This is a genomic window from Tychonema sp. LEGE 07196, from assembly GCF_963890365.1.
Lineage (GTDB): Bacteria > Cyanobacteriota > Cyanobacteriia > Cyanobacteriales > Microcoleaceae > Microcoleus.
In genome coordinates, this window is record NZ_CAWPRX010000176.1 from 1 (window position 1) to 56447 (window position 56447).

General features: G+C 46.2%; 49 protein-coding genes, 2 tRNA genes and 2 pseudogenes. 25 read left to right on the plus strand and 28 right to left on the minus strand.

From position 1 onward, the window contains the following. Positions 1-574 (plus strand): annotated as a pseudogene (locus tag AACV78_RS20725) (IS4 family transposase); the annotation flags it as partial. Positions 575-608: 34 nt separating this feature from the next. Here the strand turns inward: AACV78_RS20725 and AACV78_RS20730 are convergent. The 9 genes from AACV78_RS20730 to AACV78_RS20770 all read right to left on the minus strand — a co-directional run bounded on the left by AACV78_RS20730 (position 609) and on the right by AACV78_RS20770 (position 6272). Continuing rightward, positions 609-890 (minus strand): YiaA/YiaB family inner membrane protein, encoded by a 282-nt coding sequence (locus AACV78_RS20730; protein ID WP_194013011.1) that lies wholly within the window; start codon positions 888-890, stop codon positions 609-611. Between the two features lie 221 nt (positions 891-1111). Further along, positions 1112-1534, minus strand: coding sequence for a PIN-like domain-containing protein (locus AACV78_RS20735; RefSeq protein ID WP_194013012.1), 423 nt, complete (start codon positions 1532-1534; stop codon positions 1112-1114). Then, positions 1531-2253 carry a DUF433 domain-containing protein gene (locus tag AACV78_RS20740; RefSeq protein ID WP_194013013.1) on the minus strand — a complete coding sequence of 241 codons (723 nt, stop codon included), beginning with the start codon at positions 2251-2253 and terminating at the stop codon, positions 1531-1533. Before AACV78_RS20740 ends, AACV78_RS20735 begins: the two co-directional genes overlap by 4 nt. 145 nt (positions 2254-2398) lie before the next feature. Next, entirely contained in the window at positions 2399-3478 is a 1080-nt protein-coding gene (locus AACV78_RS20745) for a coiled-coil domain-containing protein (RefSeq protein ID WP_194013014.1), read from the minus strand. A gap of 71 nt (positions 3479-3549) precedes the next feature. Further along, the gene (locus AACV78_RS20750) at positions 3550-4527 is read right to left on the minus strand and encodes a coiled-coil domain-containing protein (protein WP_194013015.1); all 978 of its coding nucleotides are present in this window, start codon (positions 4525-4527) and stop codon (positions 3550-3552) included. A gap of 57 nt (positions 4528-4584) precedes the next feature. Then, entirely contained in the window at positions 4585-4953 is a 369-nt protein-coding gene (locus AACV78_RS20755) for a hypothetical protein (RefSeq protein ID WP_194013016.1), read from the minus strand. A gap of 61 nt (positions 4954-5014) precedes the next feature. Continuing rightward, positions 5015-5719 carry a hypothetical protein gene (locus AACV78_RS20760; RefSeq protein ID WP_194013017.1) on the minus strand — a complete coding sequence of 235 codons (705 nt, stop codon included), beginning with the start codon at positions 5717-5719 and terminating at the stop codon, positions 5015-5017. Between the two features lie 119 nt (positions 5720-5838). Then, entirely contained in the window at positions 5839-6105 is a 267-nt protein-coding gene (locus tag AACV78_RS20765; RefSeq protein WP_194009431.1) for a hypothetical protein, read from the minus strand. Positions 6106-6143: 38 nt separating this feature from the next. Beyond that, entirely contained in the window at positions 6144-6272 is a 129-nt protein-coding gene (locus tag AACV78_RS20770) for a hypothetical protein (RefSeq protein ID WP_255512937.1), read from the minus strand. 86 nt (positions 6273-6358) lie between these two features. On the opposite strand from AACV78_RS20770, the gene AACV78_RS20775 reads away from it, so the two are divergent. From AACV78_RS20775 to AACV78_RS20795, 5 genes are all read left to right on the plus strand, one after another. Then, positions 6359-6682 carry a helix-turn-helix domain-containing protein gene (locus AACV78_RS20775; protein ID WP_006634885.1) on the plus strand — a complete coding sequence of 108 codons (324 nt, stop codon included), beginning with the start codon at positions 6359-6361 and terminating at the stop codon, positions 6680-6682. A 15-nt stretch (positions 6683-6697) separates the two neighbouring features. Then, a complete protein-coding gene (locus AACV78_RS20780; RefSeq protein WP_194009432.1) occupies positions 6698-7387 on the plus strand; it encodes a M78 family metallopeptidase domain-containing protein in 690 nt (229 codons plus the stop codon). Between the two features lie 86 nt (positions 7388-7473). Next, on the plus strand, positions 7474-8316 hold the full coding sequence (locus AACV78_RS20785; protein ID WP_194009433.1) for an ATP-grasp domain-containing protein: 843 nt from the start codon (positions 7474-7476) through the stop codon (positions 8314-8316). A gap of 62 nt (positions 8317-8378) precedes the next feature. Next, positions 8379-8597 carry a hypothetical protein gene (locus tag AACV78_RS20790; RefSeq protein ID WP_194009434.1) on the plus strand — a complete coding sequence of 73 codons (219 nt, stop codon included), beginning with the start codon at positions 8379-8381 and terminating at the stop codon, positions 8595-8597. A gap of 116 nt (positions 8598-8713) precedes the next feature. Then, the gene (locus AACV78_RS20795) at positions 8714-8953 is read left to right on the plus strand and encodes a hypothetical protein (RefSeq protein ID WP_228042364.1); all 240 of its coding nucleotides are present in this window, start codon (positions 8714-8716) and stop codon (positions 8951-8953) included. Positions 8954-9225: 272 nt separating this feature from the next. On the opposite strand, the gene argS is transcribed toward AACV78_RS20795, so the two are convergent. After that, the gene (gene argS / locus AACV78_RS20800) at positions 9226-10983 is read right to left on the minus strand and encodes an arginine--tRNA ligase (RefSeq protein ID WP_194009435.1); all 1758 of its coding nucleotides are present in this window, start codon (positions 10981-10983) and stop codon (positions 9226-9228) included. Between the two features lie 293 nt (positions 10984-11276). On the opposite strand from argS, the gene AACV78_RS20805 reads away from it, so the two are divergent. The 3 genes from AACV78_RS20805 to AACV78_RS20815 all read left to right on the plus strand — a co-directional run bounded on the left by AACV78_RS20805 (position 11277) and on the right by AACV78_RS20815 (position 17792). Next, positions 11277-11672, plus strand: coding sequence for a hypothetical protein (locus AACV78_RS20805; RefSeq protein ID WP_194009436.1), 396 nt, complete (start codon positions 11277-11279; stop codon positions 11670-11672). A gap of 624 nt (positions 11673-12296) precedes the next feature. After that, a complete protein-coding gene (locus AACV78_RS20810) occupies positions 12297-13688 on the plus strand; it encodes a malic enzyme-like NAD(P)-binding protein (RefSeq protein WP_194009437.1) in 1392 nt (463 codons plus the stop codon). Positions 13689-13952: 264 nt separating this feature from the next. Further along, a complete protein-coding gene (locus AACV78_RS20815; protein ID WP_194009438.1) occupies positions 13953-17792 on the plus strand; it encodes a PAS domain S-box protein in 3840 nt (1279 codons plus the stop codon). 218 nt (positions 17793-18010) lie between these two features. On the opposite strand, the gene AACV78_RS20820 is transcribed toward AACV78_RS20815, so the two are convergent. From AACV78_RS20820 to AACV78_RS20830, 3 genes and pseudogenes are all read right to left on the minus strand, one after another. Then, positions 18011-18493 (minus strand): GNAT family N-acetyltransferase, encoded by a 483-nt coding sequence (locus AACV78_RS20820; RefSeq protein WP_194009439.1) that lies wholly within the window; start codon positions 18491-18493, stop codon positions 18011-18013. 91 nt (positions 18494-18584) lie between these two features. Next, positions 18585-19182: pseudogene (locus AACV78_RS20825) on the minus strand (tRNA-(ms[2]io[6]A)-hydroxylase). A 206-nt stretch (positions 19183-19388) separates the two neighbouring features. Beyond that, entirely contained in the window at positions 19389-21578 is a 2190-nt protein-coding gene (locus AACV78_RS20830; RefSeq protein WP_194009440.1) for an O-linked N-acetylglucosamine transferase, SPINDLY family protein, read from the minus strand. A gap of 99 nt (positions 21579-21677) precedes the next feature. Here AACV78_RS20830 and AACV78_RS20835 point away from each other — a divergent pair, with 99 nt between their 5' ends. The 3 genes from AACV78_RS20835 to AACV78_RS20845 all read left to right on the plus strand — a co-directional run bounded on the left by AACV78_RS20835 (position 21678) and on the right by AACV78_RS20845 (position 25668). Then, on the plus strand, positions 21678-22340 hold the full coding sequence (locus tag AACV78_RS20835; protein ID WP_194009441.1) for a glycoside hydrolase family 108 protein: 663 nt from the start codon (positions 21678-21680) through the stop codon (positions 22338-22340). A 419-nt stretch (positions 22341-22759) separates the two neighbouring features. After that, on the plus strand, positions 22760-23893 hold the full coding sequence (locus AACV78_RS20840; protein ID WP_194009442.1) for a serine/threonine-protein kinase: 1134 nt from the start codon (positions 22760-22762) through the stop codon (positions 23891-23893). A 503-nt stretch (positions 23894-24396) separates the two neighbouring features. After that, positions 24397-25668: an FAD-dependent hydroxylase gene (locus AACV78_RS20845; RefSeq protein WP_194009443.1), complete on the plus strand. Its 1272-nt coding sequence runs from the start codon at positions 24397-24399 to the stop codon at positions 25666-25668. Positions 25669-25846: 178 nt separating this feature from the next. Here the strand turns inward: AACV78_RS20845 and AACV78_RS20850 are convergent, their stop codons facing one another. The 4 genes from AACV78_RS20850 to AACV78_RS20865 all read right to left on the minus strand — a co-directional run bounded on the left by AACV78_RS20850 (position 25847) and on the right by AACV78_RS20865 (position 31180). After that, positions 25847-27016: a hypothetical protein gene (locus AACV78_RS20850; RefSeq protein WP_194009444.1), complete on the minus strand. Its 1170-nt coding sequence runs from the start codon at positions 27014-27016 to the stop codon at positions 25847-25849. Next, a complete protein-coding gene (locus tag AACV78_RS20855) occupies positions 27006-30515 on the minus strand; it encodes a sacsin N-terminal ATP-binding-like domain-containing protein (RefSeq protein ID WP_194009445.1) in 3510 nt (1169 codons plus the stop codon). The genes AACV78_RS20850 and AACV78_RS20855 overlap by 11 nt, the downstream gene beginning before the upstream one ends. Positions 30516-30592: 77 nt before the next feature. Further along, entirely contained in the window at positions 30593-30802 is a 210-nt protein-coding gene (locus AACV78_RS20860; RefSeq protein ID WP_194009446.1) for a helix-turn-helix domain-containing protein, read from the minus strand. A 294-nt stretch (positions 30803-31096) separates the two neighbouring features. Next, positions 31097-31180 (minus strand) — tRNA-Leu (locus AACV78_RS20865). Between the two features lie 228 nt (positions 31181-31408). Here AACV78_RS20865 and accC point away from each other — a divergent pair. Further along, positions 31409-32764 carry an acetyl-CoA carboxylase biotin carboxylase subunit gene (gene accC, locus AACV78_RS20870; protein WP_194009447.1) on the plus strand — a complete coding sequence of 452 codons (1356 nt, stop codon included), beginning with the start codon at positions 31409-31411 and terminating at the stop codon, positions 32762-32764. 376 nt (positions 32765-33140) lie between these two features. On the opposite strand, the gene AACV78_RS20875 is transcribed toward accC, so the two are convergent. After that, positions 33141-33425, minus strand: coding sequence for a YggT family protein (locus tag AACV78_RS20875; protein WP_190736140.1), 285 nt, complete (start codon positions 33423-33425; stop codon positions 33141-33143). Between the two features lie 297 nt (positions 33426-33722). On the opposite strand from AACV78_RS20875, the gene psbX reads away from it, so the two are divergent. Both psbX and AACV78_RS20885 read left to right on the plus strand, forming a co-directional pair. Further along, positions 33723-33842, plus strand: coding sequence for a photosystem II reaction center X protein (psbX, locus tag AACV78_RS20880; RefSeq protein WP_194009448.1), 120 nt, complete (start codon positions 33723-33725; stop codon positions 33840-33842). A 285-nt stretch (positions 33843-34127) separates the two neighbouring features. After that, positions 34128-34943, plus strand: a complete 816-nt coding sequence (locus tag AACV78_RS20885; protein WP_194009449.1) for a Ycf66 family protein — start codon at positions 34128-34130, stop codon at positions 34941-34943. Positions 34944-35157: 214 nt separating this feature from the next. Here the strand turns inward: AACV78_RS20885 and AACV78_RS20890 are convergent, their stop codons facing one another. After that, on the minus strand, positions 35158-35352 hold the full coding sequence (locus AACV78_RS20890; RefSeq protein WP_194009450.1) for a hypothetical protein: 195 nt from the start codon (positions 35350-35352) through the stop codon (positions 35158-35160). A 337-nt stretch (positions 35353-35689) separates the two neighbouring features. Between AACV78_RS20890 and AACV78_RS20895 the strand changes: the two genes are divergently transcribed. The 3 genes from AACV78_RS20895 (at position 35690) to AACV78_RS20905 (ending at position 38692) form a co-directional block, all read left to right on the plus strand. Beyond that, positions 35690-36823 carry a 2OG-Fe(II) oxygenase gene (locus AACV78_RS20895; protein WP_194009451.1) on the plus strand — a complete coding sequence of 378 codons (1134 nt, stop codon included), beginning with the start codon at positions 35690-35692 and terminating at the stop codon, positions 36821-36823. A gap of 196 nt (positions 36824-37019) precedes the next feature. Next, positions 37020-38471 (plus strand): trypsin-like peptidase domain-containing protein, encoded by a 1452-nt coding sequence (locus AACV78_RS20900; RefSeq protein WP_194009452.1) that lies wholly within the window; start codon positions 37020-37022, stop codon positions 38469-38471. Next, a complete protein-coding gene (locus tag AACV78_RS20905) occupies positions 38468-38692 on the plus strand; it encodes a hypothetical protein (protein ID WP_194009453.1) in 225 nt (74 codons plus the stop codon). Before AACV78_RS20900 ends, AACV78_RS20905 begins: the two co-directional genes overlap by 4 nt. Positions 38693-38713: 21 nt before the next feature. Here the strand turns inward: AACV78_RS20905 and AACV78_RS20910 are convergent, their stop codons facing one another. Beyond that, complete coding sequence (locus AACV78_RS20910) at positions 38714-38872, minus strand: hypothetical protein (protein ID WP_194009454.1); 159 nt, start codon at positions 38870-38872, stop codon at positions 38714-38716. Here AACV78_RS20910 and AACV78_RS20915 point away from each other — a divergent pair. Next, positions 38871-39473 carry a PPC domain-containing protein gene (locus AACV78_RS20915; RefSeq protein WP_194009455.1) on the plus strand — a complete coding sequence of 201 codons (603 nt, stop codon included), beginning with the start codon at positions 38871-38873 and terminating at the stop codon, positions 39471-39473. The genes AACV78_RS20910 and AACV78_RS20915 overlap by 2 nt on opposite strands. A gap of 499 nt (positions 39474-39972) precedes the next feature. On the opposite strand, the gene AACV78_RS20920 is transcribed toward AACV78_RS20915, so the two are convergent. Further along, entirely contained in the window at positions 39973-40164 is a 192-nt protein-coding gene (locus AACV78_RS20920; RefSeq protein WP_194009457.1) for a chlorophyll a/b-binding protein, read from the minus strand. Positions 40165-40257: 93 nt separating this feature from the next. Further along, the gene (locus AACV78_RS20925) at positions 40258-41274 is read right to left on the minus strand and encodes a succinate dehydrogenase/fumarate reductase iron-sulfur subunit (RefSeq protein ID WP_194009458.1); all 1017 of its coding nucleotides are present in this window, start codon (positions 41272-41274) and stop codon (positions 40258-40260) included. 240 nt (positions 41275-41514) lie between these two features. Between AACV78_RS20925 and AACV78_RS20930 the strand changes: the two genes are divergently transcribed. From AACV78_RS20930 to AACV78_RS20955, 6 genes are all read left to right on the plus strand, one after another. Further along, entirely contained in the window at positions 41515-41757 is a 243-nt protein-coding gene (locus AACV78_RS20930; RefSeq protein ID WP_194009459.1) for a hypothetical protein, read from the plus strand. Between the two features lie 219 nt (positions 41758-41976). Further along, positions 41977-42708 (plus strand): RadC family protein, encoded by a 732-nt coding sequence (radC, locus tag AACV78_RS20935; RefSeq protein ID WP_194009460.1) that lies wholly within the window; start codon positions 41977-41979, stop codon positions 42706-42708. Positions 42709-43025: 317 nt separating this feature from the next. Then, on the plus strand, positions 43026-43364 hold the full coding sequence (locus AACV78_RS20940) for a DUF1815 family protein (RefSeq protein ID WP_194009461.1): 339 nt from the start codon (positions 43026-43028) through the stop codon (positions 43362-43364). 707 nt (positions 43365-44071) lie between these two features. After that, positions 44072-44551, plus strand: a complete 480-nt coding sequence (locus AACV78_RS20945; protein WP_194009462.1) for a DUF4079 domain-containing protein — start codon at positions 44072-44074, stop codon at positions 44549-44551. A gap of 312 nt (positions 44552-44863) precedes the next feature. After that, the gene (locus AACV78_RS20950; RefSeq protein ID WP_194009463.1) at positions 44864-47500 is read left to right on the plus strand and encodes a ComEC/Rec2 family competence protein; all 2637 of its coding nucleotides are present in this window, start codon (positions 44864-44866) and stop codon (positions 47498-47500) included. 60 nt (positions 47501-47560) lie between these two features. Next, positions 47561-47647: transfer RNA gene (locus AACV78_RS20955), tRNA-Ser, on the plus strand. A 525-nt stretch (positions 47648-48172) separates the two neighbouring features. Here the strand turns inward: AACV78_RS20955 and AACV78_RS20960 are convergent. The 6 genes from AACV78_RS20960 to AACV78_RS20985 all read right to left on the minus strand — a co-directional run. Continuing rightward, entirely contained in the window at positions 48173-49648 is a 1476-nt protein-coding gene (locus AACV78_RS20960; RefSeq protein ID WP_194009464.1) for a dihydrolipoyl dehydrogenase family protein, read from the minus strand. 292 nt (positions 49649-49940) lie between these two features. Continuing rightward, positions 49941-51077 (minus strand): threonine-phosphate decarboxylase CobD, encoded by a 1137-nt coding sequence (gene cobD, locus AACV78_RS20965; protein ID WP_194009465.1) that lies wholly within the window; start codon positions 51075-51077, stop codon positions 49941-49943. Positions 51078-51092: 15 nt separating this feature from the next. Then, positions 51093-51383, minus strand: coding sequence for an HU family DNA-binding protein (locus AACV78_RS20970; protein WP_194009466.1), 291 nt, complete (start codon positions 51381-51383; stop codon positions 51093-51095). A gap of 753 nt (positions 51384-52136) precedes the next feature. Beyond that, positions 52137-54557 carry an AMIN domain-containing protein gene (locus AACV78_RS20975; protein WP_194009467.1) on the minus strand — a complete coding sequence of 807 codons (2421 nt, stop codon included), beginning with the start codon at positions 54555-54557 and terminating at the stop codon, positions 52137-52139. 713 nt (positions 54558-55270) lie between these two features. Next, positions 55271-56062 carry a pilus assembly protein PilO gene (locus AACV78_RS20980; protein ID WP_194009468.1) on the minus strand — a complete coding sequence of 264 codons (792 nt, stop codon included), beginning with the start codon at positions 56060-56062 and terminating at the stop codon, positions 55271-55273. Then, positions 56059-56447: PilN domain-containing protein (locus AACV78_RS20985; RefSeq protein ID WP_194074329.1), on the minus strand; the 389-nt coding region annotated here is incomplete at its 5' end. The genes AACV78_RS20985 and AACV78_RS20980, both read right to left, overlap by 4 nt.

Here is a 56447-nt window from a genome sequence, read left to right on the forward strand (position 1 = left end):
TTGGCAACGGTTAGAAGAATTAGGGATAGTACCAGGAACCTCTTTATATGTTCAAGGAAAAAGAGTGAGAAAAAGTCGGCCTGCCACCGGATTTGAGCTTGCTTGTAAATGGAAAAGAAATTATGGGAAATATCAAGTTAAAGAAGCTTGGTTTATTCTCACGGATTTAGGTTCATTGCCAGCAGCAATCAATGCTTATAAGCAGCGGATGGGCATTGAAGAAATGTTTCGAGACTGTAAAAAAGGAGGCTACGATCTTGAAGGAACTAGCCTCGAAGGAAACAGACTTATTAATATGATTCTCCTGATGACGCTTGCCTACAGTTCGGCAATATTTCAAGGCACTGAATTGAGAAAAAAGCAGGTACAAAAATATGTATCTCGTCGCAAAGAACCCAAGAAAAAATATCGTAGACGGAGTACATTTGGTGTTGGCGTAGATGCTGAAAAGTGGGTTCATTATCTCGAACAATATTCTTTCGATGTGGAACAGTTAATGAAGTTAAGTCCTTCTAAACGCCGCTTTTATCAACAAGGTATGCGGGCTGCAACCCTTATACAGTCTATCTCGTAGACCTCTTTGTCACCCCCCCAGGTATAATTCAAATTCATTTGAGAGGATGATGTTCCGCGAGAATTTTCTCAACCCTCGCTTCATCAATTCTCGCAGTCAATCTTGTTGACTCGTTGTTATCGCGAATGGTTTTTGCTAAAGTAAAAGACGAGCCAACCGAAAAAGTTAAACCCATACCCATAAAAGCCTTTTGCCAAGGATCTACCTGTAAATAAATCACACCAACAGTAGTTGCAGAAATGGCAACAATAAAAGAAACCCAGCACTGAAGAATCCAAGCATTAGTATCTTTTTGACGTAGGATTTGTTGTGACATAATCTTTAAACCCCAAATAGATATTTTGGTTGATTAACTTATACAATAATGAGCGTGAATGAAGCGGTCAGGAGAACAAAGGACAGTTTCTAGAAGTGCACAGGGCGATCGGGCTTTTTACTAAAAGCTACAACGTTGTAGGTAGGTTTTCATACTCTTGGAGCCTGGAAAAAAGTAGACAGTTTATAAACTGGACTAATCGAGATTAACTTTGAGATGATTTACTCACTGGTTTTAGGGAGAATCCTCAAAAGTTCCTTTTGGTTTTTGCAGGGCTTTACCAAACCCGACTGGTACACCTTAGCAATAAAAGGTGCTTGATTCCCCCGAATAAATCGTTGCATATTTTCTAAGGCATTTACAAAAGCTTGTGCCACTACAACTCCAGAAACATCGCCACCCACAAATGCAAACAGCCGTACATTACCTTGAGCCACAGCCAATAACTCCAAAGGACGGCTAGCAATTTTCTTGTCCTTTGTAAGTACAACCCAATTGCTTTCTCCAACTATCCTCAGCCAATCCTCATCCTTGACATCTTGCTTAAAACGATCGTCATGAATTTCTACTGTCGCCCCCGCCTTTCGTAACGAATCTGCCAGTTTTGTTCCTAAACATCGATCGATGAAAAATATCTCATTCATGCTACTAGCGGAAGTTCGCAGCGAATACCTTCCTCTATTTGGAGCCGATCGCAATTATAGTCCTCAGCAAGTTCATCGATGGAATCACCCGCTTTGTAACGTTCTGCCAGCATAGCTGTGGGAATGCCAGTTCCAGCCAAAACTGGGCGACCAAAGGAGATTGTGGGGTCAATCATCACTGTTTTAGGTTCGTCGGAACCTGGTAGCTTCGTGAAAGGGAAGAGTTTGATAGGTAATCCAGCTTCATCTCGTACAATGCGATCGAAATAAATGTCTAGAATCTGCCTTGCTTCCTGTTCCCTGCCGGATGCTGCAAGCTTCTGTCCGCATCTCTCAAACAAAAGAGCAATTCCCTCGACTTGAAACTCAATTCGAGCGTATAAGTGAGGAGTAGAAAAATTACGGTTGACACATTTGAGAGTGGTGCTAAGTTGCTTGCGGGAGAAGCCTGTAGCCTTAACAATAGCCATCAAGACATGAGCCTCTACCAAATTTGTGAAAGAAAGTAGTGTAGTTTTGGACTGGGGCAGCAGTTCAAGATTATTGTGTTGAGGTAACTCAATCAACGGCTCAAAGAAGTGCTTGTCCGTTTTTGTTTGCGAGTACCAGCCAACAACCCAATGTCGCAACATATCTCTCCGCAGCCTGAGATATTGTGCTGCTTGAGGGATAGAATATATCGGAATATCCCGCAGTTCCAAGTTGTTACTATCAGCCATAGCACTTACCTCCAGCCTAAATACTTATATTTTTGCACAGTTCGCGGGCGATCGCAAAAATCTCTCCCGACCATACCCAGATACCCGACTTCTTCAAGAAATCGGGTATCTAAAGCAACCTAATTAGCTCCTAAAAGCGCTGTATCTACTTATTTTTCTGCTGAGTCTTAGCTTGTTCGATCGCAATTTCCCTCACAGCTTGGAAAGAACTCAAATTCGACGAACCCTCAATCGCCTTCACCGCCAAATCTTGAACCTGTTTCAAAGCAGAATCAAGTTGCTGTGACAAACTAGCAAGCCGCGCATCTTGATTTTGAATAGTCTGCAACATCCCTTGAATTTGCAGCTCATAATTTTGCTTTTGTCCTTCAATATCTTTAGCCAACAAATCCGCCTTAACCTTAGCTTGATAATTGCCAATATTGCGACCAGTATCCTTCCCATTCTTGATATTAGCTTCCAATTCCTTCGGAAAAGCTTCCACCTTAGCCTTAACATCCGCAGACAAACTTTCCCGTTCCGAAATAGATTTTTCCCGTTCCGCCCACTGTTTCTCCTGTTCCTGGCGAAACTCTTCAATTTCTTGATAAAGCCTTTGCTGGCGCTGTTCGTATTCTTCGATATCCAGATTTCGCTGAAGATTCAGATCGTAATCATACAACTCCTCATCCCGGCTGCGAGCTTTTTGCTGATTATCATTGCGTTCTTTCACTGCCAACTTTTGCAATTCCTGCTCTTTTTCCCAAGCCAGCCGCAGTTCCAACAACTCCTGTTCAACAGTTTCGCGCCGTTCGCTGAGTTCGTCAGTAAAAGTTTTCGCACTTTCTTCGTACTGCTGAATTAAATTATCCAGCGTATCTTCCGCAACATCTTCTAAACCGTGCAACTCTTGCAGTTGTTGAACTTCCTCCCCCACAACGCGCCGCAATTCTTCCAATTTAGTAGCTTCGGAAGTTAACTTTTCAGACAACTCGCTGACAGCGCCACCAAAGCCAAATTGCAGCAAAATCAAATTGTCGATTGTGGACTGCATTTTTTGTTGAGTTTGAGTTGAAACCATTGATTTTTGTGCCTCCACAATAAGTTTTTCAGGAACTGCTGCTTGCTTTGGGGAAGCATTTAGCTGTTTGATTTGCAATTCTAATGCAGCTTTTTCTTGCGCGGCTTCCTTGTACGCTTCTAAGATTTCAGCCTTGGTGCTTTTGTCGCTAACTTTTTTGTTCATGGCTTTTGATTTGTTAATAGTGGTGAATTAGGTTCGCAGTCAGGAATTAAGTCCTCACTGCGAACCGAGTTTTAAGCTTTGCTCGCAAAAGCTTTCATTGCCAAATCTTGCGCTTGCTTCATCGTAGCTTGCAGTTGCGCGGAAATCTCAGCAATTTGTTCAGTTTGCCGCGCAATAGTCTGCTGTAAAGATTGCACTTTCAACTCATATCCCTGCTTGCTTCCTTCCCATTCCTTGTCCGCTAAATCTGCCTTGACTTTAGCTTCGCGGGAAACTTCTTGAATAGCTTCTTCTTTGGCTTTCACATAAGCCTGTTTGAGTTCTTCTTCAAATCCAGCGGCTTTCCTTTGATTCTCTTCAAACTCCGCTTGATTGTCGCTGAGGGCTTTTTCTCTTTCCGCCCAGTTTTTGTCTTTTTCGCGGGTAGATTCTTCCAATTGCCGTTCTAGTTTGCGCTTCGTTTCTTCGTATTCGTCGGTTTCAATTTTGCGAGCGCGCTGCAATTCGTATTGATAATCGGCTGTTTCCTGCTGGCGCCCTTTTGTTGTGAGTGCAGTTTGTTCTTGAAATGCTGCATCAAATTCTTGCTGTTCTTTTTCCCAAATCTTGCGCTTTTGGGTTGTATCTTTTTCCAATACTTCGCGCTGGTTGGCGGCGTTTTGTTCGAGGAGCGTCAGTTTTTCCCGGTGTTCTTGAGTTAAAATGTGGAGAGCGTCTGCTACAACTCTAACTTGCTGCAACTCTTGCAATTGTTCGGCTTCAATTTCGATCGCCCGTTTTAATTCATCTAATTTCGCAGATTCCGCCTTCAGTTTTTCCGAAAGTCCGCTGGTGATGCTACCGAAATCTAATTGCAAGTCTGCCAAGCCTTTGACGATGCTATCAATTGTGTAGGTAGAAGCAACTTCTAGGAGTTGTTTGCTTTTGGCTTTTTCCGCTGACTGTTCCTTAGTTTCGACTTTCGATTCAATCTTTTTTTTGTCTGCTAAAATTTGGTGAAAACTTTGCAAAATCTTGGTTTTGCTATCTTTGGCTGTTGCTAGTGTCATAAGGTTTGTTGCTCCTGATTCAAACTTTTGCAGGGTTGGTTTGTGAGACGTTTTAAGTTATCCTAAGTTCCGCAGTTGGCTGAGAATAGATCGGTATTCTTTGGCTGCATTCGGTGGAAAGTCGGGATTATTGCTGTCTAGAGATTTGAGAATTTTTTGACAGCGATCGCACCGATTGCTTTGCCAGCATTCGCACTCCTCAACTATACTTAAAAGCGTGTTTTTTAGCAGTTGATTTTCCGAAAGCAAAGCTCGGTAATTCCGCCGGATAGATTCGGCAACTACAGTCATGTGCTGGAAGTCTTCGGTAAGACTTTCGATGTCGTTGACTGTATCATCCCGAATGCGATCGAGCATCTCGAAATTCTCTCTCAAACGGCTTTCTTGCAGGTTTGGTTGGGTTTTGATTTTAGTGACTTTTTTCATTTGGCTCTTCGCTGTCACAGTTACGGAAAAAGCGCGATTAAATCGCGCCTTTTCCACAAAATTAGAACAAGTCAGCAGTGGCTCTATCTTCCGCTGGCGGTAGCGACATACCGCCGTTAGAATTCAAAGCAATAGCATCGCTTTCACCGCTAGTGTGAGCGGCCATCAAGGACGCAACTTGTGCTGCTGGTAGGTTGTCTAAACAGATCATAGCCCTGGTTCCTTCTAAGTCAATCATCCGCGATTGATTGCTCGGATCGGACAAAACTGCTGCTGCTTGATCGATAACTGCCCAGTCTTTTCGCTCCATCCACGACCATTTTAAACTGTAGTAATTAATTGGTTTTACTACTCCGCTGTCGTCTGGTTTTTGACCGGAATGTTTGACGAATTCGGGAACAAATATTCCGGTTGCTGGCTCTACGCCGCGCGATTGAACTGATGCGACTAAACGGTTAAAATCGTTTAAACTGCGGTTTTTGATGTATGTCACCATGACAACTCCTTGGGGGAGTTCGCCTGTTTCTGCGACGAACCAAAGTTGACCCCAAAGTGTGTGGGAAGTTTGACCGAGGGAACCGAAAAATTTGGCAAATTTGAGGATGGTGATCGAACACTTGGAACCGTAATCGGTATCGCCGATCGCCCACTGGCCGCTTTGGCAGTTGTTGCGAACGGCGATCGGGATTTCTGGTACTAGCAAAGCATTGTTCGGTTTGGCACCAAATACTGAAAATGTAGGTCTTTCTTGTGTTTTAGTAGTCATTGTTGTTTTTCCTTAGTTCTTTATTGATTTACAGACAATTGGGAATTGGTAATTGGGAATTGGTAATTGGTAATTGGCTAATTCTCCCCATCTCCCCATCTCCCCATCTCCCCTTCCGATTACCGAATGAGATGTGTTGTAGCTTTTGGTTCGGGATATTTGTACTCAAGCATCGCCTCTTGTTGAGCTTGAATAATCCGCAGGGCGGTGAGCAAATGCTCTAAGGTTTCTAGGTGGGCTGGGGTGAAGTGGATGCTGAAGCCTTCGCCATCCCGCGCGTAGCCCGGACAAACCAGTGAGGCCGAACTTTGTTCTTCGTGGGTGGCGATGTATAGCCAGTCATCGTCTTCAAGCTTGTAATGCGTGTCTGTCCAGGTTCTCAGCATTTGCTATCTGTTCCTCCTTATTTGCTGCGTACAAGGGTTTAGATCCGGCTGGCGATCGCTCCTCTCAACTTAGCGGCGCTATATATAGCGTGTTTTTTTAGCTGATTTCCACTTTTAACCACAGCAGTGCGGTCACGACAGTTGACTAAAGGGTCAACTAAATTCATGGTAGCGCATGTTGATTTTCCCGTCAAGTATTTTGTTGAAGTTTTCATCAAAACAGGCTAGAATGCTTGTCAGGAGGCGAAAAACCGTGGAACAAACATTTGGAAGACTGATCCGTCAAGCTCGCAAGGATAAGGCTTACTCACAACGTGAGCTTGCTGCTATGCTAAGTGTGGATTTTACTTATTTGTCGAAGTTGGAGAACGATCGCGCCGATTACGCGCCAAAAGAGGAAGTAATTCGAGCATTGGCGCGGAATCTCGACATTAACGAAGAGGAATTGATTTTTTTGGCGGGGAGACTGCCTCAGCAGTACGAAGCGCTGCTGAAGCAGAATCCGAAGGAAATGCAGGCTCTTTTCCGCCGGATGCAAGAAAATCCAGATTGGCTCAAACAATCTTTTGAAGCGTAAGAGAGGCCCCTGATAGTGAGTATTTTTAAACCGTATTGCTTCTATCCCAAAGAATCGATCGAGCGTTTGGCAAATGACATTTTAATGCAGATGCAGAAAACGCAAAAGTTTGCTCCGAAATGGCCTTTTGAAGCGACGACGGTTGCTGATTTTCTGGATTTGGGCGTAGTTTGGGACTGCATTGAGCCGGATGAAGAAGGTGCGATCGCCGCCAGGATTTTACCCCAGCAGCGGTTAATCGAAATCAACGAATTGATTCTCGAAAAACCGCCGGGGTTCATCGAATCGACGATCGCCCACGAAATCGGCCACTGGGTGCTGCACGTCAATCAAGACGAAGCAGACGGTACTGTCGAACAGTTGGAACTCAATTTGGGCGATCGAGAAAAAACAGCGTCTGATGTCGAAGAACCGTTTGTTTGTCGGGGTGCGATCGCGAATACCAAAATTGCGTCGATCGAATGGCAAGCCCAATATTTTGCAAGCTGTTTGTTAATGCCCCGAGTTGTTTTGGAAGATAAAAGAAAGGGACGCGATTTAACAAAATGGTCGCATTTATACAAAATGAGAGATGAATTGGGAGTCAGCATTTCCAACTTGACAAACCGCCTGCAAGAGTTCGACTGGATTTACATTCCCAAGGGAACGCGCGAGATTTATGCCGGGAAAGATGCGGCAAACGGACAGCAGCGGTTGTTTGGATAAAATTTGATTCAATTTGAGGTTTGAGATTTGGAAGCGATTCTCTAATCTCAAATCTTTAAAATTACTTTCTAATTCAGTTACATTTTATGCTAACCAATATTGAAATCCTGCTGGCAGCTTGTGAGGAATTAAATATCCCTTGCGAAATCCTGCATCCTACCCAAAACTTGATTAGAATCAAACACGGCGGCGAAGAATATTATTTTGTCAATTACATGACGCCATTTAACAGCGCGTCAGCAGCAGAGATTTTTAAAGACAAAGAATATACCTATCAAATCTTAAAGGGCAAGATAAATACTCCCAAAACTCTCAGTTTTGTCTCGCCTCACTGCGAGGAGAAGTATAAAAAATATTTAACTTTCCCAGATATTGAATCAATTGTTTTAGAAGTAAACACAAATTTCGCTTTCCCGGTGATTCTCAAAAGAAATCGCGGTGCTGGTGGCAACAATGTTTTTTTGTGTAAAACTATAGAGCAAATTAAAGCAGCTCTAGAAATTATATTTAACGTCAACAGCAAAGATTATGACTATGTGGCGCTCGCTCAAGAATATATCGAAATTGTCCGCGAATATCGGGCTGTTTTCTGCAAAGAAAAGCTAGTTTTGCTGTACGAGAAAGACAAATCTCAGGCTGAATTTGCGGGGAATTTAAGCCCGCTGCACTGGGAAGGTGCAAAAGCCAAACATATAATTAATCCTGCTCTCATGTCAGAGATTGAAGATTTTGTTAAACCTGTTTTTGATGAAATGGCGATTAATTATGCGGGGCTTGACATTGCGCTAGATAACAATGGAAAATATTGGTTGATTGAAATTAACTCAAGTCCCAATTACGATATTTTTGTGAGAGATAACGATCGCCAAATTGTCGTAACAATGTTTAAAGGTCTTCTGGAGAGCTTAATTTTTAACAAAAAGCCGTAAATGCTCGATTTGAGGAATGCGCTACAATTTACTAAATTCTAATTTTAAAAAGAGTCAAAGCAATGACAGCACAATTGTTAGAATTTGAGGGAACTTGGGAAGAAGTTCTCGCGCATTCTTCAGAATTTTCGGGTCGCCGAGTTCGCATTACTGTTCTTGCTAACGAAGATGAAGAAGCACTTCCATCTCCAGAAGAGAGCTTTCGACAAGCATGGCTGGAAATCAAGACAGGAAAAACTAGACCTGTATCGGAACTGTGGGAAGGTATTGATGCAGAGTGAGTCTTTTTCAATTAAGGTGTACTTTGCCGATCGATTTAAGGGCAATTATCGTTTGCGGTTGGATCGGAGTGATTTAACCGCAGAGAGCGCAGAGGGCGCAGAGGAAGAGAAGAGAGATGAATAATTCGGATACAAATGGATTTGATATGACACTACAACTGTTAGAAGTAGAGGGAACTTGGGAAGAAGTTCTCGCGCATTCTTCAGAATTTTCGGGTCGCCGAGTCCGCGTTATTGTTCTTGCTGAGGAACCGCTGAAGTCAGCCGAAGATTGTTTTCGTCAAGGATGGAAGGAAGCAATGACTGGGGAGACTGTACCGCTTTCTGAACTGTGGCAAGGAATTGATGCAGAATAATCCTCTTTCATCAGCGTTGATCGGCGTTGATCGGCGGTTAAAATTATCTTATTTCCGGTTGCATCGCTATTGTTCAAGACTTTGGGCGGTGCGTGAGTGCAAACAGTTTCATCACCTAGATTCAAATATTTATTGCTCTCACGCACCCTACAGCTACAAACCTTAGATTATACCAATTTCAAAAAATAATGCAACAGTATTCTTGTCCCCCCCTTGCTAAGGGGGGGGCTAGGGGGGGTCGGAGAGTATTGCATGATTTTAGAGAAATGGTATTACATCCTCTCCAACACTTGAATCCCCAACAATCCTAACCCCAACTTCAAAGTCCTCGCCGTCAAATCGCACAACATTAGCCGCGAAGTCCGCAGCGGTTCCTCGGCTTTCAACACCGGACATTGCTCAAAAAATTGATTGAATTTTTGACTCAATTCAAACAAATACTGACAAATTCGATTCGGCAACAAATCGCCGCCCACAGAATTTATAACTTCATTGAACTGCAATAAATGCTTTGCCAAGACTAACTCGGCATCGGACTGCAAAATCACTTTTGCACCTGCATCTAAGTTGTCAAAATCAATCTCTCCTTTGCGGCGAATGCCCTGGACGCGCACGTAGGCATACAGCATATAAGGTGCGGTATTTCCTTGCAATGCAAGCATTTTGTCGTAGCTAAATACATAGTTACTAGCGCGATTTTGACTTAAATCGGCATACTTAACCGCACTTAAACCAACTGTGCGAGATACGTTAGCAATAAATTCCTCAGTTTCCTGTCTTTCCTCGGCTTTTAATCTGTCTTCTAAATCTTGGCGCGTGCGGACGATCGCCTCATCGAGCAAATCTTGCAATCGCACTGTATCCCCAGAACGAGTTTTTAACCTTTTTCCGTCTTCGCCCAATACCAAACCGAAGGGAACGTGGACAATTTCGACATCTTCAGGAATCCAACCGGCTTTTCTCGCAACTGCAAATACTTGGGCGAAATGGTTGGCTTGTCCCGAATCGGTGATGTAAATGATGCGCTTTGCACTGTCGTTTTGGATGCGGTAGCGGATGGCTGCTAAATCTGTTGTTGCATAGTTGTAGCCGCCGTCGGTTTTCTGGACAATTAGCGGCAGGGGTTCGCCTTCTTTGTTGGTGAAACCTTCTACAAAAACGCATTTCGCGCCGTCGCTTTCTACTAGCAAACCTAACTTGTTTAAATCTTCGACTACTGCGGGCAATAATGGATTGTAAAAGGATTCGCCTCGTTCGGTTAGTTTGATGTCTAGTAAGTCGTAGATTACTTGGAATTCGCGGCGGGATTGATCGCACAGCAGTTTCCAGGCGCGGCGGGTGTCTTCCGCCCCGGCTTGGAGTTTTACTACTTCTTGGCGGGCGGTTTCTTTGAAGGTTTCGTCTGTGTCGAAGCGCTGTTTTGCTTGGCGGTAAAATGCGACTAAATCGCCTAAATCTAGAGCGTCAGCGGTTGTTAATGCTTCGGGGTGAACTTCGCGCAAGTATGCGATCAGCATTCCGAATTGGGTGCCCCAGTCGCCGATGTGGTTGATTCTGAGTACGTCGTGGCCTTGAAATTCGAGGGTGCGGGCGATCGCATCTCCGATGATTGTCGATCGCAAATGTCCGACGTGCATTTCTTTGGCGATATTCGGACTCGAAAAGTCGATCGCCACTCTCTGAGGCGTTTTAGTCGGTGAAATCCCCAAACGAGGGTCGATCGCGATCGCCCTAACTTGCGCTTCCAAATAAGCCGGTTTGAGCTTCAAATTGATAAACCCCGGGCCGGCGATTTCTGGGGTTTCGCAGATGTCGGCGATGTCGAGATTTTCAATAATAGCAGAGGCGAGATCCCGCGGGGGCTTTCCTAACTTTTTGCCCAAACTCATTGCCGCGTTGCACTGAAAGTCCCCAAAGTTGGGATTGCTGGCGGCGGCTAGCATCGGATCTGTACCTGCATAACTCTCGCCGAATGCGGAGGTGAAGGCTTTTTCAAATCGGGTTTTTAACTGTTGGGCGATCGAGTTCATCTTTAATATTTTGATTGGATATTTATTTTAAACGCTAGGGGTTGAGGTCGATCGCAACTTTTAGCTTTACTGCTGGGGGGATTTCCCCCTCGATAATATTTTCTATCCTGACCTCAATCACAGCGTTTCGTATCTTAGATTACAGATTATCACAATGCCGATCGCCAAACAAACCCGTCAAGATCACATATAGTCAACGATCGCGATCGCTAAATAATTTTGTTAAATCGCTTACATTAAGGTATGTTAAAATTTTTTCAAGGCTCCCAAAAATCCTACGAAAGGAAGTAGTTATGTTATCTCAACCTGTTTTTGGCGATCGTTCTCTGACACAAGCCTTTGATCGAGCAGTAATCGCTCGCTTCGATGAGCCTCTGAGTCTTTCAACTCAAGCACTATTAGAAGATTGCACCCTCGGCTTCGCCGCTTGTCCCGAAGGAGTCAAAACCTTTTTCATCATCGCGCCGAGTCTGGATGTAGCAGACGAACTAATTCAAAGAATCGACAGCATTTTAGATCGAGTTGTCGAACTCATGGCTGGAGTCAGACAAGTTGGCCTGTGCATCTTTCCCACCAGCAGCGAAGACGAGCAACCTGTCGAACTCCCAAACTCAGAAAAAGTTCCCCCCGATTGTATTGCTTGCAAATTCTTTACTATTATTTGTGCGGATGCTGCGAACGATCGCTAAAATTGACAGTTAGCAACCAGCAAATCGCTGCGATCTGCCCAAGCTGTGCAGCGTGCAGGCATCGAATAGATTGCTTGTTAGTTCAGTTGCTGGAATCTAGAGGGCAAATCGTGCAGGTAATTCGATCGAAAGCAACATTGCACTCGCTATAAAAGAGTGTTAAACAAGTCGGGAAAATTAATATATAAAAGGCTCGCTTGTCAGTCGCTCTGATTTTTACCTGCCGGCTCAAACAGCCGTGCATCTACTTTTTAGCTCCACCATCAAAGCCTCCAAAACGCCGCATAAAATTTCTGAGTGTCTCGCTTCAAAAGACAGTTGAGAGTTAGTAGAGCCTTCTCTTCTATGACTATAGGGCATAGGGCATAGGGCATAGGTCGCCGTGGGCCTAGGGCTATCCTCACTTTTTTGAGAACCGCTATAGGGTGTGTCAGCTTGCAGTTTCGCTCCAATTCAAACACTTTGAAACTGACGCACCCCTACGGCGATATATAGTGCGATCGCTCTGCCGCGATCGGAGAATTTGTTAAAAATTTAAGTTGAAAATTTTAATTATTAAATTTTATGTCTAATATGGGCGATAAAATCTAAGATTGAAATTCTCAAATCTCAAATTAAGCCATCATGGTAAAACTGACACCGAACCCCAGCTTTAGTTTAACGATTCGCGTTGCTGTGCCGAACCAGCCGGGAATGCTCGCCAGCGTCATCAACGCGATCGCCTCTGCAGGCGGCAACTTAGGACAAATCGACTCGATCGAACAAACCCGCGCCACTACAGTTCGCGATATCACCGTCGATGCTTCGAGCACCGAGCACAGCGAAGAAATAGTCCAAGCCGTGAAAGCGCTACCGGATATCAAAGTGATCGACGTGTACGATCGCACTTTCCACTTGCACCGAGGCGGAAAAATCAGAGTAGAAAGCAAAATTTCCCTCAAACGCCAGTCAGATTTGGCAATGGCCTACACCCCCGGAGTCGGCCGCATTTGTACTGCGATCGCCAAGGATCCGCAACAAGTTTACAACCTCACAATCAAACAAAATACTGTTGCCATTGTTACCGACGGCAGTGCAATTTTAGGACTGGGAAACCTGGGGCCAGAGGCCGCCCTGCCGGTCATGGAAGGCAAAGCCATGCTATTTAAAGAATTTGCCGGAATTGATGCCTTTCCTATCTGTCTGAACACCCAAGATACCGAAGAAATTATTCGTACAGTACAGAACATTGCCCCGGTTTTTGGGGGAGTGAATCTCGAAGATATTTCTGCTCCCCGCTGCTTTGAAATCGAAGCAAGATTGCGGGAAACTTTAAATATTCCAATTTTTCACGACGACCAACACGGCACTGCAATTGTCAGTTTGGCAGCATTAATTAATGCCTTGAAATTCGTCAAAAAATCCCTCGCCCAAGTGTGTATCGTGATTAACGGTGCCGGTGCGGCCGGAGTCGCGATCGCCCGCTTGCTGCGTAAAGCAGGTGCCGAAAACATCATCATGTGCGACTCCAAAGGTGTCCTCTCCAAAGACCGCACGGACATGAACCCAGAAAAACTAGAATTTGCTGTGGCCAAGGGCGGTACTTTGGCAGATGCGATCGCCGGTGCGGATGTATTTTTAGGCGTTAGCGCCCCCGGCGTGCTGACGCGATCGATGGTGCAATCGATGGCCGAGAATCCGATTGTTTTTGCAATGGCAAATCCCATTCCCGAAATTCAGCCAGAATTAATTACTGAGGATGCGGCAATTATTGCTACCGGACGCAGCGACTACCCAAATCAAATTAACAATGTTTTGGCATTTCCGGGGATATTTCGAGGTGCTTTGGACTGCAAAGCTAGCACGATTACGACGAGTATGTATTTGGGTGCAGCTTACGCGATCGCCTCTTTAGTCAGCTCTTCTCAACTTGACAAAGAACATATTATACCATCTGTTTTTGACGAAAGAGTTGCGATAGCAGTCGCCGATGCAGTGCAGTTGGCCGCCCGCGCCGAAGGTATCGCCCGCGATTAATTGAACGAAGTTCCGCAACGGATTCGATCGCAGATTTAACTGATGTAACGCATAGAGGGAAGTTCGGCTTTCTTGGTCGAACTTCCTTACCGAGTTATAAAAGTTACAATAAACTAGATAATAAAGATATAATTGAATCGGAGCGTCTCTGTTTTGCATTTATAATGCTGTCCCCGCGAGTGGCGACAGCACGTTCAATAAAAAAATGCTTTTTACAAAGCCCCAGATGCTCCCAATTGAATAACCCAAGTCTAGCTAAGTCAGATGCAAAGCCAGTTAGGAGAAGACCGGAGCGATCGCAGCAACCGCAACTTATTAGAACTCAGTCCGATCGGGTTAGCATTGTGCCGCGCGGACGGGACTTTTTTGGACGTAAATCCAGCTTTTGCAAGTACGATCGGGCGGACAGTTGCAGAAACTATCAAGCTCAACTACTGGGAAATTCTGCAAACAGATTGCGCTGACACAAAAAAAGATCGAGAAAGTCTTACTAAAAATAGCTCCACGCGATCGTGCGCCGCAGCATACAAACATAAAAATAACTATCTCGTACCCGTGCGAGTTTCCCAGCGGATAATTGAAACAGAAGGAGAGTCCGCGATTTGCCTGAGTGCGGAAGAAATTTTTAATATTCAGAATGAAAATAGCGAGCCGCTGGAATCAACAGAACACAGCAATTCAAATCTAGAAAAATTGCTCGCGAAGCAGACTGCTGAACTGGCAAAAACTCAGGAACTACTCCAACAAAAAAACGCCGAACTCAAAGTGGCAAAATCGCAACTGCATCATCACAGTCAGATTTTAGACCAAATTCGAGAATCGGTGATTTGCACCGATATCGACGGGTATATTACCAGTTGGAATCAAGCCTCCGAAAGGTTATACGGATATCAAGAAGATTGGGTAATCGGAAAGCATATTTCTATAATTTACCCTCCCCAACAGCAGGAATTTTTATTAGAGCAAGTTATCAAACCCCTACAAAAAAAAGGTGATCACGAAGTAGAAATTATTACCTGTCGCAAGTCGGGAGAACAATTTGAATCGCACCTGTCACTTTCGCTGCTGAAAGACAAGACGGGAGAAGTTATTGGGATGGTTGGCTATTTAACAGATATCAGCGCTCGCAAAGCTTTAGAAGAAGAATTAGCACTGAAAAAAGCACTATTTGATGCTTTTTTGCAGGAAGCGCCGGCGGGGCTCTGCATTCTTGATTCCCAACTGCGGTACGTGCAAATCAATCAATTTTTAGCAGAAATAAATTGTCTCACTCCTGCAGAGTGCATCGGCAAGACTGTACGCGAAATATTGCCGCATATCGCTTCAATAGTGGAGCCTTTGTACGAAGAAATATTGAGGACGAAAACTCCCCTAATTAACATTGAGATGAGCAGTGAAAATCCCAGAATGCCGGGGGTTGTGCGACACATGACAGGCTCTTATTTTCCTCTGCTCGATCGAGACGGTGAGGCGATCGGCATCGGCGCACTCGTTATTGACATTAGCGATCGCAAACAAGCAGAAGCAGCACTGGAAAAAAGCGAACAGCTTTACCGCATGATGGCAAGCAACATTCCTAACGGTGCGGTAATGCTGTTTGACAAAGAAATGCGCTACACCCTGGTAGAAGGTACAGAATTAGCAGAAATGGGGCTTTCTAAAGAGTTGATGGAAGGTAAGACAATCTGGGAAGTATTCGAGTCCGATTTTTGCCGTGCCATCGAACCAAATTATCGGGCGGCGCTAGCAGGAGAAACCGTTGTTTCAGAATTTACTTACCGCGATCGCATTTACCTCGGTTACACTTTGCCAGTCAGAAATGAACGGCAAGAAATCAGCGGCGGATTGTTAATGGCTCAAAATATTACCGATCGCCATGTAGCAGAAGAAGCCCTCCGGGAAAGCGAGGAAAAATACAGGTGCATTGTCGAGACAGCCGATGAAGGAATTTGGACGATCGATGCGGAGGGTAAAACGACTTTTGTTAACCAAACAATGGCGGATATGCTCGCCTGTACGGTAGAGGAAATGCTCGGGCAGTCGCTATTTGCTTTCATGGATGCAGAAGGCATCGCGATCGCCGAAGCTAATCTCACCCGCCGCCGTGAAGGAATTAACGAAAAGCACGATTTTAAGTTCCTCCGTCGAGACGGCAGCGACTTGTGGGCGATGGTTTCTACTAATGCCTTCTCAGACAAAGAAGGGCGCTATGTCGGTGCTTTGGCAATGGTTGCCGACATTACCGCTCGCAAGCAAACAGAAGCGGCATTGCAACAGTCGGAAGCCAAATTTCGATCGCTCTACGAATTAACCACCATAGCTGTTTTTATGTCCGATGAGAATAGTATTTACGATGTCAATAACGCCACATTAAAACTATTTGGATATACTGAAAAAGAGCAGTTTATTGGCAATCATCCGGGTAAATTGTCGCCGCCTTTTCAACCCAATGGCAGAGATTCTTCGACATTGGCGAGCGAAATGATGGATCTCGCCTTTGAGCGCGGAAACCACCGTTTTGATTGGCTGCACCAGCGATCGGACGGTACTGAGTTTCTTGCAGAAGTCGTGCTGACAGCCATCGAAGTGGGAAATCAAAAACATATCCAAGCAGTCGTCCAAGATTTAACCGATCGCCAACTTGCAGAAGAAACATTAGTGCGATCGGAACAAGCCCTGAGACAGCAAGCTCAACGAGAACAACTGTTGAATCAAATTGCCAACCAAATCCGCAATTCTTTGGATTTAGACACAATTTTAGCAACCGCCGTTCAAGAGATTCGCAATCTGATGCGGCTAGATTGGTGCGTCTTCATTTGGTATCGCCCCAACAGCAATCCTCCAATGTGGCAAATAGTTTGCGAAGCAAAGAATGCAGATTTGCCTAGTTTGCTTGGTACCTATGCTGTAGATGACAAATCTAGTGCCGCAGTGCAGCAGATTTTGGGCAGAAAAATTATGCGAGTTGATGATGTTAGCTTGTTTGAAGATGTAGAAGTGCGCGCAATTTTTCAGTTATTTAAAATTAACTCAGTGCTGTCGCTGCCGGTTCATACTGCTTCCGGCGATATAGGGACGATTAGCTGCTATCAGGCTGTGTCAGCGCGCCATTGGAGCGATTCGGAAGTCGAGCTGATGCAAGCGGTAACTGCTCAGATTGCGATCGCGATCGACCACGCAGAATTGTACACCCAAACCCGTACAGCGGCTGAATTAGCTAGAGCTCAAACTCAACACCTAGAACAAACTTTGCACCAACTCCAGCGCACCCAAACTAAATTAATTCAAAGTGAAAAAATGTCGAGTTTGGGACAGTTAGTAGCAGGTGTAGCCCACGAAATTAATAACCCGGTTAATTTTATCTACGGTAATCTCAGCTACACCAGTGAATACACTGAAAATTTGCTAAAAATGCTGCAACTTTACGAGCAGGAATACCCGCAGCCACCTGTCACAATTTTAGAGGCGAGAGAAGACTTTGAAATTGATTATCTTATTGAAGATTTACCGAAAATGATATCATCTATGAAACTCGGAGCCGATCGCATCCGCGACATTGTTTTGAGCCTGCGGACTTTCTCAAGACTTGACGAAGCTGAAATGAAACAAGTTGACATTCACGAAGGCATCGAAAGCACGCTGCTGATTTTGCAAAACCGCCTGAAAAATAAACCCGATAGCCCGCCTATTAATATTGTCAAAGAATACGGTAACTTGCCTTTAGTAGAATGTTATCCCGGTCAGTTAAATCAAGTATTTATGAATTTGTTGACAAATGCGATCGACGCTGTGGAAATGGAAATTGATAAGTTCAATCCCACGGGCAAAAATCTCACAATTACGATTCGCACCGAAGTAACGGAAAATAACTGCGTGGCGATGCGAATAACTGACAGCGGCCCAGGGATGAGCGAAGACGTGCAACAGCGCTTGTTCGATCCATTTTTTACCACAAAACCAGTCGGCAAAGGCACGGGCTTAGGATTGGCAATTTCGCACTCTATTGTCGTAGAAAAACACGGCGGTCAGTTGTCGTGCAATTCTGTAGTGGGAGAAGGTGCCGAATTTGCGATCGAGATTCCGCTGCGGCAAAAAAGAAGTTAAAACCATTTCTCTAAAATCATGCAATAGTCTCCGACCCCCTAGCCCCCCCGATGCTTTGGGGGGGGACAAGAATACTGTTGCATTATTTTTTGAAATTGGTATAACAACCCGTAAAAGTCCCAGAAACCAGGTTTTTGCGGAGACTTTCTCACAAACTGGGTTTGGGGGAAAAAAACTTGCATTCCGAACGATCGAACTTGGTTTTTTGGACTTGGCTTTTAACTTAAACATTTTACATAAACCCGATCGCACCTTGGCGTTTCCACACCAGTCGTCGGTAAATATCCGCTATTTTCATACATCTTAACAGCTTCCTTGAGAACGCTAGCCGTTTCGATCCAGATTTCATCAAAGCCGCGAGCCATTATTGTACTTTCCAACTCTTGCAGTAAAAACTTTCCCAAACCTTTTCGCCTTACTGCCGGCAAAATATACATTTTGCGAATTTCTACAGCATTATTACCGCGTTCAATCGGATAATAAGCGGCCGTACCCACGATTTCTTCTTGCCGTTCTACTACCCAAAATTCTCCACCATTTTTATGATAAAATAATTCGACATCATAGACATCTCGATCTGCCCCGCAAGGCTCACAGTTTAAACCGTACTCTGCTAAAATATTTTTAATTAAATTGAACGCATCCGCCCGATCGCGCGTTTCCCAGGAACGAATCAAAAAATCTAAATGTTGGGTTCTCATGGGTTGTTAAAAATTATACTTATTGGTTTGCTGTAGCAACTGTAAAACTACCGATCGTTTGTGCTTTGCAGTATAGAAATGCACCCAACTTTTAACTGTGAATTCTCGGTTCAGGATAAACAGTTGCCAGCAACTGACTTTCTACCAATGATAATTCCTCCAGCCGTTCTATCACCAAAGGGCGATCGAAATAAGTTGTTGCTAAAATCCAATATACCCCATAATGGCGGGCTTGCCTTCGCCATCAAACTGCGGTAAAACTTAGCTAATTCGGCATCGGGACAACGATCGCCCAACAGCCCCAGCCGTTCGTGACTCCGCGCTTCAATCAAAGCAGAAACCAGCAAAGAATCCAAAAGTCTCTCCGGTTCCTGTTTGCGAATTTGGGCGGACAAACCGGCACCGTAGGGAGGCGCAGCCAAAGGCCCCAAAGCGATATTGCGCTGTTCCAACCGCTGGTTGACTTGCTCGAAATGCTCTAATTCTTCCCTGGCGATCGCTGTTAGCATCCTCACCAACTTTTCCCGCGCTGGATAGCGAAACATTAAATTTAACGCTACTCCCGCCGCTTTCCGCTCGCAGTGAGAATGATCTAACAAAATTGTATCCAAATGGGCGATCGCCTGTTCGATCCAAGCTTCCGAAGTCGGCTGCTTCAAAAACTTAATAGTTGGCAGCGTTAAACTCATATTATTTTAGATTTTAGATTTGAGAGGAATGATATCGTTGACCTTTGCATCGGAAGGAGAGGCAACCGAGGACACGGCAATGCCGTTTCCCTACCCAAAAATAATCCATCTTCCTTGATTAAAAATGTAACCATCGCCCGATTAATTGTAGGGACACGGCACTGCCGTGTCCGGCGCAGGGACTAGGACACGGCACTGCCGTGTCCCTACTTTTCAAAATTGATTTTACACAGTTTTTCAAACACCCCATACATATCATCAGCAAACTTTTTAGGATTCCACAGCGGCGACAAATTAGCTTGGTCTTTAGACTTCATCAAATGCGCTTGAATGGCCAGTCTCAAATCACCATCTTTACCCAATTTTACACCCATATCCACATATTCCTCCCAAGATTGAGCCGCGCCAGTTTCCATCCCCAAAACCTGCAAAAACGAATAACCCATTCTCGACAAAAATTGCTCTCCGGTACGAGTCACCACAGGCAAATTAAACCACAAAGCCTCTAAAGTGTGAGTGCCTCCATTATAAGGATAGGAATCCAACAAAACATCGGCCAGCAAATAGACAATTCTGTGTTCTTCCTCCGTAGCAAACCTCGGCAAAAACTTAATTCGGTGCTTGCTGACTCCTTCAGCTTCGCAAGCTTGGTGATACGCAGCCTCAAACACCGCAGCATCGCCCAAAGCTTTGTGAATTAAGACGCTGTTCGGCACTTGTTTGAGAATCGCAACTTGTGCTTTTACTAAGTCGCGGTTGAATTTTCTGCCGGGAGCGACGCACAGGTAAACCGTCTGATCCAAACCGATCCGATTCGACCTTCTCAATGCCACCGGATCGACTCCGTACCTCTGAAAACCTGACACTGCTACCAAAGAATCCGGCATCCTAATTAGCTGTTCGTCATAATATTTTTCCCTGCCGTCTGGATGCGAGTGCCAGTCTGTAAGAAAGTAATTTTCCGAGGATATGTAAGGGGCATCAAATCCGAGCCAAGAAATACAAACTGGTGCGGGTTTTTGGTAGAGAATGTCTGCGTGAATCGGTACGCTGAGAGAATCTAAATCGACTAAAACGTCTAATTCGTCTTGCTGAATTTGGGCGATAATTTCTGCGGAATTGGCAAGTCCGTTCGGGTAAGTTTTGGGAAAAGTCAGTTTGCCGAAACTTTCAAATTGCTGAGTGCGATCGTCAGGAACAATTCTTTCAGAAGCGTATAAATGCAAGTTGGGCGTGATTTCCGACAATTCGCGAATGATGTCAGCGCTGCACCAACCTACAGAATGGCGGCTGAAGTGATTGGATAAAAAGCCGATTTTTAACTTGCTACCTGGGGCTTTTGGTTGGTAACTGTAATTTGCCGGTTGAGGAAAATTAGGTTTGATACATTTGTCAACGTACTTTTTGGCAATTAATCTGTAAAGTTGAGAGTTGGCTGCCAAGTCATCTCGCAGATAGGGCGTGCTGAATAAGAAGTTTGCATAAAGCGATTTAATTTCTACCGAACTAGCGGTTTCTAAGTTTTGCTGCAAGTAGGATTCTAATTCTAAAAATCGATCGCCTGCAATTTGATTCAATCCCGACACTTGATAGGTGCTGACGAAGTAAATCGCCGTCATAATCGGATCGGTTTCGGCGCACATTTGGCTGTATGCGTGCACGGCTTGCCGCGCGGCTGCTAAATTGCTAGTATCTCTGAGGATGCCGCACAAATGTTGGTGGGCGGAAATAAAATCGGGTTTAATTTCTAGGGCTTTTTGTAGGTTGGGTATGGCGTCTTTAAATTTGCCTTGGTGGCGCAAAATTATGCCAATTTGACAGTATGCTTCGGGTAAATCGGGTTTTAATGCGATCGCCCGCTGCCATGCAGCCACAGCCTCATCTAGCTTCCCCTGCCGCGCTAATTTATCTCCCAAATTTATGTAAAAATCTACCTGAGCCAGATGGGGATTGAGTTCGAGAGCTTTTTGTTCGTAGGCTGCAGCAGCATCAAACTGCCCTTGCTGCTTCATCGCCCCTGCCAAATTCCAGTAAGCAGCGGCCAAAGTTGGTTTGAGTTCGATCGCCTTTTGGTAATTGACAATCGCCTCCACCAAACGCCCTTGCTTGTAGAGCATACTGCCCAAATTAGCATAGGCCTCAGCAAAATCGGGATTTAGGGCGATCGCCTCCGAATAAAACCGCATCGCTTCCTCAATTTGGCCGCTGGCTTGCTGCACGTTACCCATTGTCACGTAAGCCGCCGCGCAATCCGGTTGCAATTCCAGAGCTTGGCGACAAGCAGCGACTGCTGCTGCTAAATCGCCTTGGGAGTAATAGGTTTCTGCAACGACTGTCAGCGATGCAGCATCTTCTAATTTGGGTGTTTCGGATTGGTTGCGAGAATCGGAATTCATTTGGCGGCCTATCTGTGCTATCAAGTTAAAGGTTGAATCTATATTATTTTGCAGAGTACCAGTTTTAGCAGAATTACGCGCGATCGTCACAGAGAATTTATGAGCGACAAGCAAGCGACACAGCACCAACCTAACATCAAGTGGAAGCCAAACCTCCTGCTGGGGATACTCTTGTTAGCCTTAGCAATCCCCTTGCCTTTTGCCCAAAAGACTCTCGCACAGCAGCAAACAGCGAACTTTCGGCAGCGAGTATTTCAAACTGCTCTTTATTTCACCTTATATTTTGAGGGTGGATTCAGCAATCACCCAGCCGATAAGGGCGGCAGAACCTATCGGGGCATCCTGCAAACAGAATACAACTCGTACCGCTACAGTCGCGGGCTGCCGCCCCTCGACGTGACGCAAATGTCGGAAGCAGAACTCCTAGAAATTTATAAATATTACTGGGATTCTAGTCTTTCGGGAACTATGCAGCCTGCTTTGGCGATCGTCATGTTTGACACCGCAGTTAATTTCGGTATTAACAATTCTATTACATTTTTGCAGCAAGCTTTAGGATTGCCCCAAACTGGTATTTTTGATTCGCGCACCAGGGAAGCATTGAAAGTCGCTAATAACAAAAATACAGCGCTACAAATGATTAACGAACGGATTATTTACCGCTACAAACGGGTGCAAGAAGATCCGAGTCAAATGGCTTTTTTTCGGGGTTGGCTGAGCCGCGATTACAGTTTGTGGGGCTACGTAAACAAGATTAAGTAGTTGGCAGGAAAGCAGTTGATTGTTGGCAGTTGGCAATTCGGAATTATAATCAACAAATAACAAATTGCTCGTTACTTTCGCTCTGCCTGGTAATGCAGGTGCGGAGGAAGAGCCTCCTTCTATCTCGCGGCTTCTGGAGAGAGGACTGTAGGAAGTGCTTAAATTATACCATTTTTCTTTCATATGTGCTATAGATGAAGTCTTAGCCCCCGCGAGTTCGGGGGGGTAATATCTAGCGCTACTTTAAGAAATTGGTATTATTAAGTTTTCGATCCTTAGATAAGAAAAGACTGTAGGAAGTGCTTAAGTTATTAAGTTTTCGATCCTAAAAGACTAATCAATTGAACATAAACCGCCCATAACAGAAACATAACAACAAAACCTATAGCGGCTGCACGAGTAACTTAAACCATGAAAATATGACAGTAGAAGAAGCAATAAATTTTTTAGATAATCTGGTGTACGAACAAACCCAAAAACGCCTAACTCGGTTGCAACAGTCGATCGTGCGAGGCGTTTTAGGGGGTTTGACATACCAAGAAATTCAGCAAAACGATCCGATCGCCCGTGGCTACACAGTGGGCTACCTGGGGCGGTATGTCGGCTACAACTTGTGGAAAGACCTCACCAAGGTACTGAAGCAAGCAGGAATTATTGAAGCAGAAGAAAGAGTAGTCGGAGCAAATCTTTGGGACTGCATCATCAGAGGTGTACAAAAAGGCACGCAACCAGCTCAATCTCTCGATCCGATATTGGGACAACTGCTGCGGATGCGTTACCGAATCCGAGAACATTTGGCGAGCACCGAGTACAGCGATACCTATCTCGCTGAAGATGAAAATTTGCCCGATCGCCCTTTGTGTCTCGTCAAGCGCCTGAAAAGCCAGTCAGACAGAACCAGCCAGCTATTCGATCGAGAAACGCGCGTATTGTATCGCTTAGGGAAACACGATCGGATCCCGGAATTGTTAGCTCGATTTGAAGAAGATGGATATTTTTATTTAGTCTATCAATTCATCGAAGGAGAACCCCTGTATCAAGAATTAATCGAAGGTCAACCCTGGGAAGAACATCGCGTTATTGCTTTGTTAAAAGATATCTTAGAAGTCCTGGCCTTCGTTCACAAACAAAATGTAATTCACCGCGACGTTCACCCTCAAAACTTAATCGAGCGCGCATCAGACGGCAAGATTGTATTAATTGACTTTGGAGCAGTTAAAGAAATCAACATTTCGCAAAATAGCACAGGTCAAACGATCTCGCGCGGCGGCACTCAGCAAGACTACATTCCCCCGGAACAAGCCATTGGTTCGCCAAAATTTTGCAGCGACATCTACGCTGTCGGAATCATCGGCATTCAAGCCTTAACAGGGATGCGGCCGAAACAGCTCAGAGTCGATAATTTAGGCAATCTCATCTGGCAGAAAAATGCAACTGTCACCCCGGAGTTTGCTAGCATTTTAGACCAGATGGTGCTGTACGCTTTCCCCCAGCGTTACCCATCAGCAACCGAAGCAATGCTCGCACTTCAAAATTTAGTCAGTAGTTATTAGTTATTAGTTATTGGTTATTGGTTATTGGTTATTGGTTATTGGTTATTGGTTATTGGTTATTGGTTATTGGTTATTGGTTATTGGTTATTGGTTATTGGTTGTTAGTTATTGGTTGTTAGTTCGTAGGGGCGGTGGATGGTGCGTGCCCGCCCTCAGTTGTTATATCAAATCCGGTAGCATCCCAATTATAAAATCGAGTCAGATCAAATCCGCGCTTCATAGTTCTGTATTCATCTCTCTCTTGTCTTCCTCCGTGTTCTCTGCGCCCTAGCGCCGGTTAAATCACCTGACGATGCTACCGGAAACGATATTAGTTATTAATTTCTCAAGGTGACGCATCGGGCGATAAACCCGGTTTCTACGAGTTTTACGCACAAAAACCAGAAATATCGCCAGAAACCGGGTTTCTCAAGCTCACGCATCGGGCAAGTCACCCAAAATCGCAATAATTCTTTACAATAACAGAGTAAATATGATTATTCACTTAAAAAACTTCCTTGAAAATGCCCGTAAACCAACTTTCTCCAACCGCAGCCTCGACTCAAACACCAACACTCGACTTTGACATCGCGATCGTCGGAGGCGGCATAGTCGGCGCTACCTTAGCCTGTGCCCTCAAAGATTCCGGCTTAAAAATCGCCATAATTGAAACCCAACTCCCCGCAGCCGCAGCAGCCAAAAAACAAGCTTACGCCGTCACCCTGCTATCGGGAATGATCTTAGAAGGTATCGGCGTATGGCAACAAATATTGCCGCAAATCACCACCTTCGAGCAAATTAGTCTCTGCGACGGCGACTATCCCGGTGTCGTCGAATTCCACCGCCCGGATTTGGGAAATACTGGCAAATTGCCGGTGCCAAAAACAGCTTTAGGTTACGTTGGCGAGCACCGAGTCATGCTGTCAGCTTTGCAGGAATCTTTGGCAAAAAATCCGAATTTCAGTTGGGTTTGTCCGGCGGAAGTAATAGATGTAAAATATTTAAATAATAGCGCTGAAATTCAAATCAAACAAAACGGCGCAACTCGCACAATTCGTACTAAATTGTTAGTTGCCGCCGACGGTTCTAAATCTCGAATCCGCACAGCAGCAAATATCGGCACTCGCGGCTGGAAATACTGGCAATCCTGCGTTGCGATTACTATTAAAGCCGAAAAGCCGCACAATGATATCGCTTTTGAGCGCTTTTGGCCGAGCGGGCCGATGGGAGTTTTGCCCTTACCTGGGAACCGCTGTCAAGTAGTTTGGACTGCACCCCACGCGGAAGCGAAAGCTTTGCAGTCAATGGACGAAAAAGAGTTTTTAGCTTTGTTAGAACAGCGCACGGGCGGGCTTTTAGGAAACTTGGCATTGGAGAGCGATCGCTTTTTATTTCCAGTGCAGTTAATGCAGAGCGATCGCTACGTTTTGCCCAGATTAGCGCTAATTGGCGACGCGGCCCACTGCTGCCATCCCGTCGGCGGCCAGGGATTGAATATGGGCATTCGAGACGCTGGGGCGATCGCCCAAATCTTGCAGCAAGCGCACCAAAAAGGCGAAGACATCGGCGATTTGCGAGTATTGAAAAGGTATCACAACTGGCGGAAAAAAGAGAATTTAATCGTGTTAGGATTTACCGATTTTCTAGACAGATTATTTTCCAATACTTGGCTGCCAATTGTCGCATTTCGCCGCTTCGGATTGTGGTGTTTGCGAACAATTCCGCCTGTGAGATTTTTAGCCTTGCGCTTGATGACCGGCTTAATGGGGCGGCCCCCGAAATTAGCGCAAAACTAGGACTTACGCACGGGTGGTCAGAAACCGGGTTTTTGCGAGAATACTTCGTTAAAACCCGTGTAAACTGCCAAAAACCCGGTTTATTTGGTATTTATGTGTAATTCCTATAAAAGTAAAGTTTAATTATTAGCAAAATTCCCCGATGTCTAATCTCTAGAGTGTCAAATATTAAATTAGCTCAAAACGCGCCCCAATAAATTGAAGACTCGCCCCTAGAATTTGTCGCCGCTTTACTAATATTATATTCTTGATTTTCAGGCTCGGTAGCGGTGACAAGCGATGGTAAAGACCTAATTCGCAACTCGTTTAGCAAACTGTGAATATTACATGGCTCCGCATCGATAATGCTGGCGAGGGGTAGCAAATTTTTAACTGAATATTCCCCAAGCCGAGCGTTAAGACTTTCTGCTAAATACGATAGCATAATATATCTGCTAGCACTACTGATAATCTGAAAAGTTTTATTGAATTCCTCAAACTGTTGAGTACCCGGTATATCTGTGGCAATACAGGTTTCATCGCTCAAAAATAAATCTACATTAATTTGACTAGCAGCCGCAACTTGAGCTTTAGCCAGCCAGATTAAATCTAAAATTGGTTCCGATTCGTACTCGTGAAAAATTAATCGCTTCAAACCCGATCGCAATTCTGCCGAATTTAAGGTATTTTGCCATTCTAGACACCAATCGCAGCTTTTGGTATTACGAGCGATTTTTACTATTTTCGGGCGTTCTATAGCATCTTTCAACAAAGAAAGACAGCCAACCGATTTAGCAAATTTGGCAGAAACTATATCGTGCAGTATCCGGTTAGAGTCAATATAATCCTTGCGCCAATGCGCGTCTGGGATGAGAACTTTTTTCGCCGAACAAAGCGTGTTGTTAGCGGTAACAATCGGTATATTGTTAACTGCGACTCCCTCTAATAAATGTTGAGATTCCAGGCGGTTGAGTACCTGAATCGCACAGTTTTTGTCCGCTTCATTTAAAGCATTATTGCCGTACTCTGCTGCTAGTTCGGCGAGGAAATCTAAGTAGTCTTGTACTGCGGGCGAGCTTTTTTGTCCTAACAACTGATAAACTTCGCAATGGGAATTAGAACTAGGTATAGTTGTGCGGCGATTTCCGAAAAAAGCAACATCATCTAAAAAGGCGTGTTTTGGCTGCCAAAACTTTCCCGTAGACTCATCCCACAGACATGGACGGTGAGCAAATCGCTCTTGAATTTGCCGCTTTCGATCGCCCGAAATACCGCCTTTTACCCAAGTATCGTAAAAATACTTGTAAATTGCGTTGACTGATGGTAATTGTGCATTTTGAGCGTCGGATAATTTAATTTTAACTGTCATTTTCCCAAATTTTTATGAGAACATCAAAGTGGTCGATAACCGTGTTTAATTCTACAGGCTCAAAACCCAGTGCATTCCTGATTTCTACATTCACCAAATCCCGCTGAGGACGTGCAAATATGAACTTTTGGCTGGCGACTAAAGGAGCATCTTGAATAAAGCACAAATCTTTAGCCCGGTAAAGTCTGGGTTCAGGTTTTACAGCACCGAAATATTGGCTTAATTTCTCAGGATTTGCCTCGACAGGAAACCAAGGTTTATCTACAAGTGCTTCTGGTAGCGTCTTGTTGCTGTTGGAAATTCTGATATTTTTTAGCGCATCCCAGTTGTCAACAATGTAGTTAAAAACAGCAATGCAGCTACCGGAAACAGCACCTGCACCCGATCGATTTGCGGTTTGAATGAGATTGTCAACGCAGGCTAAAATGTCATCGCCATTGGGATTTTGCCTCATTCCCAAATCCGAGAAAAAATTCAGCCAAGTTTGAGAATCCTGCGAGTAAAACTCCATGTCTGGAATCACTGCTACATTCCCGATAATATTTCGCACTACCTCACTTAAAGGATTGTAAATCAATTGGGCAGATCGCAATCTGCGATCGCTACAGCGTACCAAACGGGCTTTTTTCAACTCTTCCTGGAATCCTAAAGCGTTCTCTCCTCCCTCTGTTAATTCTTGGCTGGCTTTAGTCACGTTATCCCGAATCCAAGTTAGCGCAATTAACTGTTCTTCCGGCGAAAACGACGCATAATCGGGCAACAAACAGTCGCGAATCAGTCTCGCGCGGTTGAGTACCGGCACTTGCAAAAGTTGGAATAGCGGCAGCCATTCCCTGGCTTTTCCGATGCCTAAAAGCCTCAAATCTCCAAAAATTTCTGGCGGTTCGTATCCGTCGCCCGGAAGGTAGACATTTTCACTGTAGAGGGAAACTATTTCCCCGGAAGCTGTCGGGTAAATTGGCAGTTGGCGCAGCTTGTTTAAGCTACTTTCATCGTAATTTCTTTGCTTTCGACTTGCCAGGAAATCGAGCAGATGTGTATAATGCTTTTCGTCGTAAGGCGGCAAACCTCGATCGCACCGCGAATATACGATGTCTAGAATATCTGGACCAGTAATAGAATAGACTAACTGATTTTTGTGCCGATCGGCAAATAGTGCGATCGCCCCCTCAAGCTTTGGCGGTGCCTTGACAAGTGTCGCCCCAAAATACTGCACTGCTGCTATTATTTCCGCCTCAATTTCATCGCCCCGCAATAAAGGAGTCTCAACAGTTCCCCCTTTGTAAAGCTTGCCGTTATTTCCGGGAACCAGCGGCACTTTTGTCAAGTTTTCGACTGTTTCTTGCGACAGATGTCTGGGACTGATATTGTAAAAATAATTATAAACTAAAGTCAACCATTCTGTATTGGGCGGATGCGGTGCATCGGGCTCCCAATCGATTTCTGATGCAGTTGAACCAATCACATTCACTAATTTCTTGGCGACTTCCGTAGCAGTCATCCTGGAGACACCATTTAGATTGTATCCCGGCAATAATTTAGCTACATCTCGGTGTAGAAACCATGCGGCATAACTGGCAAAAATTTCCCTCTCGGCCTCGTCTGCAATGTAGATAGTGCCGATCGCATTATACCCAAATACCTGCAAAGTATTGTCAGCCAGAATAGCTAGTGGCAAACCGCGCAAATCTTTACAATTGTCGCTGAGACAATATCGCAGCATATTCCCAATCCACAGCCGATTTCGCAGGCTTGCTTTCGGTGCATCCGACAGCGCAATCCCTAGGGATTTATTTTCGATTAAATGCTTTCGCAAGTTGGCAGCAGTGAATGTTGGCAAAGGCAAACCTACATCTTTAAAAGCTGTTAAAATCGAATCGGGCAAGGGCGGATTTGGAAGATAGATATTATCGGCACACAGCGGTGCTAATAACTCGTCCCAACACTTTTTAGATGGTAAATTTTTGACTGTCGGAGGTGTCACCCATCTTGTCGGTGACATTACCGATCCGGTAATTCTATCCTCATTTACAATTTCTTTTACAGCCGATCGTACAACTGGTTTGTGGTACAATAACTGCATCACAAACCCCTGCAATTCTTCCAGAGCTTTGCTAGCCGTAATTTTGCTGATCGGCCAAAATTCGTAAAATTTTTCTGGTTCAAACCGTCCGATATCTTGCACTAAATCGACAATTAAGTTAGCACAAGCACGAGACAAAACATGGCGGGCGAGTAGCGCGTTCCAAATAGCTCTCGGCCGGTCTTTTCCCGTTTGTCCGCTGTCGCTACTGAGGTTATCGCGCGAACTATTTAAGTTAAAAAAACCGTTAATGTGAATTGGCAAACCTGTTGCGAGGGGAAGCGGCAAAAAACAGTAAACTTTGCCGGAAACAGGCGGGATATTTCCCTCTGTACACACAGCATTAATTCTAGCAGCAGCACCTGCCCAAGGCACGACTTTCTCTTGACTTTGGTGCATTGCTTCTATGACTTTTGCCAAATCGGCGCCTTCGTCTGTGCGAATTAAACTGACTATTCTCCAAGTTGAATTTATAGTACGATCGCAACTAATCGTTTCTATCTCGTGGCGGTAAGAAACTGATACTAAACCGTCAGGATTGCGGCTGCACAATTCCAGTAACTTGTCTGGACTATCGGGAATTGCCTCAAGGAGTTTTTGCCGCGCTTCTCGGACTTCTGGCGAATTTTTGGTGACAATCGCCAGGATTTCTTGTCTGGTTTCTTGACTGTTTGCCAGAATTTCATAAACTCTAATTTCCTGAACTGATTTCAAGAATAGCAAAAGTTCTTCACCGGACTGCCTCAATTCGTCTAGTAGTTCCTTGACGTTTGATTCGGTAAAAGCTTGTTTGCGAATCTCGCTATTTTTTGCGCTTTCCGTTGTTCGCAGAGGCAGCCGAAATAGAGTACCTTGAAAGTTTGTATCTCCAACTGGCAATCCTCCCGCTGCGTAGACTTGCATAAAATCTGGATATTTTTCGTACCATTTAGCATCTGCCAAATTCCACTCGCGCCCAGGTTCCTGTCGAGAAGTGCCGGGAATAGCTGCACCGTGAGGGTCAAAAAAAATGATGCGATCGCGCGACACAAAACTGGGAAAATCTGTAACGTGATAAATTGCATTAAACCCGACGCCAAACCTACCCGTTTTCTGCAAGTCTCGCGCTTTTTCGCTTTGTCCCAAGCTGCGAATGCTGTCAAAATCTTTGTCGGCAAAAACGCTATCATTGTAGACTAACATCGCCGGCCCCATTAGCAGTACCATGCGATCGTCCGGCAATGATTTGACGTGATGGTTCCGCCAATCAAGGGTTATTTCTACCCGTGCTGCTTTCGCATCGTCAGCATTTTGAATTAATTCTTTGAGAATCCCCACACCTTCGGGATAATCTCGGATAATTCCCCTCAATCGGGCGATTAAAGGTTCTGATTGATAGAAAGATTTTCCCTCAACTTCGCTGTTGCTGTAAGCCATAGATATTCTGACTGCAGGAATTTTTCAGGCGAGCGCGGGTGTTCGCTCTCTACCAATACTATAACTGATAAATTAGTTCATTCTTTAACAGCTTCCATTAATTCCTCAATCAAAACATTGAGGGTGCGAGCTATTTTTTGAATTGATGTGATATCAACCGTTGCTAGTCCTTCCGATCGAGCATAGTGCCTGACTGTACTGTACGGAACTTCGGATTGATCGGCAACATCCTTTAGCGTCCATCCCTTTTCGTCAGCAAACTCTCGGATTCGGAACCTAACGCCCATTCTACTTGACAAACGATAAGTATCTATGTTTTTAATTTACACACAATTGTCGATCGACAGTTAAACAGTATTTTGTATCGTGCGGCTCTGTCAGAAGTTCGATCGCACTTAAAGATATCTCATATATCTGCACCCGATCGGTACTCCCGCACAATCTTGAGAAACCGGGTTTTTTCCCAAATCTTCGCCTGTCACCAAATATTCTCGCAAAAACCCCGTTTCTGACTACCCACCCATCAAATACAAAACAACTGCCAACAGCCAAAACTGTCAACAGTTGTTTTACATATTCAATGCGGATGGCGAGACTCGAACTCGCAAGGACATAATGCCACACGCACCTCAAGCGTGCGCGTATACCAATTCCGCCACATCCGCTCTTTCCGGCAATCTCTGGGTTTTTTGCGTTACGAGTTAAAGATTTACAGGTTGAGGTTCCTGACATTTAACTTGTGACTTGCCCTTTTGCACCGCCGATTTAGAATCATAGCACCACTACGCGCAAAATGTAAAATAAATTTTTATGAACAATTTCTGCAAAAGCATTGTCCAGAACATACCGAAAGGCATTATTGTACAGAATATTGAGTGAATTAAGCAGCGAAGATGGGGTTCTCAAAAATTTTAATCGCTAATCGGGGGGAAATAGCCCTCCGCATACTTCGCACCTGCGAGGAAATGGGGATTGCCACGGTCGCCGTTCACTCCACCGTAGATAAACACGCCCTGCACGTCCAGTTAGCAGACGAAGCCGTTTGCATCGGCCCCCCCACCAGCAGTAAAAGTTATTTAAACATCCCTAACATCATCTCGGCGGCCCTGACGCGCAACGCCGCAGCGATTCATCCGGGGTACGGCTTCCTCGCGGAAAACGCCCGATTTGCCGAAATTTGTGCTGACCATCAAATTACCTTCATCGGCCCGTCTCCGGCAGCAATGCGGGCGATGGGCGACAAATCCACGGCGAAAGAAACTATGCAGCGGGTGAAAGTTCCGACTGTTCCCGGTAGCGGCGGATTACTGATAGATGAACATGAGGCTTTGTCGGTAGCCCGCGACATCGGCTATCCTGTGATGATTAAAGCTACCGCCGGCGGGGGAGGCCGCGGTATGAGGCTAGTCAGAGAAGCGTCGGAACTTCCCAAACTTTTCCATGCAGCCCAAGGTGAAGCCGATGCAGCTTTTGGTAATCCGGGACTTTACTTGGAAAAATTCATCGAAAAGCCCCGACATATCGAAATCCAAATTCTCGCGGATAACTACGGTAATGTCATCCACCTCGGTGAGAGAGATTGTTCGATTCAGCGCCGGCACCAAAAACTCCTGGAAGAAGCGCCCAGTCCCGCCCTCAGCCAGAAACTCCGAGATCAAATGGGTCACGCGGCGGTGGCTGCTGCAAAAGCTATCAACTACACCGGTGCGGGTACTGTCGAATTTCTGCTTGACAAATCGGGCAAGTTCTATTTCATGGAAATGAACACCCGGATTCAAGTGGAACATCCTGTCACGGAGATGATTACAGGCCTGGATTTGATTGCCGAACAAATTCGCATCGCCCAAGGTGAAAAACTGCAAATCAAGCAAAATCAAGTAATTCTCAGCGGCCACGCCATCGAGTGCCGGATCAATGCTGAAGATCCCGATCGCAATTTCCGGCCTCACCCCGGCATCATCAGCGGTTATTTGCCTCCCGGCGGCCCCGGCGTGCGGATGGACTCTCACGTTTACACCGATTACGAAATACCTGCTTACTACGATTCTTTAATCGGTAAAGTAATTGTATGGGGGCGCGATCGACCTTCAGCCATCAGCAGGATGAAACGGGCATTGCGGGAATGCGCCATCACCGGAGTTCCTACCACCCTCAGCTTCCACCAAAAAATCCTCGATAGCCCCGAATTTCTCAGCGGCGAAGTTTATACGAATTTTGTCGAACAGTTCATGAACCAAAATGGTCATTAGGCAGTTGTCAGTTGTCAGTTGTTAGTGGGCAGTTGTTAGTGGGCAGTTGTTATTAGTGGGCAGTGGGCAGTTGTTAGTGGGCAGTGGGCAGTGGGCAGTAGTCATTAGTGGGATTAAGGTGGGCAATGCCTGCACGGCCCGCGTCAATCTGGTGAAGAATATCCTTAAGAACTCGAAATTTCCTTTCTGGCAGTAGTCAAGACTCCTGCTAAGGACTACTGACTAACAACTAACAACTGACAACTAACAACTGACAACTAACAACTAACAACTGACAACTAACAACTGACAACTAACAACTGACAACTAACAACTGACAACTGACAACTAACAACTGACAACTAACAACTAACAACTGACAACTGACAACTGACTATTACATCATCATCGTCAGGATTCCTTGCTGGCCGAGAATCATTTCCCTGAGCAAGCTACAGATACCGACCCAAATAATCGGCGTAATGTCCACTCCGCCGATCGGCGGTACAATCTTTCTAGTTACGGCTAAAAACGGTTCCGTCGGCCAAGCAATCAGGCTCAACGGCAATTTGCTCAGATTTACTTCGGGATACCAAGTCAGGACGATGCGAAAAATAAATAGCAAAGTCATCACCACTAGGACAGAGCCCAGAATCCAACTTGCAACGGTAATACCAGTCATGGGTCTTATCTCGAAATCTTAAGTTTTGTTAAGTCAGCTTTTCATAATTTTAACCGTTTCACAAGTGCGATCGAACAAAAACGGCAGATTTTTTCCGGTCTTATACCTTCAAAGCGACAGACTGCTTGACTTTGAGGGTGCGAGGGTTCGAGTTGGCGAGAGGGAAAATATTGCTTCTGCCCTAGATCCGTGACATCCCTACATCCATTGCAACATCCTTGGCCGAACTTCCCCGTAAGAACTGAGTGCTGATAAAATTAATAAAAATCAAACTCTTGTAACAAAGGTCTTGAATCTATGACTCCTTCACTCGCGAACTTTTTGTACAGCCTGCTGGCGGGCGTGGCGGTAGTAGTGATTCCAGCAACGATCGCCCTGATATTCATCAGCCAAAAAGACAAAATCAAGCGCACCTAAAAAGTCTGGGGGTTTCTAAGTCCGGCGTGAAAGTCAATTTTCGACTACACGTCGGGCATTTCCCCGATCCAAGAAACCTCGGCTACCAGCAACTGTGAAGGCCAAACCTTCGGTTGAGGGCTTTCGCTGAGGTTTTTTCCCGTTAAACTCATTACTATAAGGTTCCCGAACCAAGCTGAAAGCCTGGGTGGGTGCTGCCATTTAAAAGTACAGTCGGGATAACAGACTTATTGATAGATTTAAAATCTAACTCGCTAACATAGGAAAGACATAGGAGATAGGCTAATGGTCAATTTAGGATTGAACTGGAGCAGCCTGCTAGGGATCATCCTAGCAGTAGCAGGGGCAGGACTGTACTTTCTGCGATCGTGGCGTCCCAAACTAGCCCGAGACCACGATATTTTTTTTGCAGCAGTCGGTCTGCTGTGTGGCGGTATTCTGTTATTTCAAGGATGGCGGCTCGATCCCATTCTGGCCTTCGGTCAGTTCTTACTCACCGGTTCGGCAATATTTTTTGCAGCCGAAAGCATAAAGCTGCGGGGAGCGACCACAGCCCAAGCCAAAAGTCGCGCCCAATACGTAGATGAAGAACGACCCGTCAGCAACGCCTACGCTTACGAGGGCTACGATAGCGATATCGACCAGCTAGAACCAGAAGAAGAGTACCCGCAGCGTCCCCGGATTAGGGGCAGCCAAGACTACCGTTCTTCGCGGGAAACCTACGACGACGAGCCGCGCCGTCGTCCTTCGAGTCGCAACGGCAGCATTAATACATCCAAGCCAGACTCGATGGTCGATCGACCATCGCGCAAACGTCCTTCCCGCCCTGAAACCGCGCCCGCGCAAGATTCAGACAACTGGGACATTTCAGACAACCCCGAAGAAAGACCGGCCCGCAGCCGCAACCGTCGCCCCCCCGCTTCGGAAAACCCGAGTTCCGACACACCGCCGAGAACCAAAAAAACCCGTCCTGCGGAAGGGTCGAGGTCTCGCCCCAGCACCACCCGCGATGTGGAAGCACCTCCGTCAGACTACGTGGAGTACCGACCAGTGGAATACCCGGAAGACCAACCGGATAATTCTCCTAGTTTCGACAAATAGGGAAATATATAGCATTTCGAGCGAAAGATGAGGTGCCGCTGGGCATCGGGCATCGAGCATCGGCCCGCGCAGGGCATCGGCCCGCGCAGGGCATCGAGCATCGGGCATAAGGCATACCTCATTACGCTTGAGAACCGCTATAAGTATGTGGGTGAAACTCAACATTTTTCGCGCCAGCAACGCAAAATATTAAGTTGCGTTTATCGATGCCCATCTACTTATAGCCTTTCTCAACAAGTTGAGATTTTAGATTTGAAATTTGAGATTGAAGGATTGAAGGATTGAGGGAGCGATCGGTCAAGGAAGCATTTCCTGCATTGTAAAAATTATTTTTTTGCTTGAGTGCTGTCCCCGAAGAGCGAGTATTGTACAAATCGCGATCGGGGACAGCACTCTTAATACAAAACACCAGATGCTCCCTCGGTCAATACCTCATCCGATTTTTCTTAAAATTGCGATGTTTTCAAATATTATAATATTTTTCAAATAACACCAGAATATGAAGATCGAGTTAGCTAGATCGAGTAAAATAAAAATAAAAACTAATACAAAAAACACTATTTAAAATATTTAATGATATTCCCAAGCAACGTGTTTTGCAAGTTTGTAGCGAGGAATTTGGTTCGTATTTTAGAAGGACTCAAGTCCTCACTACAAACCTGTGCGATCGCCCAAAATACAACTTGTGGAACAAACAAAAAATATAAAAGTCTCAAATATGAAATCTCAAACCTCGAATCAGCAATATGCCAATACTACAAATAGGAGATCCCGCGCCTTGGTTTTCCATAGCTGCCTCCAATAACCCCTTATTTCATTTCTCGACGGTTGGCGGCCGACGAAATGTGCTATTTTTCTTTGCCAGCACAGCTTTCGCAGAAGTTCAAGTTATGCTCAAAAGCTTTGAAGAACTTTCAGCAGAATTCCAAAACTTGCAAGTACCGCTGTTCGGAGTTAGCGTTGATGCTGCAGACAAAGAACAAGACAGACGGACAACAATTGCTCCGTCATTCATCTTTTTCTGGGATTTTGATAAAAAACTCAGCCAACAGTACGGCGTTTGCCGAGATATCGAAGAAAATGGAGTAGCCGGAGTTCACTATGCACCTCAAACTTTTGTTCTCAACGAAAACCTTCAGGTAATTAACATTGTCCCGATGGGAGATCCCCACCAACACGCGCTGCAAGTATTGGATTTTCTCAAAAATTTGCCGCCCTTAGAGACAGCCCGACAAGCCACTCGACACGCCCCCGTCTTAGTAATTCCTAACGTTTTGGACAAAGCTTCTTGCGGCGCTTTGATCGATTTATACAAAACTCACGGCGGCAGTCCCTCGGGCTTTATGAGGCAAATAGACGGGAAAACTGTTGGCATTCATGACGATAATTTTAAGAAACGCCGGGATTTCTATATTGAAGACCCCGAATTGCAGCAGCGATTGAGTGCGATTATTTTGCGCCGGGTGCAGCCGGAAGTTGAAAAAGCTTTCCAGTTTACAATTACTAGGTTTGAACGGTATTTGGTAGGCTGTTACGATGCTGAGAGTGGCGGTTATTTCCGGCCGCACCGCGACAATACGAGCAAAGGTACTATGCACCGCAGATTTGCGATGACTCTCAACTTGAATCCGGCGGAGTATACGGGGGGATTTTTGCGGTTTCCTGAGTACGCGCCGCACGGTTATAAAGGGGATTTTGGTACGGCGATTATTTTTTCGTGTTCTCTGCTGCACGAAGCAACACCGGTGATTAGCGGGCAGCGTTTTGCTTTGCTGTCTTTTTTCTATGGCAATGAGGATGCTAAGGTGCGGCAAGCTAATGTTCATTATATCGATCGCCCACTCGATTCTAGAATTGCCGAAACTGCTGGAAATTCGTAGTTTACTAACAAAAAACTGGCCGCGTGGCGATCGACCAATTCTCCCAAAACCCAGCCGCAGGTGAAAAATTCAAGCAATCTCAAGCTTCAATTTTTCATTACCCTCGCGCAAGTCCTAAAATAATTAGAGGTAGCAGTTAGCATTAGCCCAAAAAGCTAACTGCTACCTGTTGGCAGTTAAATACTAATTCACGACCATGAATTTAAAACTTTTAAGTTTAGCAGTATCAGGAATTGTCACAATTGGGGTTGCAGCCAGCCCTGCTGCGGTTGTTGCTGCGATTCCGGGACGGCCGGAGGCTGATTTAAAGGAACTTAACTCGGTGCATTTCCCAGGTGCGATCGCCCAAAATAATGCCGAAGAACAAATCAACATTCGAGTCTACGAAAAAGCAAGTCCGGCGGTTGTCACCGTCGATACAGATAAATCTAACGGTAGCGGCACAATTATCAGCCCCGACGGCATGGTGTTAACTAACGCCCACGTTGTTTCCGCAGGCGGTACCGTGAATATAATTCTGTCAGACGGCAAAAAAGTTGTCGCCGATGTGGTCGGATTTGGCGAAGATGGTCTAGACTTAGCGGTCGTAAAGATTCGCGGTCAAAACAATTTGCCCACAATTCCGATCGCCCGTCCCGGTTCGGTGAAAGTCGGACAACAAGCATTTGCGATCGGCAATCCCTTCGGTCAATTTCAAGGTACTTTGACAGTCGGAATAGTCAGCCGCATTGACCCGCAGCGGGGCTTAATTCAAACCGACGCAGCCATCAATCCCGGCAATTCAGGAGGCCCGCTGCTCAACAGTTCTGGAGAATTAATCGGCGTCAATACTTCTATTTTTACTCGCGGTCAAGGTGGAGGCAATATCGGTATCGGTTTTGCAATTTCAGCAGACAAAGTACCGGGTTTCCTGACAGCGGTGCGAGAAGGGCGAGCTCCCCGCGTTGCTCAGAGGCGATCGCCCTTTGGCAACAAATCACCTCAAAAAGTTGCGTTAAACGGGCCCGCCCTGAGCGGCAAACTCACCACCCAGTCTAGCGTTCTCCCCGCAGACAACAGCTTTTTTGACCTCTACTCCTTTGAAGGAAAAGCGGGCCAGGAAATCACAATTGAAATGACAAGTCAAGAAATTGACCCTTATTTAATTTTGCTCGGGCCCAACCAGCGCGAAATCGCGCAAGACGATGACGGTGCAGGTAGTAAAAACGCCAAAATAACGCTCAGGCTGCCAGCAGACGGCACTTACACCCTACTGGCAAATTCCTACCAAGCTAGGCAGTCCGGGGCTTATACGTTAGAACTGAAAGCGAGTGCTCCTACGGCACCTTCTCGGGCGATTTTGCAAGAAGAAGGCGCTTTAGTCGCAGGCGGCCCGGTATTGCCGTCTGATAACAGTCTGTATCGAGAGTATACTTTTGAAGGTCGATCGGGTCAGTCTGTAACCATTTCCCTAGAAAGTACAGATTTCGATCCCTATGTGGCTATCTTTAGCCCCAACGGCCGATTGCTGGCAGAAAATGACGATGTGAGCGATGAGACTAAAAATGCGTTTCTGAGTGTCACTTTGCCCGCTACGGGTCGCTACCGCGTAGTTGTCAATGCTTTTGATGCTTCGGGCCGGGGTCGTTATACTCTAACTGTCCGTTGAAAATTGGGAATTGGGAATTGGCCAAACAGGGAATTGGGAATTGGGCAAACAGGGAATGGGGCATTGGCCAAACAGGGAACTGGGCATTGGCAAAACAGGGCATCTTGCCCGATCGCGACTTGTCCGCTGGCGAAGCCGAAGCAAGTCGAAGCAAGTCGAAGGGTAGGCATTGGTCGAATTATTTTGATTCTTCCTTCTTCCTGATGACTAATAACCAATAACCAATAACCAATAACCAATAACTAATAACCAATAACTAATAACCAATAACCAATAACCAATAACTTCTTCCCTCTTCCTTCTTCCCTCTTCCTTCTTCCTTCTTCCTTCTTCCCTCTTCCTTCTTCCTTCTTCCTTCTTCCTTCTTCCTTCTTCCTTCGTTGCAAATCGAGGTAATTCATGCGTCAATTTAGATTTTGGGCGATCGCGCCAATTGCTTTACTAGCTACTTTTTCTAGCAAGCCGACTTTCTCGGTGCCAGTTTCAAACTCCCAAGGAGTTGCTAACAACAGTTCTACCCTAATTTCAGCAGAATTGCCTCAAAATTCACCTGATGCGAGTTCTACAAGCAAAGCTGTTTTAGCTCAAGCAAGCCCCAAGCCTTCGCCAACTCTGAGCCCAACTGTCGAACCTTCGCCAAGTCCAGCAGGGGGTTCGTCTAAGGTCATATTAGATCAAAAGGGAGAACTCAGCCCTGCTAAGTCTTCTGTACTGCCCTCGGACAGCAGTTTGTACGACGAGTATACCTTTGAAGGGAATCAGGGTCAGAAAGTGGTTATTAGCGTAGAAAGTAGCGAATTTGATACTTATCTGGCTATTTTCAACTCCAAGGGCGAGCTACTTGCAGAAAATGATGATGTAACGCAGCAAAATTCCAATTCAGAGTTGACTGTTACTTTATCTGCGAGCGGTCGCTACCGCGTCATTGTCAATGCTTACGATGCGCCTCCCAAAGGTAGAGGTAAGTACAGTTTGACCGTCCGCGAAACAGCACCAGATTAATTGTCTAGAAATCGATTATCTATTTCTAAAATTCCTCGATCTGCGAGTTACAAACCAGGGTCACAATTACAGGTTAAATTTGCAACAACTTAACTCTATTTCCGCTTTTTCAAAGCAGAGATTCAGGTAAAAAATAGATAATTATCTATTTTTTATATCGTGTGCGGTCGATTGAAAAAGATAAAATTGGTTCGTAGTGCGGAATGCGAGTCCGCACTACGAACGGTTTTTGTTACGATCGCCGATCGAACACGATATTATATCAATTCCAGTTACACTCATACATGATGTTAACAGTCAACAGTCAACAGTTAACAGTCAACAGTCAACAGTCAACAGTTAACAGTCAACAGTCAATTTACTATTCCGATGAAAAGAGGATTTGATATTACGCATGGGTTGCCAGAAACCGAGTCTTTTAACAAAAAAACTTGGTGACAGCCAGAGAATCGTTAAATAAGCAGGTTTCCTAGCATTTTTAGCGCAGATGGCGATCGATTTAACGCAGGCCGAGCCAAGTGAAAAAATCCTGGCGCGTGAAGAATTCTAGCAGCAAAAGTGCCACGAATCCCACCATCGCAAATCGTCCGTTGATTCTTTCGGCGTAAGCATTCCAGCCAAAGGCTGGTGCTGCTGGTGTTGGGGTATTTGGGGCTGTTGGTTGGGGAGATGGAGGTGTTTTAGCAGTCATTTAAATGTTTTGAGTTGCGAGTTTTGAAACAAGATTTTTTGGAAGTTTTGCGATCGCACAACTTCCAATTTACCGGAAAATGACAGCCGATCGCTAATCTGCTAAATTTTCTAAATTTTGAACCGATTCGATCAGATTCCGCACAGTTTCGGTACCTTCGGAAGGCTCAAAAAATAGGGGGAATTTGCCGCGAGCGATCATTCTCAAGCCCAAGGGGCCGAGACTGAACAAACCTTTAACGTCGCGGAAGTAGTTTCCTACTACTTCGATCCCAAATTTGCGCTCGTCTATCCAACCGCCTTCTTTGACGAGTTCGATCAATACTTTGCGGTGGCGGATCGATCGACTGGCTTGGTCGTCTTTGCGATCGAGAATCTCCTGCTTAATTTTACCAATTTGATCCATCGGCGCAACTTCCATCGGGCAAACCGAGTTGCAGTAATAACAGCGGGTGCATCCCCACACGCCGGAAGTACCTTCGTTGTATTTTTCGAGCCGGTTTTCGGTTTCGCTATCGCGGGAATCGGCGATCGTGCGGTAAGCTTTCGCGAGGGCGTGGGGGCCGACAAATTCTGGGTTGACTTCGCGGGCGTTGCACTCAGAATAGCACGCGCCGCAGAGGATGCAGTTGCCTGTTTGGTCGAGTTTCGATCGCTCTTCGGGAGTTTGCAGAAATTCCCGTTCGGGGATTGCTCGCGAGGCGGTACTGACATAGGGTTCCACAGCTTCTAGGTTGTCCCAAAAACTGGTCATATCAACAACCAAATCTTTAATTACCGGCATATTTCCCATTGGGGCGACGGTAATTTCTGGGATAAAATCCGCAGGCTGTTCTGTCGAACTGGAATAAGCTATTTTTTGCAGTCTGGCGAGTTCGCTACCGACATTTTCTTTGCAAGCTAAGGCCGATCGCCCATTAATTCGCATCGAACAACTGCCGCAAATTGTGTTGCGACAATTTTTCCGAAAAGCTAAAGTGCCGTCCTGTTCCCACTTGATACTGTTGAGGCAGTCTAGGATGGTATTGCTTTCTTCCACCTCTAGGGTGTAAGCGCGAACGCGGGGAGCCTCGTTTTGATTTTGGCGGACTACGTTAAAGCGGACTTGCATATTTTGATTAAGAAATTTAGTGTCTATTTTAAACGTGATTTATTGATGGTATCAAAAGCTATTAATTCTTTTAACATATACCTCAAGTAGTAGATTTAACTAATTTTTTTATTGTTTGGTAACAGGGAATACTTCCCAAGTCATAAATCATCAATTACAACTTTTTTTAGCGGATTTTTGATGGGTTAATGGAAGAGAGAAGTAATTGATCGGTGGAGTTAGCGAGTCGGAGGTGCTGTGATGTCTAGCTTGTTTGTTTTAACTTTTATGTTTTCAATGCCAGCTTTTTGTCTGGGTTTGGTGAATCCGCAATGGGTGGGAATGGGCGATCGCAAGCTATCTGTGAGTTTATACGGCGTTTTGATGGCAGTTTCGTTTGTTTTGGTGGGAGTGACAGCACCTAAGCCGCCGCAGCCAGTTGCTTCGGCACTGCTAGCCTCAACTGAACGGTCAGAATCTAAAGTAAGCCCACTTTTGCGCTGAACGTAGCTGCCCGTACACCTCACTTTTGTGGCAGCGTTACGAAAAATTTTACCAGGAGTTATGCCAGGTTAGGGCGATAAATCGGTTTTTTTCACGAAAACTACGATCGCCAAAAACATCAGTTAAGGCCTTGATTTTTTCGGTAATCTTACTGATGTGAAGAACGCAAATCGATCGGCTAAAATGGGTAATTGTTGAGCTTGCGGTGCAGGTGCATCTATGACTTACAGCTTGAGAATTGTCGATTTGCCAACCAGCGAACGGCCGCGGGAACGGCTGATGGCGGGTGGCCCGAAAAGTTTGGCAACGGCGGAATTGATTGCGATTCTGCTGGGTACCGGTCAGGGACAGGGCAAACTTTCGGCTGTAGGGCTGGGACAGTATATTTTAAATCAGTTGAGCCAGCACCAACGTGACCCTCTGGCGGTGCTCCGCAGTATTAGCGTTCAGGAGTTGACTCAAATTCACGGGATTGGCCCTGCTAAGGCGACTTCGATTTTGGCTGCGGTGGAGTTGGGGAAGCGGGTGTTTCAGTCGCGACCGCCGGAAATGGCTGTGGTTGACTCTCCACAAGCGGCTGCGGATGCTCTGAGTCAGGATTTGATGTGGCAGTCTCAGGAACGTTTTGCTGTGGTGCTGCTGGATGTAAAAAATCGGCTGCTGGGAACTCAGGTAATTACGATCGGTACAGCTACCGAAACTTTAGCTCACCCTAGGGATATATTTAGAGAAGTGATCCGCCAAGGGGCGACGCGGGCGATTATCTCGCACAATCACCCCTCGGGAATTGTCGATCCGAGCCCGGAGGATATTGCTTTGACGCGACAGTTGCTGGCGGGAGCGCAGTTTTTGTCGATTCCGCTGTTGGATCACTTAATCTTGGGAAATGGCGATTTTCTGAGCTTGCGGCAGACTACGACACTTTGGGAGGAGTATCCCCAGGGCGATTGAACTCTTATTCTTAACTAACTCGATTGCTATGATTAGTTATTTGTATATTTGGCCTGTCCGAGGGCTGAATCAACCGTCATTGTAGGATATTTTTGAGGCTGGAGTCCCGGAGGAAAGCCTGTTTTGGCTGAATGTCGCTGCTGATACTTAGTTGCGCTCGCAACTCGGTTAATCTAGTATAAGTAAGCTGAAGAGGTCGCTAATTCGATTTTTTTTGAGCATACTAAACATATACTAAACCAGCACCTAAATACCCAATACTTAAGAAATTATTAAATTGGGTGTAAAATACACGGCGTGGTGATAGGAGAAAAACTGTGTTTCTGAGACTTGCAGAACAACACCGTAAATTCGTCCAAGATTTGGTAATGAACCTTCAGGCTTTGGCGATCGTGCTAGAGCGTAGGGGTTATTTGGCATCCTGCTACACTTGCGGGGGTCAGATGAACAGTGCCTCATTTATGGTCAGTTTGACGGACAACCATCTGATTCGATTTTTAGTGTCAGATTACGGTATCACTTGGACGGAGATGCGGGACGATCGCGAACTGATGAAACTTGAAGGTGCCGAAGCGATTAGTCAGTTACAAGAACTGGCAAATCTGGTGAAGTATCACATCCAACCTGCGGAAGCTACTTTGGCGACGGCGCAGTGAGTTTAGCGACGGTACGGTTCCGAGGTAGGCCAAGCCCGAAATTCGGTGCTTGTCTGCTACAACGGCAACCCCCAACGATTTAATTGAGAGGATTTAAAGGTTGTAGACTGATGGTAGCTCAACCGACAAGGGTGCTTTGAGAGTGCCTTCAGACATTCAGTTTAGCGCTGAGTCGATCGAACTCCCACCAGTCAGACGGCATAGTTTATGCAATTCGCCTCAAACTTGGAACCCCTAGTTTTTAGGTGCTGCAGTTGACTCTCCCTTGAGAGCGATCGACAAAATGTAGAAGTGCTACTGCTCGTCTGCTGCGATGTTAATTTCCCACTTTGGCCTTCAAAAGTCAAGGAATTGCAATTAACTTTGAGCAGGCAGGTCAAATTTAACATCCAGAGTGAGGATGAGGCTGTGAAGATTGGGCGAAAAGCCGCTCCGGGGTGTGAAGTACGGGCAAATAGGGTTTATTTTTGCTTTTCGATTTAGCTGATAAAGCTAACAAATAATTAACTTGAAACAGCATCGCTGCTGTAAAAATCTCACAGCCGGCTTTAGCCGGCTAAGTTTTGTGTAAGTAAGGGCTTGTGGGAAATATTTTGCGGTGTTGTTAAACAACTATTAGAAGTGCGCGATCGCGCTTGCCAACTCTTTTATAATATTTTAATGATGAGTCCGAAAATATCGATCGCCAAGCTGGGAATCAAAATCAAATGGTAAATTTAAGCGAACTTCTAGAACCAATCGCCAGTCAATTTCGCAGCCTGGGAATTCCCGAACCAATTACCCATTGGGGACATCCTGTAATGATGGGGATCGTGATTGTAGCGATGGGCAGTTTTGTCGGCTATACAGGATGGCAGGGACGCTTGGCCGCCGATAAGGATGTCGCGCTCAAAAGTCGATCGGATCACCGCAAGCTTGCACCGTGGATGTTTCTATTTTTAGCTTTGGGCTACACTGGTGGACTGCTGTCGCTGGTGATGCAGCATCAGCCCGTGATGGAAAGCCCGCATTTTTGGACTGGTTCGACAGTGCTGGTTTTGCTGGCTGTTAGCAGCTTAATTTCGCTGACTGGTTTTGGGGGGAACAAGCTAGCACTGCGCGCGGTTCACGCTTATTTAGGCACGACGGCTTTAGCACTTATGGTACTGCACGCAGCTTTCGGTTTAAAATTGGGTCTGTCTATTTAGAAGAGGAAGAGGAAGGGTTCGGGGAAAGGAAAGAATGTAAAAAAAGAAATTTTGCCATAACTCGCGCAGGGGTAGCCAGAAACCGGGTTTTTTAGCTAAATACACGGCGTTTAGCTTTTTACCCCGGTTGAAAAACCCGGTTTCTTTGGTAAGGAGTTGATAAGTCCCGCATCGGTTTCCCTGAAATATTCCCCTCTGATATCGTTCTCTCAACAGTCAACAGTCAACAGTCAACAGTCAACAGTCAACAGTCAACAGTCAACAGTCAACAGTCATTCCGGTGTTACCGGAATTGATATGAGTTTCTAATTAATGAATCAAGCAACGGGTGTCATTTTCTGTCTAGCCTACATTCTGGGATTGATTTCTACAGGAGTTTTTTGGGGTAGATACGCGATACTAGCTTTGGGAATCGCCGTCGCAATCGCGATGCCTAAGTTGTTGCTCAAGCATACTAAAAAACATTTTAAAACTACTAAAAAAAGACGCACCAGAACTCCTAAAAATGCTATAGAAGAACCCTTAGAGACGAGGGAAAAATTGAGTTTGTTGGAGGTGCTGCCGAGAGCAAAATGGGTTTGGCCAATGGCGGGTTTGCTGGCATTTTTAGCTAGCTTTTATTTGGTATTTCGATCGCCCCAACCGGCAATTAATGACATCAGCAAATTGATTCCGGCGGAGGGAAACACTCAAGAAGTCGTAGTGACAGTTCGCGGTAGAGTGGCGAGTAACCCTCGATTAACCCGATCGGGCCGATCGCAATTTTGGCTAGACACAGATGTAGTTAGCGGAATCAACGGTAGCGACGGAGGAGTAGTCGTCAACCGCCCTGTATCAGGCAAACTCTACGTTACAGTGCCTCTACTGCAAGCAACGGGCTTGTACGCCGACAATACGATCGCAGTTGTGGGATCGCTATACAAACCACAGCCGCCCTCGAATCCGGGGGCTTTTGATTTTCGAGCATATTTAGCCCGAGAAGGGGCTTTTGCAGGGCTCAAAGGGCGTCAGGTTGACTGGAAGAGAGAAAAGGCGATCGCCGATGTCAATCGAGTTAACAGCACAACTGGCGCTTTCTGGGAGTCAACCGGGATGCAGCCATCGCCAATTCAAGCGATGCGGATGCGGATCGCGCGATCGCAATTATCGCATTTGAATGTTCCCGAAGGGCCGCTAATAAGTGCGATCGCCCTCGGTAAACAAACCGTCGATTTACCTTACAACATCCGCGACTATTTTGTGCAAGCTGGATTGGCCCACGCGATCGCCGCTTCGGGCACTCAAGTTTCAATGGTTTTGGCTTTAGTTATAGCTTTAACCAAGCGTTTTTCCAAACAGTTACAATTTGGATTTGGCGTAGGCGCTTTATTTTTGTTGGTAGCACTAACAGGCTTTGAAGCTTCAATATGCCGCGCCGCACTGATGGGATTTGGCACATTATTTGCTTTGGTGTTAAGCCGCGAAGTTAAGCCATTAGGATTGCTGTTAATCGCTGCGACTATTTTACTGCTAGTTAACCCTTTGTGGATTTGGGATTTAGGTTTTCAACTGAGTTTTTTGGCTACTTTGGGATTAGTGGTGACAGCGCCGCCGCTGATGGCAAAGTTAGACTGGATGCCGCCCGCGATCGCTTCAATTGTGGTGGTTCCGATCGCAGCTTCAGTTTGGGTGCTGCCGCTGCTACTTTACGTTTTTAGTGTGGTATCACCTTATAGCATTTTAGTCAATATTATTGCGGCTCCTTTGCTGTGGATTTTGAGTATTGGCGGGATGGTTAGTGCTTTAGCAGGATTGATTTTTCCGCCGGCGGGAAGCGTTTTAGCGCAACTGCTGGACTATCCGGCAAAGGGCTTAATTGCGATCGCCCAATATTTCTCGCAATTGCCCGGTAATTCGGTAGCTGTCGGTCAAGTATCGGTGTTTCAGTTAATCGCACTTTACAGTTTAATCTGTTGGGTTTGGCTGGGGGGAAGTTCGGCAACGAGCAATGTGCGGGATGTGACGGATGTACGGGATGTCACTAATAGAAGAAGCAAGACAGAAAAAGGAGGGAAGCAGGAAGTAGGAAGAGGGAAAAATCAGGGAAAGGGGAGAGGGAAGCAGGGGAAAAGCAGAGTTATTCGGCTGCGGATTTCTGCGGCTTGGATTTTCCCGCTGGCGCTAATGGCGGGAATTGCGATCGTAGTTTTGCCTGCTTGGCACGTTAAATCATCTGTGTTTAAAGTTACTTTGCTGGCGACATCTGGCGATCCAGTTTTGGTAATTCAAGATCGGGGAAAAGTGGCGCTAATTAATAGTGGTGATGAAAATACTGTGAAGTTTACAGTGTTGCCTTTTTTGCAGAAGCAAGGTATTAATTCTGTGAATTTTGCGATCGCCACTCACGGTCATTTAGGTTTGAGCGGCGGTTGGGGAAAATTACTAGAACGCTTGCCCATTAAAACATTTTATGATAATAAAGATTCCAAACAAATTCACCGCGGCAACGATGATAAATTTATGACGGCTGTGCAATCTCGGCAAGGCGTTTACTTTCTTTTAGAAACTAACAGCACAATCGATCTGGGTTCGACGCGGTTGCAGTTCTTGGATGCAGAGATTCCGGTAGTAGAATTATTGGTGAGGGGGCGTACTTGGTTGATTGTCGGTGACATGACACCGGAAGCCCAAAGTATGTTATCAAAAAGATTAGCAGCCGCAGGAACATTCAAGGCGGCGCAAGTGCTGTTGTGGTCGGGAAAAACCCTGACAGCCGAGTTATTGGAGGCAGTTGGGCCGCAAGTGGCGATCGCCTCTGCAGACGAAATCGACCCAGAAACCGCAGCCAAACTGCACCAAAGCAAAACCCGGATTTTTTGGACGGGGCGCGACGGAGCTCTTCAGTGGACACCCACAACGGGATTTAAGACGACTCTGGAATCAGAAGAAAATCAAACTTCTTTTCTCTAAGGATTTACAAAGTGGGGCACTGTGCGGTAAGATACTTTTAGCTCGCATCTCAATTTAATTGGAGAGGTGGCAGAGCGGTTGAATGCGGTAGACTCGAAATCTACTTTAGGAGCAATCTTAACGTGGGTTCAAATCCCACCCTCTCCGTCCTAGAACACTTACCAAACCAGGCTTGGGCACTATCAGCTTCCTCCGCCACAGCTTCGGTTTAATAGGTAGCGGTATATATAAGTGGTACAGATACCACTTATATATACCGCTATTTTGTTTTTACACTGTTCGACCGTTATTTATCTATATCGTATCTTTATCAAAAAATAATATAGAACCCATTTGATATCTATTCTGCGTCAATCTCAGAAACCGGGTTTCTCTCTATATTTCTCGTAACCCAACCAAAAACTCCAAGAATACCCGGTTTCTCGCCATGAGCGTAAATCTCAGAAACCAGTTTCTCTCTATATTTCTCATCACCCAACCCAAAAACTCAAAGATATCAAATGGGTTCTATAAACACAATAACTAACCCTAGGGTGCTAATTCCGAATTACCTGCGCGGGCCAATTCCCTGCGCGGGCCAATTACCAATTACCAATTACAAATGCCCTGCGCGGGCCAATGCCCTGCGCGGGCCAATGCCCTGCGCGGGCCAATGCCCAATGACTAATCTTTTCATTTCCAATACCTGCGCCAGTGAAATAAATTCTCGCATAAATTCTGCATCAAAGTATTGCTGCGGAAGCGCTGCGACTCCCAAATAGTAGCAGTTTGACCGTTAATTGCCGAAAAACTCGACCAAATATAAGGAAGTTCCGCGATCGCCTCAACCTTCATCCCGTGACGCACAGCCAGAGCGATCGCATGAATCAACTCAGCAGCTTGCGGCCCCACAATACTCGCTCCCAAAATCTCCCCATTGCGACGCGCGACAATCTTACAAAAACCAGTAGTCTCCCCGCACATTTGAGCTCTTTCAACATTCTTAAAATATTCTCGACAAACAATCAAATCGTCTCCAAAACGACGCCTTGCTTGCGCTTCTGTCAAACCAACCCTCGCCAACTGCGGATCGGAAAAAATCGCCCAAGGAATCCCGCGATAATCTATTTGAAACAGCGGCAAAAACAAAGCATTTTTCACAGCAACCGCAGCTTCGGCATTAGCAATATGAGGGAACGGATAACCCCCAGCAACATCGCCGATCGCATAGATGCGCGAATTAGTTGTTTGCAATTTTTCATTTAAAATCAACCTGCGATTGTTAAATTTAACCCCAACCGCTTCGAGATTTAACGATGGAAAATTGTGTCCGCGGCCAGCAGCCAAAAAAATCTCCTCAGCTTCGATCGCCCTGGGCCCGGCTTGAATCCACTTTTTACCCTCAATCACCCGAGCTTGAGTCACCTCAGTAGAAGTCAGAATGCGGACTCCAACCGCCTCCATTGCAGCTTGAACCAAGCCCGCAGCCTCCCGGTCTTCTTTGGCCAAAATCCGCGAAGCCTTGACCACAAGCGTCACAGCCACCCCTAATCGAGCAAAAGTTTGAGCCACTTCTACCCCGCTGGGATCGGCACCAACTACAGCCAAACTTTGAGGTAACTGTGGAAGTTTAGTCAATTGGGCGACAGTTTCCGAAGTAAAAAAGCCGACAGACAAAAGTCCTTCAATATTGGGAACCGTCGGTAAAGTTGGAGAAGCTAGCAAATAACAGCGCGATCGCAAAGATCGATCGCCCGTAACAAAAGCCAACTTCGGTTTTGCAACAAACTCGCCGCTACCAAAAATAATATCGACCCCGCGAGCAGCCAAAACGCCGAGATCGTCAATTTCTTCTAAATTAGAAACAACACCTTCAGTCCATTTGAACAGGCCATCTAAGGGCAATTCGAGCGGCACCGACGAATCAGCCACATCCGGGCGAACCCCCAACTGTAGGCGGCGAAGCTGCTGAGCAAAACGAGCAGCCTCGCTCAAAGTTTGGCTGTATCTCAAGCCAAAGTCGATCGACACCTTCTCCTCAATCGGCAAATCTGGCGAATTGCTTAACGGTTCCACTAAAGCAACGCGGGCCGGGAAATTAGTTGCCGTCAAAGCAGCATAACGTCCCGCCGGAGTTCCACCAATAATCACTAAATCATAATCAAGCATAAATAAAATTGTCAGTTGTCAGTTGTCAGTTGTCAGTTGTCAGTTGTCAGTAGTTATTGGTTATTAGTTATTGGTTATAGCAAGTTTAAAAATATCAGCGAACAACATTTATATTTCTATTTCTTTCTTCTCCTTCTTCTCCTTCTTCGTGTCCTTTGCGTCTTCGCGGTTCGTTCAAACAATCAATCAACAGCGCCAAGAGAATATATTACTTCCAAATAATTTATACAAGTGCGAGCATCTCCCTCGCAATGCAAGCAACATCCTCAAACTCCCAGCAACATCAGGCGATTCACAACCGACAACAGACATCCGCAAGTCCAGCAATCAGTCGCAGATTGTCCGCCTTCTCGCGCACGGCTACTCGAAAAAATCGATCGCCCAACTCAGGAAAACTCAAACAATCCCGAATCAAAATCCGGTGTTTTTCCAGCAGACTTTTTTGAATCGCAGCCACTGACAGCGACGACTCAACCAACAAAAAATTAGCCGCCCCCGTCCAAGGCCGCAAGCCAGGTAAATTAGCCAAACCCTCAAACAGCTCTTGGCGAGCCACAGGCAGCCAATCCCAAGTTTTCCGCTCAAAAGCAGCATCTCGCACCACAGCAGCAGCCGCCGCCTCCGCCAGAGCATTCACAGGCCAAGGATCGCGCCGCAACTGCCAGCGGCGGAGAATATCGGGATGGGCGATCGCACAGCCCATCCGCAGTCCCGGCAGAGAATAGAATTTAGTGAGCGATCGTAAAATCACCAAATTCGGAAACTCCTCAACAGCAGCGATCGAACTTTGCTGTTTTTCCGGTGGTAGAAAGTCCATAAAAGCCTCATCCACCACCACCATACCTAACTGCTCCACATAAGGCAAAATCGCCTCCCTACCGAACAGCAAACCCGTAGGATTGTGCGGGTTGTTCAATAGCAAACCTCGATCGGCCCCCAGAGCAAAAGGAACCGGGACAGCAGGAGAAAGAGAAACAAAAGAGCGGTTAGAAACCGACAAACCATCAGTTACTAACCCGCTCAAAAGCTCCTGGCCCAACGATTTGAGATCCAAAGGACAATCGAGCACCTGCGCCCCAAAAGCCGAAAGAGCCCGCCAGTAATCGCCAAAAGCCGGAGTCACCAAATAAGTAGCCTCCAGTTTCGACAAATCCCAAGCCGCCCAAGTCAACAATTCCGCCGAACCATTCCCCGGCAAAACCCAATCCGGGTCAACATTAAACGCCTCACCCAAAGCAGCCCTCAACTCTCCATAATCCGGGTCTGGGTAAGCCGTCAGACTGCTCGAGCGAGCTTTAATCGCAGCCAAGGCCGACTCAGGAGGGCCCAAAGGACTGATACTGGCAGAAAAATCGAGAATAGCAGAAGCTGGGCAGCCAGCTAATGCGGCTGCCCAAGCTAAATTCCCACCGTGTACAGGTCTGATCAAGACTCAGTTTGCCCGTTATTCGGCGTTTTTCGCCGGTGCAACTCTGTCCTTAAACAACTTCCCTGCAGAAAATGCAGGAACTCTGGTTGCCGGGATTTCCATCTTGTCGCCGGTTTTTGGATTGCGACCCTCACGGGCCTTGCGTTCCCGCGACTCAAACGAGCCAAAACCGACCAGCGTCACCTTGTCGCCCTCGGAGACAGCTTCCATGATTGCTTCCAAAGCAGCGCTCAAAACCGCATCTGCCTGTTTTTTAGTGACAGTAGCCTTTTCTGCCACTGCATCAACCAATTCACCTTTGTTCATTCCGAACTCCTTCTGGAATTTGTAAAATACGTCAAACCGAGTTCAACTATTAGCTGTGAGTGGTAACTGCATTGGGAGTTTGGATTTGGAGATTTGGGTAGTCCCCTATTGCTCCAGCCCGCTTCCCCCTGAAAAACTCCTGCTGAATACCAATTACCCTAGGATAATTGGTCAGAAAAGGAATTTTTGTTTTTAATTGCTGAAAACCCCACAGCATCTAATTTTCACTGCATTATTCTAAAGTCTTGCCGACCGTTATGGATCGGTGGAACCTTTAATTTATATGGAACTTGCCAACTTTTTAAATTAATACCCAAATTTCGTTAAAAAAATACCACTTTGGAGAGCCGATTTCTTGCCTCGGTGGATTTCAGAGCGGACAAAAGGAGAAATAGAAAGAACAAAATGTCATTTGTCAAGGGCTAAAGGATTTTTTTTTCCTTCTTCCTTTGTCCCTTTCCCTTTTCTGGGCAGGGCCGCCGGACTAACGCACTGCCAACTAAGAGGGCGGGCACTCACAGGCACCGCCCCTGACAACAGCCAACAGCCAACAGTCAACTGATACCATTTTTATAAAGATGTGCTATGGATGAAGTCTTAGCCCCCCCGAAATCGCGGGGGGGTTGGGGGGGTAATATCTAGCGCTACTTTAGAAAAATGGTATGACAACAGCCAACTGACAACTGACAACTGCCAACAGCCAACAGCCAACTGACAACAGCCAACAGTCAACTGCCAACAGCCAACTGACTACTATCTCGGTTGGACGGGCTGGCTGCGCTGCAACAGTTGGCGCGCGTCGGGACTGATGTTGTTTTGATAGCCAAAGTTCGATCGATCGCTATCATCCAAAATCTGCGGAGTCAGCAACACAATCAACTCCGCCCGCTGGTTGGCCTTAGTCGTGCTCCTGAACAGCGAACCGATAATCGGCAAATCTCCCAAAATAGGAATCTTGTTCGCCGTAACCCGTTCTTCGTCGCGGATAATCCCCGAAACAATCAAAGTCTGACCGTCCCGCAGGCGAATTAGCCCCGATTGCAAAGAGCGCTCGCCCAGCAGCCTGATAATATTGGTGTTCGCGCCCGTAGACAGTGCTTGCTCGTTGCCCGGTGTCCTGATCACCGGGTTCACCCGCAGAGAGACAAAGCCATTATCGTCAATTCGATCAATCGCCACCCCCAACTGCAAACCCGCCTTATCTTTGACCGCCGTCACCGTTGTGGTACTTGTATTGCCGGTAGTCTGCGTTTGCGATGTGACGTTACTGAGCACCTCATCAGTAATATTTACATTCGCCGTTTCTCCTTCTTGAACCACCAGAGTCGGATCGGTGAGGATTTTGGCATTCTGGCTTTGAATAGTTGCCCGCAACGCCGACAAGAACCTCCTCGGATATTGGAACAGCGGGAACAGGGCAAAAGTCGCACTTCCGGTAGAATTCACCGTTGCAGGGTCAAACGCCTCGTAGTCGCTAATCCCAACTCGCGCGGGGTCATTAGTAATCGGCGCTGTCGGCTGGACGAACAACCCGCCACCGAGTCCCGTGAGCGGTACGTTGATTAAATTTCCCCTAGGATCGTAGAAAGGTGTCCTGTTTTCTGTGGGAATGTCTCGGTTGCCGACAATGGGCCGAGCGCTGATCCCCCCAAGGTCATTAGGACCGGGCGGATTGATGCCGCCAAAATTGAGACTTGCTGCTCCGTTGTCATTGACAAAGAAATTGTTATTAATGCCGAAAGAGAAACTGCTGCTACTTTGGTTGTTTCCCAGCAAGTTGACATCGATCACCTTGACGTTGACAGCCACTTGACGGCGGCGCAAATCTAGCTGAGTCAAGAAAGCTACGGCAATATCGACTTTGCGCGGATCGCCCACCAAAGTGATCGAATTGAGTCGGGCATCCGCCAGCACCGACAGCCCCCTCAGCAACAGCGGCCCGTTGCCGTCCTTAGCGCCAATTGCCTTAATATCCGGTTCCCGAATTTCCACATCCCGCGCCGCATTTCCCTGGCCCACGGTTTGAATAGTCACCCGAGTAATCGGCAGTTGAGTTTCTGCACCTTGAGCGCTCAAAAAGTTAGCTGCATCGGTAGATCTGACTTGATTGAGCCGCAGAGTCCGAACGATAATATTGCGCGAGTCTAGGGGCAAATTAGAACCCACAAAAATGGTGCGCCCGACGCGGTTGGCTTGCAGTCCGCTGATCCGCAGCACGTAATTAAAAACATCCTGCACCGACTCATTTTCGATGTCCAAGGAAATCTTCGGCCCTTCATCGGAGCCTCCTGCTGCTCCCGGTGCGGCCGCCGGTTGGCCCGGCCCCGCCGCCCCGCCGCCTGTAAAAGCAATGTTCAATCCCGCAGCGCGAGCGAGCAGAGCTAAAACGTCTCGTACTGGGGCATCCCGCAGCACCAAGCGGGGGATGCGTTCTCCCGAACTCAGCTCAATATTTCCTACGCCGGGGGCGATGTTAGATACGGAGATATCTCCCAATGGCGGCGCTACAGCCCTGGGCACGAAAGGGGCAGCTTGATTGGTTTGAGATTGAATTTCGCTTGGTAGGGGCGGGCGATCGTCCCTAGTAACAGTAACTTCGGGATTTGGCAGCAGCACGCGCTCGTTTTGCGAGGTGCGGATTTGGGGAGCTGGCCGGGGAGCTGTTTGGTTCAGCGGCAGTCCCGGAGGCGGCGGGGGCAAAGCTTGGGTTTGGTTGAGCGCGGGCAATGCAGGCGCTGCTGCTTGGGTAGATTGCACAGTCCCGCCCTGTCCGGCAACGCTGAGGACGATGTTTTGGCCTTGTCCGGGCATAACTTGTCCGTTGGGAACTCCGTTGGTGCCGGCTACCACAACGCGGATGCTGTTAGCTTCTATCTGGGTGATTTCTACTGAGGAAATGCCCGGAGCTGGGTTATCTTGACGGAAGCTGTTGCCTTGGGACAAGCGGAGCTTGGTGTTGGTAATTGTGGCTTGGTAGGTATTGCCGCTGTTGATGGCGAAAACTTGCGGGCGATCGCCCTTTTCCGTAGCCAGGACAATATTTACCCCATTATTGGCTTGACTTACTTGCACTCCTGTGACTTGAGTCGGCGCTGCCGAGACTGGCGCTTGGGCGATTATAATTCCAGCAACGCTGCTGAAGATTCCACCACTTAACCGTAGATGCTGTTTCACGTTCTCTCCTCCACTACACTTGGTTATTTGTTGTTCGCAATCTTGACTAGCGAGCTTTTGGCACTAACTGAAACCTCTCTCGTTTTCAGCTTTTTTGAATTAAGAAAACAGGTATAATTAGGCACGAACTATCATTTCAAAACTCACAAAAAAAATTTTTGATATTTTTTTGTGAATCCAATCTTCAACATTTTGCCTTTAACCTTCTGCCGAAACAGCGAATTGAAATAGCTAAGGAATAGCAATTAAATAACTGTTATTCGTTCCGAGCATTACCAGGCCATTCCTGGTAATGCAGGGCCGGATACTCTGCCTCTTTTTGCCTCGCCACTTCTGGAGAGAAAAAAGTCTAGCCGATGTTTGAAGTTATTCAATTTGCGTTCCTAATATAGCCTTGCGAGCGAAAAATGAGGTGCGATGGGATTTTTCTTCCTAATGGACAATTTATGACTTATCTACAGCAATTCTTGCAGAATTTTTGGAATTGCTCGTTACCCGACTTTGCGAAAGTAACGCATATCCCGAGCAAGAGCCGACTTAGATAAACTGATTGCTATAGTACCCCGAAACCTGGTTTTTCACCAAAACACTAGCCAAAAAAATCTTGATTTCGGTAAAAAACCAGTTTTCTAGAGTCTTCTGTATAAGCCATGTAATTAAGGAGTTCATGTACCTCGCAGAAATTGAAAACCGCTATATCCGCTCGCCTAGCGCTATTTGGCAGGAATCGGAGCCGGAGTTGGCGGTTTTTCTTCTTGCTTTAACGGCAGGAGCGCGTACAAGTCAAAAGCCGTTTTAATTTTTGTTTGCGGCTGAGCTACTGGGATGATTTTCCCTTTCAAAAAATCGATTTCTATGGACTGATTTGATGCTAGCAATTCAGATTTCAAATTCCTCACTACTAACAGGGACTGCATCAACTCCAAACTACGCATAAAATTGCGGGTTTGAGCGAAATTGCCTTCAAACTCTACCTTATATTTTTTGCGCCTGAGCTTGCCAACCAGGGATGGCCCGAAGGACGTATCGTTGAGAATATCAGGGTCTGGAGCTCCCGCCGCAGTTGCTGTAGCTGGCGGCATATCCGGCTCAAATTTGGTAATTTTAGCCTTGAGGTCGTCTCCTTGCACGCCGGCGTTGATGCGATTAACCAGTTGGGTCATGTCAAGCAGCAGGGTGTTGGCGCTTCTATCGCTTGCAAACATTGCCGTCACTTGGGCGCGGCGCTGTTTTGCTTCTTCTTGCTTGGCTTCTGCTTCGGCCTTTTTTTGAATTTGAGCTTGCAATTGCACTTGCGTTTGCTTGCTTTCGACCAGTTTTTGCTTGAATTCGCCGCTTTTTTGGAATTCTGGGAGTACGAACTGGTAGCCTAGGTAGCCGGCCACGCCGAGGCCGAGAACCGCGATGCCTATGGCTTGGATTTGGGGTGTCAGCTTAATGCCGAATATTTCCTTACCCCCTGTCTCTTCTGCTCCGCTGGGAATAAACTCGTTTGCTGCTGTCATGGTTTTTTCACTTCTCCTGTTTGTGATTCTAGTATTCCTTTTTCTTGAAGTGTTTCTATCCGTATTGCTAGTCCGTCTGCTTTCTTGTTCCGCAGTTCGGGGAGCAACTCGGAGGCTCCAGTCGGGCTGAGTGTGGTTTCAATTTTATATTCCACCACTGGTCGGAGTTTGGGAAGTTCTGCTGCTGATTCGGTTGGGTTGCGTACTTGTAATTGTGTGGGGTTGTTTTTTAATGTGGCCGCTACCAGTTTGGTATCGGTGTCGAGGAAGAAAGGAGAGCGCTGGACTAGCAGAATAAAGTCGTTAACTTGAGCAAAGGTAGTTGCTATCCCTGAAATTTGTACTTTTGCAGTTTGGGGCGGGACGACGGGGGTGGGAGCCTGTC

Bases quoted from the DNA above. Each gene is read 5' to 3' on its own strand.
- AACV78_RS20730 (WP_194013011.1), bottom strand. From the start codon at position 890: ATGTCACAACAAATCCTACGTCAAAAAGATACTAATGCTTGGATTCTT.
- AACV78_RS20735 (WP_194013012.1), bottom strand. From the start codon at position 1,534: ATGAATGAGATATTTTTCATCGATCGATGTTTAGGAACAAAACTGGCA.
- AACV78_RS20740 (WP_194013013.1), bottom strand. From the start codon at position 2,253: ATGGCTGATAGTAACAACTTGGAACTGCGGGATATTCCGATATATTCT.
- AACV78_RS20745 (WP_194013014.1), bottom strand. From the start codon at position 3,478: ATGAACAAAAAAGTTAGCGACAAAAGCACCAAGGCTGAAATCTTAGAA.
- AACV78_RS20750 (WP_194013015.1), bottom strand. From the start codon at position 4,527: ATGACACTAGCAACAGCCAAAGATAGCAAAACCAAGATTTTGCAAAGT.
- AACV78_RS20755 (WP_194013016.1), bottom strand. From the start codon at position 4,953: ATGAAAAAAGTCACTAAAATCAAAACCCAACCAAACCTGCAAGAAAGC.
- AACV78_RS20760 (WP_194013017.1), bottom strand. From the start codon at position 5,719: ATGACTACTAAAACACAAGAAAGACCTACATTTTCAGTATTTGGTGCC.
- AACV78_RS20765 (WP_194009431.1), bottom strand. From the start codon at position 6,105: ATGCTGAGAACCTGGACAGACACGCATTACAAGCTTGAAGACGATGAC.
- AACV78_RS20770 (WP_255512937.1), bottom strand. From the start codon at position 6,272: ATGAATTTAGTTGACCCTTTAGTCAACTGTCGTGACCGCACTGCTGTG.
- AACV78_RS20785 (WP_194009433.1), top strand. From the start codon at position 7,474: ATGCTAACCAATATTGAAATCCTGCTGGCAGCTTGTGAGGAATTAAAT.
- AACV78_RS20790 (WP_194009434.1), top strand. From the start codon at position 8,379: ATGACAGCACAATTGTTAGAATTTGAGGGAACTTGGGAAGAAGTTCTC.
- AACV78_RS20795 (WP_228042364.1), top strand. From the start codon at position 8,714: ATGAATAATTCGGATACAAATGGATTTGATATGACACTACAACTGTTA.
- argS (WP_194009435.1), bottom strand. From the start codon at position 10,983: ATGAACTCGATCGCCCAACAGTTAAAAACCCGATTTGAAAAAGCCTTC.
- AACV78_RS20805 (WP_194009436.1), top strand. From the start codon at position 11,277: ATGTTATCTCAACCTGTTTTTGGCGATCGTTCTCTGACACAAGCCTTT.
- AACV78_RS20810 (WP_194009437.1), top strand. From the start codon at position 12,297: ATGGTAAAACTGACACCGAACCCCAGCTTTAGTTTAACGATTCGCGTT.
- AACV78_RS20815 (WP_194009438.1), top strand. From the start codon at position 13,953: ATGCAAAGCCAGTTAGGAGAAGACCGGAGCGATCGCAGCAACCGCAAC.
- AACV78_RS20820 (WP_194009439.1), bottom strand. From the start codon at position 18,493: ATGAGAACCCAACATTTAGATTTTTTGATTCGTTCCTGGGAAACGCGC.
- AACV78_RS20830 (WP_194009440.1), bottom strand. From the start codon at position 21,578: ATGAATTCCGATTCTCGCAACCAATCCGAAACACCCAAATTAGAAGAT.
- AACV78_RS20835 (WP_194009441.1), top strand. From the start codon at position 21,678: ATGAGCGACAAGCAAGCGACACAGCACCAACCTAACATCAAGTGGAAG.
- AACV78_RS20840 (WP_194009442.1), top strand. From the start codon at position 22,760: ATGACAGTAGAAGAAGCAATAAATTTTTTAGATAATCTGGTGTACGAA.
- AACV78_RS20845 (WP_194009443.1), top strand. From the start codon at position 24,397: ATGCCCGTAAACCAACTTTCTCCAACCGCAGCCTCGACTCAAACACCA.
- AACV78_RS20850 (WP_194009444.1), bottom strand. From the start codon at position 27,016: ATGACAGTTAAAATTAAATTATCCGACGCTCAAAATGCACAATTACCA.
- AACV78_RS20855 (WP_194009445.1), bottom strand. From the start codon at position 30,515: ATGGCTTACAGCAACAGCGAAGTTGAGGGAAAATCTTTCTATCAATCA.
- AACV78_RS20860 (WP_194009446.1), bottom strand. From the start codon at position 30,802: ATGGGCGTTAGGTTCCGAATCCGAGAGTTTGCTGACGAAAAGGGATGG.
- accC (WP_194009447.1), top strand. From the start codon at position 31,409: ATGGGGTTCTCAAAAATTTTAATCGCTAATCGGGGGGAAATAGCCCTC.
- AACV78_RS20875 (WP_190736140.1), bottom strand. From the start codon at position 33,425: ATGACTGGTATTACCGTTGCAAGTTGGATTCTGGGCTCTGTCCTAGTG.
- psbX (WP_194009448.1), top strand. From the start codon at position 33,723: ATGACTCCTTCACTCGCGAACTTTTTGTACAGCCTGCTGGCGGGCGTG.
- AACV78_RS20885 (WP_194009449.1), top strand. From the start codon at position 34,128: ATGGTCAATTTAGGATTGAACTGGAGCAGCCTGCTAGGGATCATCCTA.
- AACV78_RS20895 (WP_194009451.1), top strand. From the start codon at position 35,690: ATGCCAATACTACAAATAGGAGATCCCGCGCCTTGGTTTTCCATAGCT.
- AACV78_RS20900 (WP_194009452.1), top strand. From the start codon at position 37,020: ATGAATTTAAAACTTTTAAGTTTAGCAGTATCAGGAATTGTCACAATT.
- AACV78_RS20915 (WP_194009455.1), top strand. From the start codon at position 38,871: ATGCGTCAATTTAGATTTTGGGCGATCGCGCCAATTGCTTTACTAGCT.
- AACV78_RS20910 (WP_194009454.1), bottom strand. From the start codon at position 38,872: ATGAATTACCTCGATTTGCAACGAAGGAAGAAGGAAGAAGGAAGAAGG.
- AACV78_RS20920 (WP_194009457.1), bottom strand. From the start codon at position 40,164: ATGACTGCTAAAACACCTCCATCTCCCCAACCAACAGCCCCAAATACC.
- AACV78_RS20925 (WP_194009458.1), bottom strand. From the start codon at position 41,274: ATGCAAGTCCGCTTTAACGTAGTCCGCCAAAATCAAAACGAGGCTCCC.
- AACV78_RS20930 (WP_194009459.1), top strand. From the start codon at position 41,515: ATGTCTAGCTTGTTTGTTTTAACTTTTATGTTTTCAATGCCAGCTTTT.
- radC (WP_194009460.1), top strand. From the start codon at position 41,977: ATGACTTACAGCTTGAGAATTGTCGATTTGCCAACCAGCGAACGGCCG.
- AACV78_RS20945 (WP_194009462.1), top strand. From the start codon at position 44,072: ATGGTAAATTTAAGCGAACTTCTAGAACCAATCGCCAGTCAATTTCGC.
- AACV78_RS20950 (WP_194009463.1), top strand. From the start codon at position 44,864: ATGAATCAAGCAACGGGTGTCATTTTCTGTCTAGCCTACATTCTGGGA.
- AACV78_RS20960 (WP_194009464.1), bottom strand. From the start codon at position 49,648: ATGCTTGATTATGATTTAGTGATTATTGGTGGAACTCCGGCGGGACGT.
- AACV78_RS20970 (WP_194009466.1), bottom strand. From the start codon at position 51,383: ATGAACAAAGGTGAATTGGTTGATGCAGTGGCAGAAAAGGCTACTGTC.
- AACV78_RS20980 (WP_194009468.1), bottom strand. From the start codon at position 56,062: ATGACAGCAGCAAACGAGTTTATTCCCAGCGGAGCAGAAGAGACAGGG.